The sequence below is a fragment of the Azospirillum sp. 11R-A genome (assembly GCF_049472615.1).
Lineage (GTDB): Bacteria > Pseudomonadota > Alphaproteobacteria > Azospirillales > Azospirillaceae > Azospirillum > Azospirillum palustre.
Map to the genome: position 1 here is coordinate 1 of NZ_JBCEBL010000042.1, position 55111 is coordinate 55111.

Annotated in this window: 56 protein-coding genes; 29 read left to right on the forward strand and 27 right to left on the reverse strand. The window is 68.5% G+C overall.

Annotated elements, in window-relative coordinates; genetic code table 11:
* Positions 1-614, forward strand: a 614-nt coding sequence (locus tag VH569_RS33060) for an electron transfer flavoprotein subunit alpha/FixB family protein (protein WP_423321249.1), incomplete at its 5' end; no start/stop codon positions are given.
* Positions 615-688: 74 nt separating this feature from the next.
* Here VH569_RS33060 and pcaF read toward each other — a convergent pair.
* The gene (gene pcaF / locus VH569_RS33065) at positions 689-1894 is read right to left on the reverse strand and encodes a 3-oxoadipyl-CoA thiolase (RefSeq protein ID WP_423321251.1); all 1206 of its coding nucleotides are present in this window, start codon (positions 1892-1894) and stop codon (positions 689-691) included.
* A 191-nt stretch (positions 1895-2085) separates the two neighbouring features.
* Entirely contained in the window at positions 2086-2973 is an 888-nt protein-coding gene (gene gcvA / locus VH569_RS33070) for a transcriptional regulator GcvA (protein ID WP_423321253.1), read from the reverse strand.
* Between the two features lie 109 nt (positions 2974-3082).
* Between gcvA and VH569_RS33075 the strand changes: the two genes are divergently transcribed.
* The 7 genes from VH569_RS33075 (at position 3083) to VH569_RS33105 (ending at position 12602) form a co-directional block, all read left to right on the forward strand.
* Positions 3083-4246 carry an acyl-CoA dehydrogenase family protein gene (locus VH569_RS33075; protein WP_377811402.1) on the forward strand — a complete coding sequence of 388 codons (1164 nt, stop codon included), beginning with the start codon at positions 3083-3085 and terminating at the stop codon, positions 4244-4246.
* Positions 4243-6420, forward strand: coding sequence for an acetate--CoA ligase family protein (locus tag VH569_RS33080; protein ID WP_423321256.1), 2178 nt, complete (start codon positions 4243-4245; stop codon positions 6418-6420). The genes VH569_RS33075 and VH569_RS33080 overlap by 4 nt, the downstream gene beginning before the upstream one ends.
* Entirely contained in the window at positions 6417-6800 is a 384-nt protein-coding gene (locus VH569_RS33085; protein ID WP_423321258.1) for a hypothetical protein, read from the forward strand. The genes VH569_RS33080 and VH569_RS33085 overlap by 4 nt, the downstream gene beginning before the upstream one ends.
* The gene (locus tag VH569_RS33090) at positions 6800-7648 is read left to right on the forward strand and encodes an alpha/beta fold hydrolase (RefSeq protein ID WP_423321259.1); all 849 of its coding nucleotides are present in this window, start codon (positions 6800-6802) and stop codon (positions 7646-7648) included. The genes VH569_RS33085 and VH569_RS33090 overlap by 1 nt, the downstream gene beginning before the upstream one ends.
* Positions 7649-7775: 127 nt before the next feature.
* Entirely contained in the window at positions 7776-9017 is a 1242-nt protein-coding gene (locus tag VH569_RS33095; RefSeq protein WP_423321260.1) for an ABC transporter substrate-binding protein, read from the forward strand.
* On the forward strand, positions 9014-11125 hold the full coding sequence (locus VH569_RS33100) for a 3-hydroxyacyl-CoA dehydrogenase NAD-binding domain-containing protein (protein WP_423321262.1): 2112 nt from the start codon (positions 9014-9016) through the stop codon (positions 11123-11125). The genes VH569_RS33095 and VH569_RS33100 overlap by 4 nt, the downstream gene beginning before the upstream one ends.
* 31 nt (positions 11126-11156) lie before the next feature.
* Positions 11157-12602 carry an NAD-dependent succinate-semialdehyde dehydrogenase gene (locus VH569_RS33105; RefSeq protein WP_423321264.1) on the forward strand — a complete coding sequence of 482 codons (1446 nt, stop codon included), beginning with the start codon at positions 11157-11159 and terminating at the stop codon, positions 12600-12602.
* Between the two features lie 86 nt (positions 12603-12688).
* Here the strand turns inward: VH569_RS33105 and VH569_RS33110 are convergent, their stop codons facing one another.
* Positions 12689-14215 (reverse strand): class I adenylate-forming enzyme family protein, encoded by a 1527-nt coding sequence (locus VH569_RS33110; RefSeq protein WP_423321266.1) that lies wholly within the window; start codon positions 14213-14215, stop codon positions 12689-12691.
* Positions 14212-15378, reverse strand: coding sequence for an acyl-CoA dehydrogenase family protein (locus tag VH569_RS33115; RefSeq protein ID WP_423321268.1), 1167 nt, complete (start codon positions 15376-15378; stop codon positions 14212-14214). The genes VH569_RS33110 and VH569_RS33115 overlap by 4 nt, the downstream gene beginning before the upstream one ends.
* A 206-nt stretch (positions 15379-15584) precedes the next feature.
* On the opposite strand from VH569_RS33115, the gene VH569_RS33120 reads away from it, so the two are divergent.
* From VH569_RS33120 to VH569_RS33140, 5 genes are all read left to right on the forward strand, one after another.
* Positions 15585-16421: a phytanoyl-CoA dioxygenase family protein gene (locus VH569_RS33120; RefSeq protein ID WP_423321270.1), complete on the forward strand. Its 837-nt coding sequence runs from the start codon at positions 15585-15587 to the stop codon at positions 16419-16421.
* Between the two features lie 4 nt (positions 16422-16425).
* Positions 16426-17556, forward strand: coding sequence for an alcohol dehydrogenase catalytic domain-containing protein (locus VH569_RS33125; RefSeq protein WP_423321272.1), 1131 nt, complete (start codon positions 16426-16428; stop codon positions 17554-17556).
* Positions 17549-18364 carry an enoyl-CoA hydratase-related protein gene (locus VH569_RS33130; RefSeq protein WP_098735470.1) on the forward strand — a complete coding sequence of 272 codons (816 nt, stop codon included), beginning with the start codon at positions 17549-17551 and terminating at the stop codon, positions 18362-18364. The genes VH569_RS33125 and VH569_RS33130 overlap by 8 nt, the downstream gene beginning before the upstream one ends.
* A 132-nt stretch (positions 18365-18496) precedes the next feature.
* Positions 18497-19780 (forward strand): ABC transporter substrate-binding protein, encoded by a 1284-nt coding sequence (locus VH569_RS33135; RefSeq protein WP_423321274.1) that lies wholly within the window; start codon positions 18497-18499, stop codon positions 19778-19780.
* A gap of 133 nt (positions 19781-19913) precedes the next feature.
* Complete coding sequence (locus tag VH569_RS33140; RefSeq protein ID WP_174475124.1) at positions 19914-20630, forward strand: GntR family transcriptional regulator; 717 nt, start codon at positions 19914-19916, stop codon at positions 20628-20630.
* A 45-nt stretch (positions 20631-20675) separates the two neighbouring features.
* Here VH569_RS33140 and VH569_RS33145 read toward each other — a convergent pair whose 3' ends face one another.
* The 5 genes from VH569_RS33145 to VH569_RS33165 are packed head-to-tail and all read right to left on the reverse strand — an operon-like array spanning position 20676 to position 24097.
* Complete coding sequence (locus VH569_RS33145) at positions 20676-21599, reverse strand: metal ABC transporter substrate-binding protein (RefSeq protein ID WP_423321277.1); 924 nt, start codon at positions 21597-21599, stop codon at positions 20676-20678.
* 31 nt (positions 21600-21630) lie between these two features.
* Positions 21631-22515, reverse strand: a complete 885-nt coding sequence (locus tag VH569_RS33150) for a metal ABC transporter permease (protein ID WP_423321278.1) — start codon at positions 22513-22515, stop codon at positions 21631-21633.
* A complete protein-coding gene (locus VH569_RS33155; RefSeq protein ID WP_423321280.1) occupies positions 22512-23282 on the reverse strand; it encodes a metal ABC transporter ATP-binding protein in 771 nt (256 codons plus the stop codon). The genes VH569_RS33150 and VH569_RS33155 overlap by 4 nt, the downstream gene beginning before the upstream one ends.
* Position 23283: 1 nt before the next feature.
* On the reverse strand, positions 23284-23433 hold the full coding sequence (locus VH569_RS33160; RefSeq protein WP_423321282.1) for a hypothetical protein: 150 nt from the start codon (positions 23431-23433) through the stop codon (positions 23284-23286).
* A complete protein-coding gene (locus tag VH569_RS33165; protein WP_423321284.1) occupies positions 23420-24097 on the reverse strand; it encodes a DUF1826 domain-containing protein in 678 nt (225 codons plus the stop codon). The genes VH569_RS33160 and VH569_RS33165 overlap by 14 nt, the downstream gene beginning before the upstream one ends.
* 509 nt (positions 24098-24606) lie before the next feature.
* Between VH569_RS33165 and VH569_RS33170 the strand changes: the two genes are divergently transcribed.
* The 3 genes from VH569_RS33170 to VH569_RS33180 all read left to right on the forward strand — a co-directional run bounded on the left by VH569_RS33170 (position 24607) and on the right by VH569_RS33180 (position 25986).
* A complete protein-coding gene (locus VH569_RS33170; RefSeq protein WP_423321286.1) occupies positions 24607-24969 on the forward strand; it encodes a response regulator in 363 nt (120 codons plus the stop codon).
* Positions 24970-24974: 5 nt separating this feature from the next.
* Positions 24975-25352 (forward strand): response regulator, encoded by a 378-nt coding sequence (locus tag VH569_RS33175; protein ID WP_423321288.1) that lies wholly within the window; start codon positions 24975-24977, stop codon positions 25350-25352.
* Between the two features lie 280 nt (positions 25353-25632).
* Positions 25633-25986: a response regulator gene (locus tag VH569_RS33180; protein ID WP_423321290.1), complete on the forward strand. Its 354-nt coding sequence runs from the start codon at positions 25633-25635 to the stop codon at positions 25984-25986.
* A 45-nt stretch (positions 25987-26031) separates the two neighbouring features.
* Here VH569_RS33180 and VH569_RS33185 read toward each other — a convergent pair whose 3' ends face one another.
* The gene (locus tag VH569_RS33185) at positions 26032-26241 is read right to left on the reverse strand and encodes a helix-turn-helix domain-containing protein (protein ID WP_423321344.1); all 210 of its coding nucleotides are present in this window, start codon (positions 26239-26241) and stop codon (positions 26032-26034) included.
* A gap of 35 nt (positions 26242-26276) precedes the next feature.
* Here VH569_RS33185 and VH569_RS33190 point away from each other — a divergent pair, with 35 nt between their 5' ends.
* From VH569_RS33190 to VH569_RS33205, 4 genes are all read left to right on the forward strand, one after another.
* A complete protein-coding gene (locus tag VH569_RS33190) occupies positions 26277-26567 on the forward strand; it encodes an alpha/beta fold hydrolase (RefSeq protein ID WP_423321292.1) in 291 nt (96 codons plus the stop codon).
* A 42-nt stretch (positions 26568-26609) separates the two neighbouring features.
* Positions 26610-27242, forward strand: a complete 633-nt coding sequence (locus tag VH569_RS33195; protein ID WP_423321294.1) for an FMN-dependent NADH-azoreductase — start codon at positions 26610-26612, stop codon at positions 27240-27242.
* 26 nt (positions 27243-27268) lie between these two features.
* Positions 27269-27601, forward strand: a complete 333-nt coding sequence (locus VH569_RS33200; RefSeq protein WP_423321296.1) for a YciI family protein — start codon at positions 27269-27271, stop codon at positions 27599-27601.
* Positions 27602-27781: 180 nt separating this feature from the next.
* Positions 27782-29125, forward strand: a complete 1344-nt coding sequence (locus tag VH569_RS33205) for an ATP-binding cassette domain-containing protein (RefSeq protein WP_423321298.1) — start codon at positions 27782-27784, stop codon at positions 29123-29125.
* Positions 29126-29403: 278 nt separating this feature from the next.
* On the opposite strand, the gene VH569_RS33210 is transcribed toward VH569_RS33205, so the two are convergent.
* From VH569_RS33210 to VH569_RS33240, 7 genes are all read right to left on the reverse strand, one after another.
* Complete coding sequence (locus VH569_RS33210; protein ID WP_423321300.1) at positions 29404-30819, reverse strand: 4Fe-4S binding protein; 1416 nt, start codon at positions 30817-30819, stop codon at positions 29404-29406.
* Complete coding sequence (locus VH569_RS33215) at positions 30774-31607, reverse strand: FTR1 family iron permease (protein WP_423321302.1); 834 nt, start codon at positions 31605-31607, stop codon at positions 30774-30776. Before VH569_RS33215 ends, VH569_RS33210 begins: the two co-directional genes overlap by 46 nt.
* A 29-nt stretch (positions 31608-31636) precedes the next feature.
* On the reverse strand, positions 31637-32005 hold the full coding sequence (locus tag VH569_RS33220; RefSeq protein ID WP_423321304.1) for a cupredoxin domain-containing protein: 369 nt from the start codon (positions 32003-32005) through the stop codon (positions 31637-31639).
* Entirely contained in the window at positions 31995-32570 is a 576-nt protein-coding gene (locus VH569_RS33225) for an iron transporter (RefSeq protein ID WP_423321306.1), read from the reverse strand. The genes VH569_RS33220 and VH569_RS33225 overlap by 11 nt, the downstream gene beginning before the upstream one ends.
* 217 nt (positions 32571-32787) lie before the next feature.
* Positions 32788-33996, reverse strand: a complete 1209-nt coding sequence (locus VH569_RS33230) for an MFS transporter (RefSeq protein ID WP_423321308.1) — start codon at positions 33994-33996, stop codon at positions 32788-32790.
* Complete coding sequence (locus tag VH569_RS33235; protein ID WP_423321310.1) at positions 33993-34190, reverse strand: hypothetical protein; 198 nt, start codon at positions 34188-34190, stop codon at positions 33993-33995. Before VH569_RS33235 ends, VH569_RS33230 begins: the two co-directional genes overlap by 4 nt.
* Positions 34190-35359 carry a serine hydrolase domain-containing protein gene (locus VH569_RS33240; RefSeq protein ID WP_423321312.1) on the reverse strand — a complete coding sequence of 390 codons (1170 nt, stop codon included), beginning with the start codon at positions 35357-35359 and terminating at the stop codon, positions 34190-34192. Before VH569_RS33240 ends, VH569_RS33235 begins: the two co-directional genes overlap by 1 nt.
* 136 nt (positions 35360-35495) lie before the next feature.
* On the opposite strand from VH569_RS33240, the gene VH569_RS33245 reads away from it, so the two are divergent.
* Complete coding sequence (locus VH569_RS33245) at positions 35496-36428, forward strand: LysR family transcriptional regulator (RefSeq protein WP_423321314.1); 933 nt, start codon at positions 35496-35498, stop codon at positions 36426-36428.
* Between the two features lie 141 nt (positions 36429-36569).
* On the opposite strand, the gene VH569_RS33250 is transcribed toward VH569_RS33245, so the two are convergent.
* The 9 genes from VH569_RS33250 to VH569_RS33290 form a co-directional block, all read right to left on the reverse strand.
* A complete protein-coding gene (locus VH569_RS33250) occupies positions 36570-37370 on the reverse strand; it encodes a crotonase/enoyl-CoA hydratase family protein (protein ID WP_423321316.1) in 801 nt (266 codons plus the stop codon).
* A gap of 50 nt (positions 37371-37420) precedes the next feature.
* Entirely contained in the window at positions 37421-38563 is a 1143-nt protein-coding gene (locus VH569_RS33255; protein ID WP_423321318.1) for an acyl-CoA dehydrogenase family protein, read from the reverse strand.
* A gap of 28 nt (positions 38564-38591) precedes the next feature.
* Positions 38592-39677: an acyl-CoA dehydrogenase family protein gene (locus VH569_RS33260; protein WP_423321320.1), complete on the reverse strand. Its 1086-nt coding sequence runs from the start codon at positions 39675-39677 to the stop codon at positions 38592-38594.
* 64 nt (positions 39678-39741) lie between these two features.
* A complete protein-coding gene (locus tag VH569_RS33265; RefSeq protein ID WP_423321321.1) occupies positions 39742-40842 on the reverse strand; it encodes a mandelate racemase/muconate lactonizing enzyme family protein in 1101 nt (366 codons plus the stop codon).
* A gap of 103 nt (positions 40843-40945) precedes the next feature.
* Positions 40946-41689, reverse strand: coding sequence for an ABC transporter ATP-binding protein (locus VH569_RS33270; RefSeq protein WP_423321322.1), 744 nt, complete (start codon positions 41687-41689; stop codon positions 40946-40948).
* A 1-nt stretch (position 41690) separates the two neighbouring features.
* Entirely contained in the window at positions 41691-42446 is a 756-nt protein-coding gene (locus tag VH569_RS33275; protein ID WP_109095565.1) for an ABC transporter ATP-binding protein, read from the reverse strand.
* The gene (locus VH569_RS33280; protein ID WP_423321325.1) at positions 42443-43477 is read right to left on the reverse strand and encodes a branched-chain amino acid ABC transporter permease; all 1035 of its coding nucleotides are present in this window, start codon (positions 43475-43477) and stop codon (positions 42443-42445) included. Before VH569_RS33280 ends, VH569_RS33275 begins: the two co-directional genes overlap by 4 nt.
* Positions 43474-44334, reverse strand: coding sequence for a branched-chain amino acid ABC transporter permease (locus VH569_RS33285; RefSeq protein ID WP_423321327.1), 861 nt, complete (start codon positions 44332-44334; stop codon positions 43474-43476). The genes VH569_RS33280 and VH569_RS33285 overlap by 4 nt, the downstream gene beginning before the upstream one ends.
* Positions 44335-44479: 145 nt before the next feature.
* Positions 44480-45688, reverse strand: coding sequence for an ABC transporter substrate-binding protein (locus VH569_RS33290; RefSeq protein ID WP_423321328.1), 1209 nt, complete (start codon positions 45686-45688; stop codon positions 44480-44482).
* 443 nt (positions 45689-46131) lie between these two features.
* Between VH569_RS33290 and VH569_RS33295 the strand changes: the two genes are divergently transcribed.
* The 8 genes from VH569_RS33295 (at position 46132) to VH569_RS33330 (ending at position 54290) form a co-directional block, all read left to right on the forward strand.
* Positions 46132-47223, forward strand: a complete 1092-nt coding sequence (locus tag VH569_RS33295) for a mandelate racemase/muconate lactonizing enzyme family protein (protein WP_423321330.1) — start codon at positions 46132-46134, stop codon at positions 47221-47223.
* Positions 47224-47281: 58 nt separating this feature from the next.
* A complete protein-coding gene (locus tag VH569_RS33300; RefSeq protein WP_423321332.1) occupies positions 47282-48496 on the forward strand; it encodes a CaiB/BaiF CoA transferase family protein in 1215 nt (404 codons plus the stop codon).
* Positions 48497-48597: 101 nt separating this feature from the next.
* Complete coding sequence (locus tag VH569_RS33305) at positions 48598-49434, forward strand: IclR family transcriptional regulator (protein WP_376966878.1); 837 nt, start codon at positions 48598-48600, stop codon at positions 49432-49434.
* 40 nt (positions 49435-49474) lie between these two features.
* Positions 49475-49666, forward strand: a complete 192-nt coding sequence (locus VH569_RS33310; RefSeq protein WP_098734949.1) for a 2-hydroxymuconate tautomerase — start codon at positions 49475-49477, stop codon at positions 49664-49666.
* Positions 49667-49905: 239 nt separating this feature from the next.
* Entirely contained in the window at positions 49906-51603 is a 1698-nt protein-coding gene (locus VH569_RS33315) for a thiamine pyrophosphate-binding protein (protein ID WP_423321335.1), read from the forward strand.
* An 87-nt stretch (positions 51604-51690) separates the two neighbouring features.
* Complete coding sequence (locus VH569_RS33320) at positions 51691-51852, forward strand: hypothetical protein (protein WP_423321337.1); 162 nt, start codon at positions 51691-51693, stop codon at positions 51850-51852.
* A complete protein-coding gene (locus VH569_RS33325) occupies positions 51849-53276 on the forward strand; it encodes an aldehyde dehydrogenase family protein (RefSeq protein ID WP_423321338.1) in 1428 nt (475 codons plus the stop codon). The genes VH569_RS33320 and VH569_RS33325 overlap by 4 nt, the downstream gene beginning before the upstream one ends.
* A 174-nt stretch (positions 53277-53450) precedes the next feature.
* Complete coding sequence (locus VH569_RS33330) at positions 53451-54290, forward strand: ParB/RepB/Spo0J family partition protein (protein ID WP_423321340.1); 840 nt, start codon at positions 53451-53453, stop codon at positions 54288-54290.
* Between the two features lie 51 nt (positions 54291-54341).
* On the opposite strand, the gene VH569_RS33335 is transcribed toward VH569_RS33330, so the two are convergent.
* The coding region (locus tag VH569_RS33335; RefSeq protein WP_423321342.1) for a peroxidase-related enzyme at positions 54342-55111 on the reverse strand (770 nt) is incomplete at its 5' end.

Sequence of the window (55111 nt, forward strand, 5' to 3'; positions counted from 1 at the left end):
TGGACGTCGCCGCCATCTCCGACATCACCGCTGTGGTCTCCGCCGACACGTTCGAGCGGCCGATCTACGCCGGCAACGCGATTGCCACCGTGCAGTCGGCCGATGCGGTCAAGGTGATCACCGTCCGCACCACCGCCTTCGAGACCGCCGCCGCAGATGGTGGTTCGGCCGCCGTCGAGGCCGTGTCGGGCGCCGGCGCCGCCGGGCTGTCGAGCTTCGTCTCGGCCGAGCTGACCAAGTCGGAGCGTCCGGAGCTGACCGCCGCCCGCGTGGTGGTGTCGGGCGGGCGCGGCATGCAGTCGGGCGAGAACTTCCCGCTGCTGGAGGCGCTGGCCGACAAGCTGGGCGCCGCGGTCGGTGCCTCGCGCGCCGCCGTGGACGCGGGTTTCGTGCCGAACGACTATCAGGTCGGGCAAACCGGCAAGATCGTGGCGCCGGAGCTGTACATCGCCGTCGGCATCTCGGGGGCTATCCAGCACCTCGCCGGCATGAAGGACAGCAAGGTCATCGTCGCGATCAACAAGGATGAGGAAGCGCCCATCTTCCAGGTCGCCGATTACGGCCTCGTCGCGGACCTTTTCAAGGCCGTGCCGGAGTTGCAGCAGGCGCTCTGATCGCGCAGCAACCGTTCAAAGCATAAGGGCGGCCTCCATCGGAAGGCCGCCCTTTCGCCTGGGGACAATGCCCCTTACACCCGTTCCAGCAGCACCGCGATGCCCTGGCCGACGCCGATGCACATGGTGCACAGGGCGTATCGGCCGCCGCGCAGCTCCAGTTCGATCAGCGCGGTGGTGGCCAGCCGGGCACCGGACATCCCCAGCGGATGGCCGAGCGCGATGGCGCCGCCGTTGGGGTTGACCCGCGGATCGTCATCCGCCAGTCCAAGCTCCCGCAGACAGGCAAGCCCCTGTGCGGCGAAGGCTTCGTTCAACTCGATCACGTCGATGCGGTCGAGCGGCACGCCGGTGCGGTCGAGCAGGCGGCGAACCGCCGGGACCGGTCCGATCCCCATCACGCGCGGCTCGACGCCGGCCACCGCCGCGCCGACGATGCGGGCACGCGGCGTGAGGCCATGACGCCGGGCCGCCGCCTCTCCGGCGACGATCAGCGCCGCCGCGCCGTCGTTGATGCCGGACGCGTTGCCGGCGGTCACGGTGCCGCCCGGTCGCACCACCGGCTTCAGCGCCGCAAGCTGGTCGAGCGTGGTGTCGGGCCGCGGATGCTCGTCGGCCGTCACCTCGGCGATCGCCCCCTTGCGGCCGGCGACCGGCACGGCGACGATCTCCCGGGCGAAGCGTCCGCTGCGCTGGGCGGCGCCGGCCCGCTGTTGCGAGCGCAGGGCGAAGGAATCCTGGTCCTCGCGGGCGATGCCATAGCGCTCCGCCACCGTCTCGGCGGTTTCCGGCATGGTGTCCACGCCGTGCGACGCCTTCAGGCGCGGGTTGACGAAGCGCCAGCCCATCGTGGTGTCCTCCAGCCGCATCGCGCGGGAAAAGGCGCCGTCGGCCTTGCCCATGACGAAGGGCGCGCGCGACATGCTCTCCGCCCCGCCGGCCAGGAGCAGGGATTGTTCGCCCGCGCGCACGCCGCGCGCCGCCAGTGCGATGGCGTCGAGCCCCGATCCGCACAGGCGGTTCACCGTGGTGCCGGGCACCGTTTCGGGCAGACCGGCCAGCAGGACCGCCATGCGTGCGATGTTGCGGTTGTCCTCTCCCGCCTGGTTGGCGCAGCCCAGGATCACGTCGTCGATTGCCGACGGATCGAGGGACGGGTTGCGGTCGAGCAATGCCCGCAGGGGAATGGCGGCGAGATCGTCGGCGCGCACCGGCGCCAGCGCGCCGGCGTAACGCCCGATGGGCGTGCGCACGGCGTCGCACAGGAATGCTTCGGTCATAGAGTGGGTCTTCCGCTACCCGCCGCCGATGGAGCAGGACGGGCACTGTGTTGGGCAGGAGGATGGTGGCCGGGCGCGGCAGCGATGGATGCGGCCGGCCGTGTCCCCGACTATCGGAAGTCCGTCGGACTGCGGCAACTGACATAAACTTGCCGGCACATAACCTGCGGTAATGCATGCGCCGCCGCGTTTCAGCCGGCCGCCACCTGCTCGAGCAGCCAGTTGCGCACCTTCGCGATGCGGGCGCGGTCCTGGTGGTTGGGCGGCACCACGAAATAATAGCCGAGGTCGCGGCGCAGGGGCCGGTCGATCGGACAGACCAGGCTGCCGCTGCGCAGCTCGGTTTCCAGCATGGCGGGTTGGCCCATGGCGATGCCCAGCCCGTCCAGGGCAGCCTGATAGGTCAGCAGCGAGCTGGGGAACATCAGCGGCTCCTGCGTCTCCGCCATCGTCAGGCCGGCCGCCTCCAGCCAGTCCGGCCAGTCCCGCCGCCGGTAGTGGGAATGCAGCAGCGGGTAGCGCAGCAGATCGGCCGGCGCCTTCACCGGCGGGCCGCCGGCCAGCAGGGCGGGGCTGCACACCGGCAGGATTTCGTCGGAGAACAGGAAGACCGAGTCCATGCCCTGCCAGTCGCCGGTGCCGAGCTGGATCGCCGCGTCGACGTTGTCGCGGGCGAAGTCGACCGGCGCCACCGCCGTCCGGGTGCGCAGCCGCAGATCGGGGTGGTTGGTCTGCAACTGCGGAAGGCGCCGCATCAGCCATTTCGCCATGAAGGTCGCATAGACCTGCAATTTCAGGGGAGCGGCGGCACGGGCGGACACCAGCTCGGACGTCGCCTCGGCGATGCAGCGGAAGGCCGGTGCGATCTGCGCCGCGTAGCGCTTGCCTTCGCTGGTCAGGGTCAGGCCGCGGGTCTCGCGGTGGAACAGCCGGACCCCCAGGTAATCCTCCAGCAGGGCGACCTGCCGGCTGACTGCCGGCTGGGTGACGCTCAGCTCCTCCGCCGCCTTGGTGAAGCTGCCGTGCCGTGCCGCGCATTCGAAGACGTGGAGCGGATTGAGCGGGGGAACCTGGCGCAAATCACGGTCCATTACATAAGGTTATATGTGCCCAACAACTAGGAATTTGCCGCTTGTCCGTCAATGCGATTGATTGTCCGTAACGCAAATCGATAGCCCCGTCGGAGCCATGGACTTTCAACTCAACCAGGAACAGCGCGCCTTCGCCGACTCCGTGCGCCGCTTTGCCCGCGCCGAGCTGGCCGCCGACGCGCTGAAGCGCGCCCATTCCCCGGCCTTTCCCTGGGACGTGGCCGCGAAACTGTCGGAGATGGGCCTGCTGGGCATCACCATCCGCGAGGAGGATGGCGGCGTCGGCGGCACGCTGATGGACGCGGTGATCGCCATTCAGGAGCTGGCACTGGTCTGCCCCAAGAGTGCCGACGTCGTCCAGGCGGGCAATTTCGGGCCGATCCGCACCTTCGCTGAATATGCCAGCCCCGAGCAGAAGGAGCGCTGGCTGGGCGACCTGCTCGGCGGACGCAAGCTGCTGGCACTGGGCATGAGCGAACCGGACGCCGGATCGGCCGTCACCGATCTGAAGACCAGCGCCCGCGAGGATGGCGACCATTACGTCATCAATGGGTCGAAGGTCTTTTCCACCCACAGCCCGGAAGCGACGCTGTTCCTGATCTATGTCCGCTTCGCCCCCGGCGTCGGCGGCATCGGTTCGGTGCTGATCGAACGCGGCACCCCCGGCTTCGCCGTCGGCCAGCCCTCCGCCTTCATGAGCGGAGAGGAATGGTGCCAGCTCTATTTCGAGGACTGCCGCATTCCTAAGGCGAATGTCCTGCTGGGGCCGGGCGGTTTCAAGAAGCAGATCGCCGGTTTCAACGTGGAGCGCATCGGCAACGCCTCGCGGGCGCTGGCGCTGGGCCGCCATGCCTTCAATCTTGCCAAGGCGCATGCGGAGACGCGGATCCAGTTCGGCCGCCCCTTGTGCGAATTCCAGGGTCTGCAATGGAAATTCGCCGACATGGCGCTGAAGCTGGAGGGCGCGCAGCTGCTGCTCTACCGCGCCGCCACCAATGCCGACAACGGCCTGCCGTCGGCCTATGAGACCTCCATCGCCAAGCTGGCCTGCAACCTCGCCGGTTTCGAGGTCGCCAACGAGGCCCTGCAGATCATGGGCGGCACCGGCTATAGCCAGGAGGCCCTGGTCGAATATTGCGTGAAGCGGACGCGCGGCTGGATGATCGCCGGCGGCTCCATCGAGATTTTGAAGAACCGCATCGCCGAAGAGCTGTTCGAGCGCCGCTTCGATCAGCGCCCACCGCGGGAGAGCCGGTCGTGAGCGGCATCGCCCTTAAGGGCTGCACCGGCTCCGCCCTGGCCGAGGCCCTGCTGCGGCCGCGCACGGTGGCGCTGGTCGGGGTGTCGGACGACCTCGCGAAGACCGCCGCCCGTCCGCTGCGCTTCCTGCGCCGCGCCGGATATGGCGGCGAGGTCTACAGCGTCAATCCCACCCGCGCCACCGTGCAGGGCGAGCCGGCCTTCGCGTCGCTGTCGGCCCTGCCGGTACGGCCGGATCATGCCTTCATCCTGACCGGCACCGATGCGGCCATCGCCGCGCTAGAGGAGTGCGGGCGGCTGGGCGTCCCGGTCGCGACCATCCTGGCCGGCGGTTTCTCCGAGGCGGGCGGCGCCGGCATCGAGCGGGAAAAGCGGCTGGCCGAGATCGGCCGGTCCTATGGCGTGCGCGTGCTGGGCCCCTCCAGCATCGGCGTGGTCAATGTGCATGAGCGGCTGGTGCTGACCGCCAACGCCGCCTTCGCCGAACCCGACCTGCCGGAAGGCGGGGTGTTCGTCGCCTCGCACAGCGGAAGCCTGATCGGTGCGATGCTGTCGCGCGGCAAGGCGCGCGGCGTCGGTTTCGCCGGGCTGGTGTCGGTTGGCGGCGAGGTGGATTTGTCGGTCGGCGAGATCTGCGAGGCGACGCTCGACGATCCGAGGATCGGCGGTTATCTGCTGTTCCTGGAATCGATGCGCAACGCCGACACGCTCCGCCGCTTCGCCTTGGCGGCGGCGGAGCGCGGCAAGCCGGTGGCGGCCTACAAGCTGGGCCGCTCGGCGGAGGCGGCGGAACTGGCGGTCTCCCACACCGGCGCGCTCGCCGGGGCGGATGACGTCGCCGACACCTTCCTGCGCGATTGCGGAATCGCGCGGGTGGAATCCTTCGACGGGTTGCTGGAGATCATGCCGCTGCTCAACCGGATGCCGGTGAAATCGGTGCGGCACCCTGCTGTCGGTGTCGTCACCACCACCGGCGGCGGTGCGGCCATGGCCATCGACCAGCTTGCCATCCGCGGCGTGCGGGTCGCCGCCCCCAGCCCGGACACCGTACGCCGCCTTGCCGAGGTCGGGATCGCGGCAGGGGAGGGGCGTCTGGTCGATCTGACGCTGGCCGGCACCCGCTACGACGTGATGAAGGCCGCGCTGGGGGTGATGCAGACCGCGCCGGAATTCGATCTGGTGCTGGCGACGGTCGGGTCCTCCGCCCGCTTCCAGCCCGATCTGGCGGTGGCGCCGGTGATCGACAGCGCGCGGGAGCATGACAAGCCGCTGGCCGCCTTCATCGTGCCGGAGGCGCCGGAAGCGCTGCTGCGCCTGAACGCCGCCGGGGTGCCTTGCTTCCGCGCGCCGGAATCCTGCGGCGACGTGATCGCCGCCGCGTTCAACCGCCGGGTTCCCCGCCCCGAATTGGCGACCCCGCCGCTGCCGGTTCCGCCGGGAGCCGGTGGGCGGACCCTTGGGCGGGCCATCGACGAGGCCGAGGCCTACCGTCTCTTCGCCCGCGTCGGCGTTCCCCATGCGCCGGTCGCGGTGCTGACGGTCGGCGAACCGGTGCCGGAGCTTCCCTTCGCCTATCCGGTGGTCGCCAAGGTCCTGCACCCGGACATCGCCCACAAGACCGACGTCGGCGGCGTGGTGCTGAACATCGCCGATGCCGGCGCGCTGTCGGCCGCCATGGCGGCGATCCGCGACCGGGTCGAGGCCGCGCGGCCGGGGGTGGGCGTGCGCAGGATCCTGGTCCAGCCGATGACCCGAGGCGTGGGCGAGGTGCTGGTCGGTCTGCGCCGCGACCCCCAGGTCGGGCCGGTGGTGATGCTGGCCGCCGGTGGCGTGCTGACCGAGATCTACCGCGACCGTGCCCTGCGGCTGGCTCCGGTGGACCGGGCCACCGCGCTGGAGATGATCGGCGAGGTGAAGGCGCTCCAGGCCCTGGCCGGTTATCGCGGCCGGACCGCGGGCGACCTCGGCGCCGTCGCCGATGCGCTGGTCGCCGTCTCCCGCCTTGCCCTGCTGGACGACGTGACCGTGCTGGAGGCGGAGATCAACCCGCTGATGGTGATGGCCGACGGGCAGGGGGCGGTGGCGGTCGACGCGCTGGTCCAGCTCGCAACGGCGGATGCGCCCGCCCAATCCCAAGAAGACGACACCGAAACCCGTTCCGGGAGGAACCGATGATGTCCAGGCCGGATGTGCTCTCACTGCCGGAACTTGTGAACGCCAATGAACGGCTCGTCCATCGCGGCCGTTTCCTGACCGCGGCGATGCGGCTGGACATCGGCGCCGACGCCTATCTGATCTCCATCGACCGCGGGCGGATCGCCGAGGTTCGCAAGGGTCCGTTCGTCATGCCGTCCTGGACCTTCGGCCTGTCCTGCCCGGCCGATGCGCTGGAGCGCTTCTGGCAGCCGCTGCCGCCGCCGGGCTTCCACGACCTGTTCGCCCTGCTGCGGCGAGGCGACCTGACCCTGTCCGGCAACCTGCAACCCTTCATGGCCAACCTGCTCTACATCAAGGACGTGATGGCCAGCCTGCGCAGCCCGAAGGAAACCGCCTGATGCGTGCGACGATCGAATCCATCACCGGGCGTTACATGCGGCTGGATTACAAAGGCCGCGAACACCGGATCTATTTCGAAGAGGCGGGGCAGGGCATTCCGCTGGTATGCCTGCACACCGCCGGTTCGGACGGCCGCCAGTTCCGCGGCATCCTGAACGACCCGCGCATCACCCGCGATTTCCGCGTCATCGCCTTCGACCTGCCCTGGCACGGCAAATCCTCGCCGCCCGCCGGCTGGCAGGACGGTGACTACCAGCTGACCAGCGCCGACTACACCGACATCATCCTGACCGTCTGCCGCGCGCTGGAGCTGGACCGTCCGGTGGCGATGGGCTGTTCCATCGGCGGGCGTATCGCGCTGCATCTGGCGATGGAGCATGCCGAGGAGTTCCGCGCCATCATCGGGCTGCAATCCTCGGCCCACGTCCATCCCTATTACGACACGACCTGGCTGCATCATCCGGACGTGCATGGCGGGGAAGTCTGCGCCGCCATCGCCGCCGGGCTGGTCGGGCCGAACGCGCCCGACGCCCACCGCTGGGAAACGGTGTGGCACTACATGCAGGGCGGTCCGGGCATCTTCAAGGGCGACCTCTATTTCTACAAGGTGGACGGCGACATCCGCCATCGGCTGAGCGAGATCGACACCAGCCGCTGCCCGCTTTATCTGCTGACCGGCGAATACGACTATTCCTGCTCTCCGGCCGACACGCTGGAGACCGCCGCCTGCATCCCCGGCGCCACCGTATCGATCATGCCGGGGCTGGGCCATTTCCCGATGAGCGAGGACCCGGAAGGCTTCGTCGCCCATCTGCTGCCGGTCCTGAGCGAGATCGCCCACCGCTGAGCCCCGTTCCGACGACAGGTATCCACATTACCGGCCGATTGCCTGCCAACCGCCGGCGCTTCGACAACAACCGGCCGCCGCCCGCAACGAAGGTGGCGGCCACCAATTCCCTGGGGAGGGACCAATCATGCGTGCTATCACTGTTCGGGTGCCCGGTCTGCGGGCGCTGACCGCCACGGCCGTCGCGGCACTGACCATCGGTCTGGCCGGTGGCGCCGCCGCCGAGATTTCCGGCAAGACGGTGAAGATCGGCGTCCTGACCGACATGTCCGGTCCCTATTCCGACAATGTCGGCGCCGGAGCCGTTCTGGCCGCCCAGATGGCGGCGGAGGATTTCGGTGGCAAGGTCAATGGCGCCGCGATCGAGATCGTCTCGGCCGACCACCAGAACAAGGCGGACGTGGGCTCCGGCATCGCACGGCGCTGGTATGACGTCGAGGGGGTCGATGCGATCACCGAGGTGGTGTCGTCCGCCGTGGCCCTGTCGGTGCAGGGGCTCTCGCGCGAGAAGAACCGCATGTTCCTGGCGACCGGCCCCGGTACGCCGGATCTGACCGGCAAGGCCTGCTCGCCCGTCGGCGTGCATTGGGCCTACGACAATTATGCCCTGCCGACCGTTGCCACCACCGCGCTGGTCAAGCGCGGGTTGAAGGACTGGTATTTCCTGACCGCCGACTACAGCTTCGGCCACGCCCTGGAAGGCGAGGCGACCCGTGTGGTCAAGGCCAACGGCGGCACGGTCGTCGGGGCGGTGCGGGCGCCGCTCAACACCGCTGACTTCTCCTCCTATCTGCTGCAGGCGCAGGCATCGACGGCCACCGTGGTCGGGCTGGCGAACGCCGGGGCCGACATGATCAATGCCGTCAAGCAGGCGAACGAGTTCGGCATCACCGCCGGCGGCAAGACGATGGCGGCGCTGCTGGTCAATTTGCCCGACATCCATGCCCTGGGGCTGGAGAGCGCACAGGGCCTGACCTTCGCCGAAAGCTTCTATTGGGACATGAACGACGAGACGCGGGCCTGGAGCAAGCGGTTCATGGACCGCTTCAACGGCCGGGCGCCCGGCGGTTTGCAGGCGGCGGTCTATGGCGCCGTCACCCATTATCTGAAGGCGATCCAGGCCATCGACAGCGACGACGCCACCAAGGTGGCCGAACAGATGCGCAAGACTCCGATCGACGACTTCTACACCAAAAACGGCTCCATCCGTCCCGACGGGCGGGTGATCCGCGACATGTACCTGATGCAGGTGAAGAAGCCGTCGGAGTCCAAGGGTCCCTGGGACTATTACAAGATCCTGGAGACGGTGCCCGGCGACAAGGCCTTCCGTCCGATGGACCAGGGCGGCTGCCCGCTGGTGGCGAAGTGACCGGCAGGCCGGCCGAAGTGCTCGGCGACCGGGCCGGCGGGACGGTCCGGCTGGAGCGCGACGGCGGGGTGGCGGTGATCGTCATCGACAACCCGCCGGTCAACGCCGGGTCCGCCGCCGTGCGGCGCGGGCTGCTCGACGCCGTCGCGACGGTCGCGGCCGATCCGGACCTGGAGGCGGCGGTGCTGATCGGCGCCGGCAAGACCTTCATCGCCGGCTCCGACCTGCGCGAGTTCGGCCAGCCGCTGGAGGAGCCGCAGCTTCCCGCCGTCATCGCCGCCATCGAGGCCTGCGCGAAGCCGGTGGTCGCCGCCCTGCATGGGGCGGCGCTGGGCGGCGGGTTCGAGCTGGCGCTGGGCTGCGACGCCCGCGTCGCGGCCCCCGGCACGCGGGTGGGTCTGCCGGAGGTGACGCTGGGCATGATCCCCGGCGCCGGAGGCACGCAGCGCCTGCCGCGTCTGGTTGGCGTTTCCACCGCCATCGGCCTGATCTGCGAAGGCCGGCGGGTGTCCGCCGCCGACGCGCTGGCGCTCGGGCTGGTCGACGCGGTGGTGGAGGGGGCGGTGGTAAAGGGGGATGGCGCGCAGTCCTTGCGGGCATCCGCCGTCGCCCATGCGCTGGGTCTCGCCGGGGCCAAGAATCGGGTGGCCGACCGCGCCGTCCCGGCCGAGCCGGCCGAGCGCATCGAGGCCGCGGCCAGCGCCGCCCTGCGCGCCGGCCGCGGGCGCCCTCCGGTGGTGGAGGCGATCCGGGCCGTCCGTGCCGCCGCCGAGCGGCCGCTGGACGAAGCGCTGGCGGAGGAGCGTGCGGTTTTCCAACGGCTGCGCCTGGAGACGGAAGCCTTCGCCCGCCGTCACCTGTTCTTCGCCGAGCGGGATTCGGCCCGCCTGCCGGATCTGGAGGGCGTGGCGGCGCGGCGGCTGGAGCGGATCGGTGTGATCGGCGCCGGCACGATGGGGACCGGCATCGTCATCGCCGCGCTGGACGCCGGTCTGCCGGTGACGCTGCTGGAACGCGACGCGCAGGCGCTGGGGTCCGGGATGGCCCGGCTGCGCGACCATTATGCCCGCCGGGTGGATGGCGGGAAGATGAGCGCCGGGGAGGCCGGGAAGCGGCTCGCGGCGCTCGATCCCACCACCGACATGGTGGCGCTCGCCACCGCCGATCTGGTGATCGAGGCGGTGTTCGAGGATCTTGCCGTCAAGCAGGACCTGTTCCGCCGGCTGGATGCCGTGCTGGCGCCGGGGACGGTGCTGGCGTCGAACACCTCCTATCTGGATCTCGACGCCATCGCGGCGGCCACCGGACGGCCGCAGGATGTGGTGGGTCTGCATTTCTTCAGCCCGGCCAACGTCATGCGCCTGCTGGAGGTGGTCCGCGGGGCGAAAACCGCGCCCGACGCTCTGGCGACCGGCATCGCGCTGGCGAAGCGGCTCGGCAAGCTCCCGGTGGTGGCGGGGAACGCCTTCGGCTTCATCGGCAACCGCATCTATGCCGCCTACCGCCGCCAATGCGAATTCCTGATCGAGGAAGGGTCGCTTCCGGCGGATGTCGACGCGGCGCTGGAGCGGTTCGGCTTCGCCATGGGGCCGTTCGCGGTGGCCGACCTGTCGGGGCTGGACATCGCCTGGCGGATGCGCCGGCAACAGGCCGCGACCCGCGATCCGGCGGCCCGTTACGTCGAGATTCCCGACCGGCTGTGCGAGGCCGGACGGTTCGGCCGCAAGACCGGCGCCGGCTATTACCGCTATCCGTCCGGCGCCAAGCGGGGTGAACCGGACCCGGAGGTCACCCTGCTGATCGAAGCGGCGTCGGCCGCCAAGGGCATCGCCCGCGCCGCGGTTTCCGACGAGGAGATCGTCACCCGCGTGCTGCTGACCATGGTCAACGAAGCCGCCTGCCTGCTGTCGGAGGGGGTTGCCGCCCGCGCGTCGGACATCGACCTCGTGCTGGTCAACGGCTATGGCTTCCCGGCCTGGGAGGGCGGGCCGCTGTTCTGGGCCGGCCGCCAGGACCCGGCATGGCTCGCAGCCGGGCTGGCGCGGCTGGGAGACCTCAGCGGACCGGGCTTCCGGCTCTGCGATCCGGGCGTGCTTCGCGCCGCCTGAGACCATCGAACTTGGCTGTAGAGAGGCGACGATGACGAACACCGCCTATCCTGACCTTCGCCTGTGGATCGGTGGGCGCTGGATCGAGGCCGGAGGCCGGACCGGCGAACCGGTGATCGACCCGGCGACCGGCGCGACGCTCGGACTGCTGCCCCACGCCGGTGCCGACGACGTTGATGCGGCGGTCGCGGCGGCGGCCGAAGGCTTCCGGCTCTGGCGGCGGACCAGCGCGGTCGAGCGGTCGGCGCTGTTGCGCCGCACGGCCGACCTGATGCGGGCGGATGCCGGCAGCCTCGCCGCCCTGATCGCCGTGGAACTGGGCAAGCCGGTCGTCGAGGCCGTGCGCGAGGTCGAGACGGCGGCCGGCATGTTCGACTGGGCCGCGGAGGAGTGCCGCCGGTCCTATGGCCGCATCATTCCGTCCCGCACGCCGGGCCATCGGCTGATGGCGCTGCGCGAGCCTGTCGGGCCGGTGGCGGCCTTCAGCGGCTGGAACGCCCCAGCGATCACGCCGGCGCGCAAGATCGCGGGCGCGCTGGGGGCGGGCTGCTCCATCGTCATCAAGCCGTCGGAAGGGACGCCGGCGTCCGCCCTCTTCATTGCCCGTGCGCTGGCCGAAGCCGGTCTGCCCGCCGGTGTCGCCAACATGCTGTTCGGCAACCCCGGTGCGGTGGCCGAGCGGCTGATGGAGGCGGAAGCCATCCGCATGGTGTCCTTTACCGGCTCGATCCCCGTCGGCAAGCATCTGGCCGCCCTGGCGACGCGGACGATGAAGCGCGGCGTCTTCGAGCTGGGCGGCCACGCCCCGGTGCTGGTCTTTCCCGACGTGGACGTCGAGGCGGTGGCCCGCGGTGCGGCTGCCGCCAAGTTCCGCAGTTCCGGGCAGATCTGCACGTCGCCGACCCGCTTCTATGTGCATCACTCGATCCATGACCGTTTCGCCGCCGCCTTCGCCGAAGCGGCATCGGCGATCCGTGTCGGCGATCCCTTCGACAGCGCGACGCAGATGGGGCCGGTGCAGAACGCCCGCCGGCTGGCGGCGGTCAAAGCACTGGTGGAGGATGCCCGGCGGAACGGCGCGACGGTGGCGGCCGGCGGCACCCGCATCGACCGGCCCGGCTTCTTCTATCGGCCGACGGTGCTGACCGGTGTCACCGACGCCTGCCGGGCCGCCAGCGAAGAGCCGTTCGGGCCGCTGGCGCTGGTTGCCTCCTTCCGCGACGCGGACGAAGCGGTGGCATTGGCGAACCGCCTGTCGCTCGGGCTGGCGTCCTACGTCTTCACACGGGATCTTGCGCTCGCCGACCGGCTCTCGGCGGAGATCGAATGCGGCAATGTCGTGGTGAACCATTGGGTGGTGTCGCACCCGGAAACGCCCTTCGGCGGCATCAAGGACAGCGGCATCGGACTGGAAGGCGGAACCGAGGGGTTCCAGGCCTTCGAACAGGTGAAGTTCGTCAGCCAGGCCCCCCTCTGATCGGCCGGGAAACATCGGCGCGTCCGGGCGACAGGTTTGCGGGCTCGATCCGCCGTTGGAAGACGCCGTTGGGATCCGTTGTTGGGTCAGGCGGTCGGCAACATTGGGGGCGTGGCAGGGGTATCGGCCTTGTGCCTCCCCAGATCCACGACGTCGCCGGGACGATCCTGCAGCAGGTGACGCTGCACCTTCTGGGTGGCCGTCTTCGGGATTTCCGTCCGCATCTCGACGAAGCGCGGAATCATGAAGGCCGGGATGCGGCCGGTCAGGAAAGCCGGCAGGTCCCGCGGGTCGAAGCCGGGACGGGGAACGATCACCGCCTTGATCTCCTCGCCGAGGATGTCGTCGGCAACGCCGACGACGGCGCAGTCCTGAACGGCCGGATGCTTCAGCAGGGCCGTCTCGATCTCGACGGGGGCGATCATCTCCCCGGCGCGCCGGATCAGTTCCTTCATCCGGCCATCGAAATGCAGGAAGCCGTCGGCGTCGATCATGCCGCGGTCGCCGGTGTGCAGCCACAGGTTCCGCGTCGCCGCCACCGTCGCCTCGGGCTTCTTCCAGTAGCCGTCGAACATCAGGCCGGGGCGGCGGGGGCGGACGACGATCTCGCCCTTCGCGCCGGGAGGGAGCGGGGTGTCGTCGGCATCGACCACGCACAGTTCGGTGTCCGGCCGGGGGGCGCCGACGCTGCCGAACTTCGCGGCCCGGGCGGTGTTCATCGACACCCAGCCGCCGGTCTCGGTCATGCCGTACAGCTCGCGCACCGCAACGCCCAGCTGTTCCTCGATCTCGCGCCAGACCCCGGGGGGCGCGCCGCCGCCGACCGCCCAGCGCAGGGAGTGGCCGCGCTCCGGCCCGGTCAGTCGCTTGGCGAGGATGCTCAGCACCGTGCCGACATAGGTGAAGCCGGTGGCGCCGTACCGCCGCGCATCCTCCAGCAGCCGCGAGGCCGAAAAGCGCGGCAGCAGCGCCAGCGCCGCCCCGGCCCGCAGGCAGGACATCACGCCGTACATCTGCGGATTGGCGTGGAACAGCGGCAGGAACAGCAGGATCCGATCCTCCTCCGTCAGCTCCAGCGCCGCCGCCATATGCTCGCCCGCCAGCTCGTAGCAGGCGTTCGGAATGACCGCTCCCTTCGGCAGGCCGGTGGTACCGGAGGTGTAGAGGATGGCGTTGGCCGTGCCGCCGGGCAGGGCGAGGCGGCGGCGCGGCGCCCGTCCGGGTCCGGCGGCCGTCTCGAAACGGCCGTCCATCGGCAGCAGCGCCGGGGCGGCGGCGGGCAGGGCGGAGAGAAACTCCTCCTCGGCGATCAGCAGGGAGGCTTCGCTCTGCTCCAGAAGATAGCGCAGCCCCTCGCCGACCAGGGCGGTGTTGAGCGGAACCGTGATGGCGCCCAGTTCCGACAGCGCGAACCATGCGACGAGGAAGCCCGGCCGGTTGCCGACCATCATCGCCACGGTGCTGCCGGCCGTCACACCCTGCGCGGTCAGACGCTTGACGGCGTCGTCCACCAGCGCCGCCATGGCGCCATAGGTGATGCTGCGGTCGCCGAACAGCAGGAAGGGACGGCCGGGCGTGGCGGCGGCGCGGGCATAGAGCGGATCGGCGATCACGACAGCGCCTCCCGCCGCAGGGCGACATGCTGTTGCAGCCGTTTGGCGATGGTGTTCTTGAGGATTTCCGACGATCCGCCGGCGATCTCGTAAGCCTTGGCGTCGCGCAGGTATCGCCCGAAGCGCGCCGATTCCATGACGCCATAGGCGCCGCAGATCTGCACGGCGCGGGCGGCGGTGTCGGTGGCGACCCGGCTGGCGAGCAGCTTGGCCTCGCTGCCGAAACGGGCGATGTCATCATGCGCGTCCAGCTTGCGCGCGGCTTCGTAGGTCAGCAGCCGGGCGGCGTCGATGTCCGCCAGCATGTCGGCGAAGTACCATTGGATTCCCTGGAAATCCAGGATCCTGCGGTCGAAGGCGCTGCGTCCGGCGGCGAAGTCCAGCGCGCCGTCGAAGGCGGCCCGTGCAATGCCGAGGCTGATGGCGGCGGCCATGGTCCGCGAATAGTCCAGCGTCGTCACCGCCTGGCGGACGCCCTTGCCCTCCACCCCGATCAGGTGATCGGCGGGCAGCGTCACCCGGTCCAGCACCAGATCGACATGCGGCCCGTTGCGCAGGCCGAAGGTGGCGGCGTTTGGCCCTTCCTCCGTGGACACGCCATCCATGCCCTGGCGGACGAAGAAGGCCGACACGCCGACCGGCGTTTCCGCCAGAATCACGTAGGCCTCCGCGGCCGAGCCGGAGGTGATGAAGGATTTGCGGCCGCTCAGAATCCAGCGGTCGCCGTCCCGCACCGCCTTGGTGTCGAGGCTGCGGATGTCGCTGCCGTGGTTGGCCTCGGTCAAGGCGTAGGAGGTGATCAGCCCGCGGCCGAACTCCGGCAGAACCGTGCGTTTCAGGCTGTCCGCACCGAACAGGCGGATGATGGTCTGGGCCTGCAGGATGGTGATCAGGCTGATGCCGACGGCGGCGCTGGCATAGGAGGCCTCCTCGAACAGCGCCGCACAATGGGCGAAGCCGAGGCCGCGCCCGCCGTACTCTTCCGGCAGCGTCAGGCTGGTATAGCCCTGGCGGGCCAGTTCCTTGATCGCGGCGACCGGATAGACGTCCTCCCGGTCGATGGCGTCGGCGTCAGGCTCCACATGGTCGGCGACCGCGCGCCTCAGGGGAGCGAGAAATTCCGGTTCGACCGGGTCGGTCCACAACCCTATCGGCATTTGCATCGGCCGCATCCTCCCTTGGGATCCTGTCGGTATCGGCACCGGTCGCCGGCTTGACGCAGCCGGATGATCCGCTCTTTCCCCGGACATTTGTTCGATGGGCGGATCGTTGACGTTTTCCATTGAACTCGTTCGCATACGATAATAACCTACCGATATATCGGCTGTACATCAATCATATCTTCAAAGCGGAACCGAGGGAGGGTGCCATGAGACTGACCGACGCGCAGGTGGCCGAGTATGAGGAACGCGGCTATCTGGTGTTTCCCGGCCTCGTGTCGCACGAGGAGGTGGAAATCCTGCGCCACGACCTGCATCGCGTGACGGGGATCGAGGCCGAAGGCGTCATCCGTGAGAAAAGCGGTGCGGTCCGGTCGGTCTTCCGTGTGCATGACGAGACCGGTCCGACCGCATCGCCGCCGTTCCAGGCGCTGGCCACCCTGCCGCGGGTGATCGACCCGGCGCGTCAGGTGCTGGGCGCCGAAACGGTCTACGTCTATCACACGAAGTGCAACCTGAAGGACGCCATCGACGGCGCCATCTGGCAGTGGCACCAGGATTACGGCTACTGGAAGACGGACGGCGTCGACCGGCCGGACATGACGACCTCGCTGCTGATGCTGGACGAGGCGACCGAGATCGGCGGCTGCCTCTACTTCATTCCCGGCAGCCACAAGCTGGGCCGGCTCGATCCGGAAATGGACGAGACCACGACATCCTACAAGCTGTGGACGGTGCCCAAGGATCAGGTCATCGAGATCATGACGCGGTTCGGCGATCCGGTGCCGATCACCGGCAAGCCGGGCACCGTGGTCCTGTTCCATCCGAACATCGTTCACGGCTCCGGCCACAACATGTCGCGCCATGCGCGCTGGCACATCTACACCGTCTACAATCAGGTTTCGAACAGGCCGCATGGCATCGAGAACCCCCGGCCGGAATGGGTGGTGGCGCGGCGCTGCGACGCTTTGGAGACCGGCAGCGACGACGGCATCCTGCGTCTGGCCGATGCCGATGCCGATGCCCGGCGGCCGGCGGCGGAGTAGGGGGATGGCGGGATCGACCTTCCAGGCGGCGGTGCTTCGCGAGACGGGAGCGCCGCTGTCCATCGAACCGCTCACCCTGGCGCCGCTTGAGCCGGGCGACGTGCTGATCCGCATGCATGCGGCTGGCCTGTGCCACACCGACCGCGAGGCGATGACCGGCGCCTTCGCTGTGCCGCTGCCGGTCGTGCTCGGGCATGAGGGCGCCGGCGTGGTCGAGGCGGTCGGGTCGGCGGTTCAGCGGGTGAAGCCGGGCCAGCATGTGGTCTGCACCATCTATGCAGCCTGCGGCCAGTGCTATTACTGCCGGCACGACCAGCCGATGCTGTGCGACATGGTGGTGCCCAACCATCGCGCGGCGACCCTGTCGGCGGGACGCAGGCGGCTGCGCGACGCCTCCGGGGCGGAGGTCGGCCATTTCCTCAGCGTGTCGTCCTTCGCCGAATACGCGGTGGTTCCGGAGGCCGCGGCCATTCCGGTGCCGGACGAGATGCCTTTCGACCGCGCCTGCCTGCTTGGCTGCAGCGTCATCACCGGCGTCGGAGCGGCGCTGCGCGTCGCCCGTGTCGGGCTGGGCGACAGCGTGGTGGTGATCGGCTGCGGCCCGGTGGGGCTGAACGTGGTGCAGGGCGCAAGGCTGGCCGGGGCCGGGGCGATCATCGCCGTCGACCGCCGCGCCGACAAGCTGGAGCGCGCCAGTGCCTTCGGCGCCACCCACACCATGCTCGGCAGCGAGGATCTGCGTGGCGAGGATCTGGCGGCCCGGGTGCGCGCGATCACCGGCGGCCGCGGAGCCGACCACGCCTTTGAAGCAGCCGGCGTCATCGGCTCGCTCCAGGAGTCGGTGGACTGCACCCGGCCGGGCGGCAGTGTCACCATCCTGGGCAAGACCGATCCCAACCGGCTGGTCGAACTGCGCTTCGGCTCGATCAGCGGCGAGCGGCGCATCCTGCGCTCCAGCCTGGGCGGAGCGAAGGCGGCCGACGATTTTCCGGCCTATGCGCAGGCCTATCTCGACGGCCGGCTGCGCCTGGACGAGATGATCGACCGGCGCCTGCCGCTGGCCGCCATCAACGATGCTTTCGAGGATGTGGAGCGCGGCGATGTCATCCGCGCCGTGGTGGTGATGCATGAGTGACGACACTGTCGAGAACGCCGGCACCAACGCCGGCACCGCCCGGCTGGAGCGCCGCGGCGCCGTCGCCATCCTGACGCTGGACGCGCCGAAGACCCGCAACGCCGTCACCGATCCGCCGGTGCTGAACCCGCTCATCGCGGCGCTGGAGGAGGTGCGGGACGACCGCTCGGTGCGGGTGCTGGTGGTGACCGGCGCCGGCAAGGCCTTCAGCGCCGGTGGCAACATCCACGACATCCGCGACCGGCGCGGCATGTTCGGCGGTCCCGCCGATCAGGTGCGCAACGCCTACCGCGCCGGGGTCCAGCGCATCCCCCGCGCCATGGCCGATCTCGAAATCCCGGTGATCGCGGCGGTGAACGGCCCTGCCTATGGCGCAGGCTGCGATCTGGTCTTCATGTGCGACCTGCGCATCGCCGGGGAGTCGGCGCGGATCAGCTCCAATTTCGTGAAGCTGGGGCTGATTTCCGGCGATGGCGGGCTGTGGTTCCTCACGCGCGTCGCCGGTCCGGCGGTGGCCGCTGAAATGGCTTTCACCGGACGGGCGGTCGGCGGCGCGGAAGCGGCAGCCCTGGGGCTGGTGTCCCGCGTGGTGCCGGACGCTGAGCTGATGCCGACGGCGCTCGCCCTGGCGGAGGAGATCGCCGCCAATCCGCCGGAAGCGGTGCGCATGACCAAGCGCATGCTGCAGCAGGCGGGCCGGGTCGATCTGTCCACCATGCTCGACATGGCGGCGGCGTTGCAGGGCATCTGCCACGCGGGAGAGGAATCCCGCCTCGCCATCGCGGCGGCGATGAAGCCCGTCTCCTGATCCGCCGAGTTATCAGCCGCTGTGTTTCCAGTCGCTGTGTTTCCAGCCGCTGCAAGGTCCGGCGCCGAACGACCGGCCCGTCATGACGGCTCCAGCCAACCGGACAATCATCTGAAGAGGGAGGGACGACCCATGATGAAACTCATGTCGCACGGGGTGCTGGCCGCCACGGCCGCAGGCATCGCGCTGACGTTCGGCACGCTGTCCTGGTCGGCCGCGGCCCAGACGACCGCCGCTCAATCCGCGCCCGCCCAGAAGGCGACCGGCCCGATCCGCATCGGCGTGCTGACCGACCTGTCCGGCTCGCTTGCCGACCTCAGCGGCAGCGGCAGTGTCGAGGCGGTGAAAATGGCCGTGGAGGATTTCGGCGCCTCCGTGCTCGGCCGTCCGGTGGAGGTGCTGTCCGCCGACCACCAGAACAAGGCCGACATCGGCGTGCAGATCGCCGCCGACTGGTATGACAACAAGAATGTCGAGGTGGTGATCGACCTGCCCAACTCGGCGGTGATGCTGGCGATCCAGGAGCTGACCCGGCGCAAGAACAAAATCGTCTTCGGCACCGCCGGCGGCTCGTCGGACTTCACCGGCAAGAGCTGCTCGCCCAACGGCATCCACTGGGTCTACGACACCTATGCGCTGGCCGCCGGTACCGGGCGGACCATGGTGAAGCAGGGCGGCGACAGCTGGTACTTCATCACGCTCGATTATTCCTTCGGCCTGTCGCTGGAGCGCGACACCGCCGCCTTCGTCACCGGTGCCGGCGGCAAGGTGCTGGGTTCGGCCCGCCATCCGCTGAACAGCGCCGACTTCTCCTCCTACCTTCTGCAGGCGCAGGCGAGCGGGGCCAAGGTCATCGGGCTTGCCAACGCGGGCGGCGACCTGATCAACACCGTCAAGCAGGCGGCGGAGTTCGGCATAACGAAGCAGGGCCAGAAGCTGGCCGGGCTTCTGATGTTCCTGTCGGACATCCATGCGCTCGGTCTGGAGACGGCGCAGGGACTGGTGTTGACCGAGTCCTTCTACTGGGATCAGAACGAGGAGACTCGGGCCTTTTCCAAGCGGTTCTTCGAGCGGACCGGCCGCATGCCGACCATGGTGCAGGCCGGCGATTACGGCGCGATCACGCATTACCTGAAGGCGGTGAAGGCGGCCGGCACCATCGATGCGCCGGCCGTCATGAAGACGATGCGCGACACGCCGATCGACGACTTCATGACCAGGAACGGCCGCATCCGCGAGGATGGCCGGGTGTTGCGCGACATGTACCTGTTCGAGGTGAAGACCCCGGCGGACTCCAAGGGCAAATGGGACTATTACAAGCAGCTCGGCGTCATCGCCGCCGCCGATGCCGCCCGCCCGCTGGCCGAGAGTGAGTGCCCGCTGGTCCGCAAATCCGCCGATGCCGGCAAGCCGTAACCGGCGGATCGGTTTCGGGCGCCTCCGCCCGCTTGCGTCTCTGGTCCCGGCGCGCTAAAGCCAGGATAGGAAACGCGGGCGGGCGTTGGATCGGGCCGGGCTCGAACCGGTGCCAGGAGACGGGGGCGACAGGGTGACAGAGCCGGCCAGTCAGCAGATGGGACAGCAGGCGGGAGCCCAGATCGAAGCCGGATCGATGGCCGATCAGGCCTATGCCGCCATCGAGGAACTGATCGTGTCGGGCACGCTGCCGCCGCGCAGCTTCGTGTCGGAGAAGCAGATCAGCGCGCAGCTCGGCATCGGCCGCACCCCGGTGCGCGAGGCGCTGAAGCGGCTGGAGATGGACGGCCTGGTGACCATCGTCCCGTCACGCGGGATCATGGTCACCGAAGTGGACGTGAAGCTTCAGCTCTACGTGCTGGACGTGAGGCGCGAGCTGGAACGCCTGATCGCCCGGCGCGCCGCCCGTTACGCGCTTGCCCCCGAACGGGAGCGGTGCCGTGCCATCGCCGGCGAGATGCTGGAGGCGGCCCGCAACGGCGACGGCATGCGCTTCATGCATCTCGACCAGGAGGTGAACCAGCTGCTGGACCAGAGCGCCCGCAACCCGGTGGCGACCCAGACCATCCGGCCGCTGCGGTCGCTGTCCCGCCGATTCTGGTTCCAGAATTACCATGCCCATATCGGCAGCCTGGAGGATGGGGCCAAGACCCATGCCGACCTGATGCTGGCGATCCACCGCGGCGACGCGGAGGAAGCGGCCGCCGCCTCGGACCGGCTGATGGCGTATGTCGAAGCCTACGCGCGCGAAACCCTGCGTTACCCGTTCGACGGTCCCGCGCCTCAATAAGGCGGGCCGGGACGGGGGCAATGCCCGCCCCGTCCCGCCATGCCGTCACGAGGCAGGCGCCAGCGCCCTGGTGAACTGGGCCAGATTGTGGCGCATCATGTCGACGTAGGTCGCCGCCGGGCCGTCCGCCGCCGACAGCGCATCGGAATAGACCCGCCCGCCGATGCGCGCACCGGTCTCCCGCGTGATCTGCTCCAGCAGGCGCGGATCGGCGATGTTCTCGACGAAGACCGCCTTGATCTTCTCCGTCTTGATCTGGCGGATCAGCTTGGCGATGTCGCCGGCCGCCGCCTCGGATTCGGTGGACATGCCGACGGGGGCGAGGAAGGTGACGCCGTAAGCCTTGCCGTAATAGCCGAAGGCATCGTGCGAGGTGACGATCTTGCGGTCCTTGCGCGGGATCGGCTTCAGCGCGGCCTTGATCTCCGCCTCCACCGCGTCGAGCTTCGCTTTGAACGCGGCGTGGTTGGCGCGCAGGGTCGCGGCCTTGTCGGGAGCGGCGGCGACAAGACCCTTGAGGATGTTGTCGGCATAGATCCTGGCGTTGGCGACCGACTGCCAGGCGTGCGGGTCGTGGGCGCCGTGATCGTGGCCGTGATCCTCATGGCCGGCCTCGTCATGCTCCTCCTCGCCGGCGATGGGCTTGACGCCGGTGCTGGTGACGGTGACCGGACCCTTGTAGCCGGACGCCTTGACCAGCCTGTCGATCCAGCCCTCCATGCCCAGGCCGTTGACGACGACAAGCTTGGCGGCGCCGAGTGCACGCGCATCGGCGGGGGTCGGTTCATAGACATGGGCGTCGCCGTCGGGGCCGACCAGCGTCGTCACCGCGACCTCGTCGCCGCCGATCTGGCGGACCATGTCGCCGAGAATGGTGAAGGTGGCGACCACCTTCACCGGTTCGGCGATGGCGGGAAGCGCGAAAAGCGCCATCGCCATCGCCAGGGAGGCGGCGAATGAACGTTTCATCGGGAAGTCTCCTTGGAAGGAAGCACGGACATCAGGCATCCAGATGCCGGCCGGGAAACCAGCGCGTCCGCAGGCTGCCGACCGGCCCCAGCGCCAGCGACAGCAGGTAACCGGCCCCGGCGACCAGGACGATGGACGGCCCGGACGGCAGATTGAGGTGGAAGGACAGCAGCAGCCCGCCGATGCCGGACGCGAAGGCGAGCGCCATGGCGGTCAGCGCCAGCGTGGCGATGCCCTCGGCCCAGAAGCGTGCCGAGGCGGCCGGCAGCATCATCAGACCCACCGCCATCAGCGTGCCCAGCGCCTGGAAGCCGCCGACGAGGTTGAGGACCACCAGCACCAGGAAGACGAGGTGGCACAGCGCGCCCAGCCGCCCTCCCGTGCCGCCGACCGCGCGCAGAAAGCCGGGATCGAAGCATTCCACGACGAGCGGGCGGTAGAGCAGGGCCAGCGTCAGCAGCGTGACGGTGGCGATGCCGGCGACCAGCAGGAGGCCGGCATCGTCCACCGCCAGGATGGTGCCGAACAGCACATGCATCAGGTCGATGTTGCTGCCGCGCAGCGAGACGATCAGCACCCCGCCGGCCAGCGAGATCAGGTAGAAGGCGGCGAAGCTGGCATCCTCGCGCAAGGCGGTCACCCGCGACACCAGCCCGGCGAGCAGCGCCACCGCCAGCCCGGCGAGAAAGCCGCCGATGCTCATCGCCCACAAGGACAGGCCGGCGGTGAGAAAGCCGATGGCGGCGCCGGGCAGAACGGCATGGGACATGGCGTCGCCCATCAGGCTCATCCGCCGCAGCACCAGCAGAACACCCACCGGCCCGCACCCGAGCGACAGCGCCAGACAGGCGGCGAGCGCCCGCCGCATGAAGCCGAACTCCAGGAAGGGGGCGGCGGCGAAGTCGTAGAGCGTCATGACGCTGACCTCCGGCAAAGCGCGGCCTTGTCGTCCCAGGATTCCGCCATCGCACGGGCGCGGACGAGGTTGGCGGGAGCCAGCGCGTCGGTGGTTCGGCCCCAGGCGATCGGCTCGCGCGCCAGCAGAAGCGTGTCGGGGAAATGGCCGCGGACCTGCTCCAGATCGTGCAGCACGGCGACCACGGTGCGCCGTTCGCCATGCCAGCGCCGCACGACCTCGAGCAGATCGGCGGTCGTCCTGGCGTCGATGGCGGTGAAGGGCTCGTCGAGCAGGATCAGGCGGGCGTCCTGCAGCAGCAGGCGGGCGAACAGCACGCGCTGGAACTGGCCGGCCGACAGGGCGGCGATGGGGCGCCGCTCGAAGCCGGACAGGCCGACAGCGGCCAGCGCCTCCCCGGCCTGCCGCGTCAGGGCAGGCCCGATGGAGCGGAACAGACCGACCCGCCGCCAATGTCCGAGCAGGACGGTGTCGAGCACACCGATGGGAAAATCGCGTTCGATCTCGGCCTGCTGCGGCAGATAGGCAATGTCGGCGGCGGTCAGTCCGTGCAGCGTCACCCGGCCGCCGAGGGGGCGAAGCGCGCCGACGATTGCCTTGAGCAGGGTGCTCTTGCCGGCACCGTTCGGGCCGACCACGGCGGTGAGCGACCCCTCGCGGAAGCCACCGGACAGATGGTGGACCGCCGGATGCCGCCGGTATCCCAGAGTGAGGTCGGTCAGGCGGATCAGCGGATTCGCAATTGCGTCAGCGGTGGTGGATGCCATGTCAGATCGTCCAGTCCAATGGCCAGTCCAGCGCCCAATCCAGTGCCCAGGCGACCGTCAGCCACAGAAGGGCGCACAGAAGAGCGGCCGCGGCGATCCGGCTCAGCGCGGAAGCGGCCAACGGCGAGCGGGAGCGGTCAGTAATCGTCATGGTCCAGGCAGAGCAGCAGGCGGCGCGCACCGGACGGGTCGGCCGGCGGCGAGCGATGGACGAGACCGCGCCCGCGGTTGCCGGGCCATGCCTCTCCCTTCAGCAGGGCGACATGGCCGGCACGGAGCATCCGGATGCGGCGCGGATCGGACAGCACGGCATCGTTGTCGCCACGGCCCAGTGCCGGGCGGGTGACCGCCCCATCGGGCAGCCACTGCGTGCCGGCACCCCGGTAGGTGCAGAGCAGTCGGAGGCCGACATGATCGACATGGAAAAACCGGCAGCCGTCACCGGACATGCTGTCCAGGCGAAGCCGGATCGCAGTGCATCCGACGATGCCCGCATACACCGTCGCCAGATGGACGATGTCGTCGAACAGCGGCCCCGCGTTCCAGCGCGACGGCAGGGCGGCGGCCAGATCGGCGGTCACCTCATCCGGTGTCGTCGCGAGTTGGAAGGACGGCCAGTCCTGTTCCGCGAGCTGGGCGCACTGTCCGGAGATCCCGGCCGGCAACCGGCGGCGCCAGACAGCCAAGTTAACGTCGGAGCGCCGGATGACCGATAAGGCGTTGGCAGTCCGGCACCGGGCTGGCTGGCCATGTCCCGTCGGACCGGCGGACGGCCGCATGGTGACGGGGGCCAGGGAATTGGGCAGGCTTTGCATGCGGCCTCAGCGGAAAACGACGATGGTGCAGTAATGTTATATCATTACATATATTGCAAGCGCGCTCTTGCTCCGCCCGGCCCTGAAAGCCTGACCGTGCGGAATGCCGGAGGTCGGAAGGTCATGGAGAAGACAGGTTCGGCCGGACGTGCGGCCGGCCGGGCAGTCCTGCCGCTTCCAGCAGCAGCGGGATATCGGCGCGGAACAGCGGCCGGGTCCGGAAATCATGATTTTTCATAAAATATGTATTCACTCCCCATAATTGCCGACTTTTGCTTTGCAAAGGGGTGGTTGTGGTGGCGGGTATCCAAATACCCAGCCCGCTATGCGCAAGGCATCAATTGACAGTGATGTATTTTTTACCCGCTATATGAAGAATGTTAGCGCTGAGTAAAAAGCAAGCAGCGCTAATAAGAATTGTTCTCAAAAAAGCAACTCCACGATCTTTGAAAGCGTCGAAAAGTGCCCACAATTTTTATAAGCGAACCCGCGTTTTGAACGTCTCGCCCTTGTCCGGCCTCACCGTCCTCATCATTGAGGATGAGCCTTTGATTGCGTTGAGTCTGGAAGATGTCCTGACCGACAACGGTGCAGTCTGCGTTGGCCCGATCGGATCGATCGGCAGTGCGTTGGAAACGATTGCAACGCACCGCGCCGACATTGCGCTGGTCGACATCAACCTGCGTGGCGAGCGGATCGATCCGGTGGCCGACCGCTTGTCCGCCATGGGGATCCCATTCCTCTTCACCACCGGCTATGGCGAAGACGCCCGTCCCAAGGCGCATCGTCATCGTCCGGTGATCGCCAAGCCCTACAGCGATGCCGAGGTCATCGACGCTCTGCTGCGACATCGTCCGCAGATGGGTGGGTGATCCGGATGAGCGCCATGCCCCATGTCCTGATCGCCGAGGACGAGACTCTGGTTGCCTTGGCCATGGCCTTCGTCCTGGAGTCCGAAGGATACCGGGTCACGGTCGCCTGCAACGGTGTGGAAGCGGTCGAGGCCGACGGCGACGATTCGGCCGACATCCTGATCACCGACATGCGCATGCCGGTGATGGATGGCGCGGCTCTGATCCGGGCCATCCGGGAGCGGCGTCCGGAACTGCCGATCATCGTGGTGAGCGGGTTCAGCGAGCATCTTCCACGGCCGGAACCGGGGCGGCTGGTGGTCATGCGCAAACCCTACGACGTGACCGCGATGGCGCCGACCATTACCGCGCTGCTGTCCGGTGAAGCCGGCTCCGCTTCCTGAAGCCGGATCCGTGGCTGCACGCAGCGGGCCGTCTGCCGCCGGGAGTCTGCCCTTTCGGCGTAGGCATCGCATCCATCCGGCCTGTTTGCGGATATTCTGTATGCGTGAATTGACCGGTATAGCCGCCGGGTCTGTTATGGGGGACCGGCGTTAAGCTGGGCAACCGGGCACAGAGCGGGCGATCCGTACCATGATTCACACTTCATCTCGCTCGGCTCGCGGGAACATGGCCGTTCCAGCCGAAATGGCAGGACGGGAAGCGGCTCGGGCCGAACGGTCCTTGGCCGGCCTCACGGTCCTGATCGTCGAGGATGAGATGCTGATCGCGATGGACCTGGAGGATCTGCTCACCGACCGCGGTGCGACCTGCCTCGATCCGGTCGGCTCGATCGGAAAGGCGTTGACGGCGATTGCGGGACACCATGTCGACATTGCGTTTCTGGACGTCAACCTGCGTGGCGAGTCGATCGATCCGGTGGCGGACCGTCTGGCGGCGGCTGGCACGCCCTTCCTCTTCACCACCAGTTACGGTGTGGACGCGATTCCCCCGGCACACCGCCACCGTCCGATGATCGCTAAGCCCTATGGCGAGGCAGCGATCATCCGGGCTTTCACTGAGCATTGCCCGAACTGACACGCCGCTTCGGCGGTCATCGCCGGCCGGACAGGTCTTCGTGCTTCAGATGGAAGCCTTGCGGAAAGCCGCATTGTCCGCCGTCCTGCCGGCCGACCAGCGCCGGTAATCGGCCGGCGTCATCCCGGTGAACTGGACGAACGCCCGCCGGAAGACGCTCTCCTCGCCATAACCGCAGGCAAGGGCGACCTGCTTGACGCTGGCCCCCGGCGTTTCGAGCAGGACGCAGGCCGTTTCGATCCTCACCCGGGTGATGAATTCCTTACGATCCCGGGCGCTTCCATCAGGTCATGGCGGCGGACCTGCCGATGCAAAAAGCGCGCGCGCTGGCGTCGATCCAGCAGCCCATCGCGGCGGCCGGCTTCGCGGACAGGGTCCAGAACGCGGCCTGGCGCGGGAAACCGAGCTGGTATCTGCGGACGACCCGGGATCGGGCGCTGCCCCCCGCCGTGCAGCAGGCCATCGCACAGCGTATCGGTGCGAAGACCGTGTCCATCGCCTCCAGCCACATGTCCCTGCTGTCCCACCCGGATCGGGTGGCGCAGCCGATCGATCAGGCCGCCCGGGAAGCGGGGCGATAGCCCCCGCAGGCCGGACGGAGTTCCATCAAAGACGAGGTTCACATGAAGATCCTGCACATCGATTCCAGCATTCTGGGCGGCGCGTCCCTGACCAGGGACGTGTCGACCGCGGTGATCGACGAAATCCGCACCCGCCACCCGTTGGCCGAGGTGACACGCCGCGACGTGATGGCGGACGAAATCCGCCATCTGGACGGTGCAATCGCCGCCGGCTTCCGACCGACCGGCGTCGGCGATTTCGATGACGCCACCCTGGCGGAGCACCGTGTGTCCGAAACGCTGGTGGCGGAGTTCCTGGCCAGCGACCTGCTGGTGATCGGCGCTCCGATGTACAACTTCTCCGTACCCAGCCAGTTGAAGGCCTGGATGGACCGGATCGCCCAGGCGGGACGGACCTTCAAATACACGGAGAAGGGTCCGGTCGGTCTGGCCGGCGGCAAGCAGGTCATCGTCGTTTCGGCCCGCGGCGGCTTCTACGCCGACGGACCGCTGGCCCGCATGGATTTCCAGGAAAGCTATCTGCGCGCCTATTTCGGGTTCCTCGGCATCACCGACGTCCATGTCGTCAGGGCCGAGGGCGCCTCGAAGGGCGAAACGGTGCGTGCCGAAGGGCTCCAACGTGCCAAGGCGGCGATTGCCGGCGTCATCGCCGGCCTGTACCCGGCCACCGCATAGCCAAACACGGGAACAGAGTTCGGATCATGTTGTTTTCAATCACGGTTTCCTACATCCGCCCGCTTGAGGTCGTCAAAGAGCATCTCGACGCCCACAAGGAGTGGCTGGTCCGTTACATCATGGCGGGGACGATCATCGTCGCCGGCCCGGTCCCGCAGGGAGACGGCGGCTTTATTCTCGCCCATGCCCAGGATGCGTCGGAGATCACGGGCATGATCGCGGACGATCCCTTCGATCGCCACAAGGTCGCGCGTTTCGACATTCGGGCCTGCGATCCGGCGCTGCGCGCCGCGGACTTTCCGGAGCGATGGGCATCCGCCGCCAAGGCCTTCGCCGTCGCACCCCAGGGACTGTCGTGACGTGACGTCCTGCCGTCCGACGGCGAAGGGTGACAGCATGTCGGCGGTCGGATCGATGCCGAAGCCCGGACCGTCCTGTCGTTGTTGACGGCAGGACGTCTTGTGCAGCGCACACGCTCAATATATTCTATTGAATATAGCGTATCCCTCATCCGGGAACCGGGGCGTGGAGAGCGAGCGATGAAGCCACCCATCGTCATAGTGGGCAACGGAACGCCATGGCTGCGGCTGGGCCGCGTCCAGCTGACCGCCGGGCAATGCGGCCTGATCACCGGCCCCACCGGCACCGGCAAGACCAGCGTGCTGCGGGCGCTTGCCGGGTTGCCGGGGCATGACGGACGGGTGATGGCGGTGGAGGGCGGCATCGCCGTGCCGAGGGGGATCGCCTGTCCGGTCGCCTTCGTGCCGCAGATTCCCGACGTTCCCCTGCGCTCCGGCCCGGTGGAGGCCGCACTGACGGCCGGGCTCCGCACTCACCTCCCGCCGAGCGGGGAAGATGGGGCATGGATCGCCGATGCCCTGCGCGAGGTCGGGTTGGAGGGTGCCGCCGGCCGCCGGATCGAGACGCTGTCGATGGGAGAACGCCACCGCCTCGCCATTGCCGCCGCCCTGGCAGCCGTTCCGGCGGTGCTGCTGCTCGACGAGCCCTTCGCCCTGCTGGACGATGCCGGGGTGCAGATGCTGCGTTCCATCATCCGCCGGCGGCTCGCCATGGGGCGCATCCTGCTGGTCAGCGAACACCGGCCGGACCGGCTGACCGGCCTGCCCGCCGTCCATCTGCACATGCCGGCCCCGGCCGGACGCGCCGTGGCACCGCCCGTTCCCGGCGAGACTGTTCCAGGCGGGGAGGGCAGGAGCGCGGCGGAGGCGCCGGTCCTGCATGCCGAAGGGCTGCGGGTTCCACGTGGCGACGGCACGCCCTTGTTTGACCGGCTTGCGATGATGGTGCCGGCGGGGCGGCGTTTCCATCTCAGCGGCGTCAACGGGGCAGGGAAGAGCAGGCTGCTGCGCTGCCTGATCGGTGCGGAACCGCTGGAGGACGGCACCGTCACCGTCACCGACCTGCGCAACCCCAGCCCGCGCGACCTGCCGGGCCGCGTCGGTTTCCTGCCGCAGGACCCGCCGCGTCATTTCTTCGCCGAGACGGTGCGGACGGAGATCGGCTTCGCCCTGACCCGCGCCGGCCTGCGCCCACCCGACCGGGCCGAACGGGTGGACCGGGCGATTGCGCAGTTCGGTCTCGCTCCGCTGGCGGACCGCGCGCCGCAGAGCCTCAGCGTCGGAGAGCGCCAGCTCGTGGCCCTGGCCGGTCTGGTGGCGGGGCGGCCCCGCCTGTTTCTGCTCGACGAGCCGCTGAGCGGGCTGGACCCGGGGCGTGCCGCCCATGCCCTGGGCGTGCTGGCGGCTGCCGCCCGAAACGATGGCTCCGCCGTTCTTCTGGCGAGCCACGGGGCGCTGCCGCTCTCCGGCTGGGCCGACCGCAGCCTGCGCCTGGAAAACGGCCGCCTGCACGCACTGGCCTGAGGCCGCCGAGCTTCTTATGCGACGCCGCATAAAGGCCGATACGTGTCGGCTGCTGGCCGCGGACTTGGATGGCGGGGACGTTGCATTTCAGAATAGAACATGCCCACTCACAAATAAAAAAACACATAACTTGTATTATGGAAACTTAACGCATTCACGGCGATTCCAGTTTCGAATCGCCGATGATGTGGATGAAGGCCCCTTCGCCGGTTCCTGAATTTTTTATCGTGAAGCGCTGTTCATGAAGCGCAAAAACGCCATTCTGGCTTGCCGCCCGTTCATAGGGACCAGAAGAGCGTTCCCCAATTCACGGCGGCGAGACCGCACAGGATCGCCATCGTGCCCGTAGCAAGCAGCCGGCGGGATGGGGACGCCGTATAATGCGCGACGATCCTGGCAGACAGCCAGGCGGACCACAAGGTGGCGCCGGCCAGGAGGACGGCCCGCAGCGGATCGACGAAACCGGGATGGAACCCGTTGGTCCGCAGCAGCGTCACCGTCGTCATCGAAAGCCCGAGAATGACGCCGACGGCCGAAATCGGGATCAGGGCCTGGGCGAGATGGTGGAAGCGAACGGACGACCATCCACCGGCGATCCGGGTTGCGAGCGCAAGGCCGCCAGCGAAGACGAGGCCGGCGAGAAGCGCCTCCGCGCCGATGAAGGTCAGCAGCGCGACGCCGTCGAGCACGCTCATGACGTCGTTGTTTTCAGGGTAGTTGGTCAGAATCCACCAGGGCATCACCATGTCGAGCAGGCGATCGGCCCCGAACGACAGCAGCATTTCGGCGAACCACATCTTCAGGTCGATGAACAGGCTGCTTCCCGTCCAGCGGAAAGCGCCTCCGGCGACCCCCAGAAGGCCGATCAGGATCAGCGCCGTCTCCCAGGGTTTGGCCTCGCGGCCGGCGACATTGACGATCTCGTCACTGAAGGGGCGGTGTTCGAGCGCGATGGCGTCGCGGAAGCCGCTGCATCGTCCGCACATGTGGCATTGCGCATTGCCTTCCAGTGTCCGCAACGGCACCAGCGGTGCGCAGTTGACGACCGTACGATGGGTGCCGGCCGGCTTCTGCCAGCGGTCCCAGGCATCGCGGTCGACCCGGTAATGAACCGGCGCCAGCTTCGAGACCAGCGCGAACACGCCGTTGACCGGACAGAGATGACGACACCAGACGCGCTTGTTCCGTCCCCAGGTCAGGCCTGTGGCGATGGCGGCGACGGTCGAACCGCCGAGGATCACCAGGACGGCGGCCGGATACTGGTAGACGGAGATCATCTGGCCGTAGACGGTCGTGCCGAGGAAGCCGACGAAGGGCCACCCCTTCCAGGTGACCCAGCGCGGTACGGCGCGGCCCAGCGACCAGCCGGAGGCCCGTTCGGACAGCGCCCCCTCCGGGCAGAGGACGCCGCACCACAGCCGGCCGAACAGGATCATCGACAGCAGCACGCCCGGCCACCAGATCCCCCAGAACACGAATTGGGCGAAGATGGTGACGTGGGTCCAGATGCGGTCGACGTTGGTCGGCAGCGGCATCAGCGTGGGAACGACGATCAGGACGGCATAGATGACGATGACCGCCCACTGCACTCCCATGATCAGCCGCCGCGAACGGCCCATCCAATCGCCCAGCTCGGCCAGCGTCCGTTTCAGGCCGCCACGATGCGTTGCTGACGGGGTCGTGCAATCAGCCATAGCACAAAGCTCCAGTAAGCGATGAAGGCGAGAAGCTCCGTCAGGACCGGACGGGCGCGATATCCGGTGAGACCGGCGACCAGACCGCCGAAGGCTCCGCCGTCGGACAGAAGCCACGAACTGTCCCAGAGCCGGCGCGAAAGCACGGGCAGGACGTCGAGATCGATCAGGCCGTCGACGCCGGAGACGACCAGCGCACAGGCCAGAAGCAGGAGCATCGTCTCGGTGACGCGGAAGAAGACCTTCCAGGACAGGCGATGACTGCCGAGTTGAAGCAGGGCGTAGGTGGCGAAGGCGGCGAGAAGACCGAGAACTCCCGCACCGATGGCAGGCAAACGCCCGTCCCCGAGATCGACGGAAAGGATGCCGTAAAGGAAGACCACCGCCTCCGAGCCCTCGCGGGTCAATGCGATGAGCGCCAGGGTGAAGACGCCCCACCAGTTTTCGGTGGTCACCGCCTCTCCCAGCGCGCCTTCGAGATCGCGCTTCATGGTGCGGCCGTGGCGTCGCATCCACACCACCATCTGCAGGATCAGGCCGGCGGCGACCAGGACCATGGCCGTGCGGAAAATTCCGAGGGCGGTGTCGGAAAGGGCATCCGCCAGGGCGACGAAGGCCCCGCCGAGCGCTCCGGCGACGACGAGGCCGGCCAGGGCACCCGACCACAGAAAGACGCGGGCACGGCGAGCCCCCGGCGCATTGACCGCAAGCCAGGCGTTGAGGATGCCGACGACGAGAAGCGCCTCGACGCTTTCCCGCCACACCACGAAGATCACGTTTGCGTACATGCGCCGTCCGCCTTTCGTTGCGTGGCCCGTTACCTGGCGATCAGCACCGCAGGCGGCGCGTCGGGATGGAAATCGTCGAAGAACGGGTATTCGCCGGGATCGAGCCCCTTGATCACCATGTCCGTGGTCACCCCCGGAGCGATGACCTTCTCCTTGCGCAGAGGCAGGCTCTCGAACTCGGCCGGCGTCTTGCCGGCGTTGACGAGTTGCAGTTCGATCCGCGTGTCGGCCGGGACTTCGATGCGCAGGGGCGTCACCTTGCCGTCCTCGAAGACGATCCTGAAGACGGGATCGCCCGCATGCGCCTGGCCGGGAAGCCCGGAAACGGCCCCGGCCAGGGTCAGGACCGCACCGGACAGACGCCAGGACCAGCGCAAGGCGGCGGTTTTAATAACCACCTTTTTTACCCGTGCCGGCATAGACGAAGTCGTATTTTGCTTCGAAGGATTTGAACCAGGGCGCGACACCGGTCTCCTTGTCCACATGGCGGCCGAAGTGGACGTGCTGGTTCGCCGACGGCGGAGAAATCTTGAGGATCAGCTGATACTTGCCATTCCCGGCCATCTTGACGTTGTCGCCGTAGTGCGGGCCGTCGTTGGCGACCATCGGCATGAAGGGACCCTTGGCGACCTCCGCACCGTCCTTCGTCAGCGTGTATTCGACGACCAGATCGGGAACCCAGTCGCCTTTGGCAAAGCCGTTCCTGTTGTCCTTGGTGGCCTTGATGTCGGCTTCCAGATGGACGTCGCTGTCTGCCGCCGGCCGCATCATGCCGGCTGGCTCCATCTCGATGGGTTGCAGATAGACGGCTGCGACGTCGAGGCCCTCCTGGGTCTGCGGCTTGCCGACGGGGTATTCCTTCGCCGAGGCGGACAATGCCGTCCCCATGAGGAGGATCGAAGCAAACACTGCGGTTCTAAGCATGATCTGGAGGCACCCGTTGAATATGTGAATGCAACTCATCCGCATTCTCGGCGTTGCGTCGACGGGCGTATAACGACATTGGGAAATTGCATAGTCGGCACAATGTCGCAGTGGGAAGCCGCCGTGACTTTCCCCGGCGGGTTCTCGCGCACTTCGCGCGGATCACGCGGCTAGGAGGGGTCGTCTGCGGAGCAGATCCTGGCTGGCTCTGCCGTGCATCCGACGCTTGAGCAGTTTAGGCGAATTTGATCGTCGCTTATGGTGCCGCCGTCGTCGGCCTCGAGCGCAAGACGGTATCCACCGGGGCGGGAAAGCCATGTTGCCTGGCGGCCCACACGACGATCAGCGCCGCCGCCAGCAGCACCAGCAAGGCTGGCGTGAATGCACCGACACCCAGCCGTTCGAGCAGCACGCCGCCGATAATGCCACCCCCGGCAATGGCCGTGTTCCAGGTGGTGACCAGCATGGACTGCGCGATATCCGCAGCCTCCCCTGACGTCTTGGCCAGTGCTGTCTGAAACAACGTCGCTGCACCGCCGAATGACAATCCCCAGATACTCACCGCCAGATAGGCGATGACCGGGATCTCCCCCGCCATGCCCAGCGCCAGCGCGGCGACACCGAACAGCACAATGCTGATCAGGGTCAGCGCCCGTAGACAGCGGTCGATCAACACCCCGACGATCCAGATGCCGAGCAAAGAGGTCAGGCCGAACATCAGCAACATCAGATCCGTACGCTCGGCCATCCCGGCCGACGCCAGGAAAGGCGCGATGTAGGTATAGAGGATGTTGTGCGCCAGCACGAAGGCCAGTACCGCGAACAGCACCGAACGCACGCCCGGCATCGTGACCACGCGCCCCAGCGGCAGCCGCTCGTTCGCCGCCTGCCCGGCAAAGTCCGGCACCATGACCCGCACCCACACCATGAGCACCAGCGCCAGCCCGCTCATGATGCCGAAGCCGATACGCCAGCCCACCAGCGTACCAAGGAAGGTTCCGGCCGGCACACCCAGCGACAGCGCCAGCGGCGTACCCATCATCGCCACCGCGATTGCCCGGCCTTGCTGATGTTCGGGCACCATGCGTGCGGCATAGCCGGCCAGCAGCGCCCACAGCAGACCCGCCGACACGCCGGCCAGAAAGCGTGCCACCATGGTAAGGGCAAAACCGGTGGACAGCGTGGTCACGGTGTTGGCGACCACGAAGCCGGCGATCGCCGCCAGCAGCAGCGGCCGCCGCCGGATGCCCTGGGTGGCAGCGGTCAGTGGAATCGCCGCCACCAGCGAACCGATCGCATAGATCGTGACCGTCTGGCCGACCCAGGACTCGGACACGGCCAGGCCTTGCGCCATCTGCGGCAGCAACCCGGCCGGCAGCGCCTCGGTCAGGATGGTGAGGAAGGCCGCCATGGCCAGCGCCAGCAGCGCCGCCAACGGCAGACGATCATCGGCAGCGGCACTCATCGTCCAGTCTCCCGTGCTTGCTGTGCCGTATCATCCACGGAGCGCGCCACGATCAGTCGGCCCTGCGGCGCGATTGGTTCCGCCACGTCGCGCAGATGATCGGCGGTGTGCGGCAGCGCCGCCACGCGCAAATCGTGTGGTCCCGGCTTCGGGCGCCCGGCTTCGATGGCGGTCATGCGCGGAGGCGTTGTCATCACCGCACCTCCGGGACGCCATAGACCGCATCGCGCAGATCGGTGACGAAGCGGCCGGACATGCCTTCGTACAGCGTGTTGGTGAAGGCGACCACGCTCAGGCCCTGCACCCGATCCACAAACCAGGCATGGCCGTAGGCGCCGCCCCAACGCCAGGTGCCTTCCGATTCCGGCGACATGGCGAGCCGTGGATCGCGCAGCACCGAGAAGCCCAGACCGAAACCGAAACCCGGCGCATCGGGCAAGTCCAGCCCGCCGGTCTGATCCCGTTCCATTTCCGCGACCAGCTCACCAGGCAGCAGCGTGCCGCCCCCCTGGCGCAGAGCCTCCAACAAGCGAAGGAAATCCCCGGCCGTACCCGCCATGCCGGCCCCACCCGAGGGAAAAGCCTGTGCGTCGAAGATGCGGGCCGGGCTGTAGGCAATGCCGACCGTCCCCTCGAAAGCCGAGACCGTTTCGCCTTCCGCCAGCCGGTGCGGCTGCGGCGCGTCGTTCACATAGGCGGTGGCCACGCGCTGAGGACCGCGGGCGACAAAGCCGGTATCGGCCATGGCCAAGGGGCCGGTCACCAATTGGTGCACCGCCTCGTTCAGGGGCATGTGCTGGACATGCTCGATCAGCGCGCCCAGCACGTCCGTCGCCAGCGAATACCCCCAGGCCGTGCCCGGCTCGTACAACAGCGGCACGCCGGCGAGGCGGCGCAGATTCTCCTCCAGGCTGATACCTGAGGCGTCCATGCCGTCCGAGACACCGGCCTGCGCGTAGGGACCGTCCGCATCGGCCTCGAAGAAGCGGTAGCCGAGACCTGCCGTGTGGCTGAGCAACTGCCGCGCCGTGATGCGGGCCGGTCGGCCGTCGGGCAGCCGGGGCCGGAACTCGGGCAGCCAGCGCTCGATGCCGGTGTCCAGGTCGAGCCGGCCTTGCGCCACCAGGGCCAGCGCCGCGGTGGAGACGATGGGCTTGCTCACCGAGGCCAGCCGAAAGACCGTCTCCACATCCATCGGCCGGGCGCTTTCGCGGTCGGCGAAACCGGCGGCCTGCCGGTGCACCAGTTCACCGTCGCGCGCAACCAGGACGACGGCGCCGACCAGTCGCCGCTCATCCAGCGCCTGCTGAACAACGTCACGGAGACGGATTGAGAGAGGCGTGGACGGAACGTCCTGGCGCAAGGGAAATAAGGGATTCTTCATGGCACATGCCCTGATCCAATCGGCGATGCCCTGACGATAGAAACCCTGCGATTAAAGAAAAAGTAGGATAGAGTTCCATTCTATGCGGAACTGAATGTCCGCAATCGAGGGGCGAATGGACAGCCTGAACGGCTTCGTGGTGTTCGTGCAGGTCGCAGAGACGCGCAGCTTCGTCGCGGCCGGGCGGCTGCTGGGCGTATCGGCCTCCGCCATCGGCAAGAGCGTGGCGCGGCTGGAGGAAAAGCTCGGCGTCCGTCTGTTTCACCGCAGCACGCGCAGCGTCACGCTGACGGCCGAGGGCACACTGTTCCTGGAGCGCAGCCGACGCATCCTGGCCGAAATCGAGGCGGCGGAACTGGAGCTGTCACAAGCCACCGCGGCACCCCGTGGACGCCTGCGCGTGAGCCTGCCCCTGGTCAGTTCGCTGGTGCTGCCGGTGCTTGGCGAATTCATGCGCGAATACCCCGAGATCGAGCTGGACCTGGACTTCACCGACCGGCTGGTCGATGTCATCGAAGACGGCTTCGACGCCGTGGTGCGCACAGGCGAGCCGGCTGATTCCCGGCTGTCGGCGCGTCGGCTGGGCCGCTTTCACATGCGGCTGGTCGCCTCGCCCGATTACCTGGCGCGCCGGGGCATCCCGCGGACCCCAACCGATCTTTTGCAGCACAGTTGTCTCCACTATCGCTTCCCCAACAGCGGCAAGCTGGAGACGTGGGCGCTGCGGCAAACCCCGGGCGAGCCGGAACTGCGGCTTCCCACCTCGATGATCTGCAACAACATCGAGACGCGCGTGTGTTTTGCCCTGCAAGGCCTGGGGATCGCCTACCTGCCGGATTTCTCCATCCGCGAGCCATTGGCGGATGGACGGCTGCAGCCGATTCTGGCCGACCATGTGGAACGCACCGGCGTCTTCCATGTGCTGTGGCCGGCGAGCAAGCACCCGTCACCGAAGGTCCGGGCACTGGTGGATTTCCTCCATGCCAGGGTGTTCCCTGCCCCGCAAAGCAGGGCGTCCAAGCCCGGAACCCAATTCACCAGAAGTTGAACCTTTGAATCGCTCGCGCGGGACTGGCCGGCACGGATGACGGGACACAGTCAGAAAATCGAAAAGCCCTGGAGTGCGTCCGGCGCTTGGGCAAAGCATCGGACGGACTCCAGGGCCGGCCACGCTTGCCGGCCGCCCGCCTTAAGCGCCGGTGAAGTTCGGCGGACGCCTGCCCAGCAGCGCGGCGATGGCTTCCTTGTGGTCGGCGGTCGCATGCGCGAGCGCCTGCATGGCGGCGGACATCTCCAGCAGCGTGTCGAGCTTGACCGTCCAGCCTTCGCGCAGCAGGCGCCTCGTCATGCGCACCACATGCGGCGGATTGACGGCGATCCGCGCGGCCATCGCACGCGCCTGGGGCAGCAGCTCGGCATCGGGAACGACGCGTGACACCAGACCGCAGGCGAGCGCCTCCGCCGCGTCGATGACGTCGCCGGTCAGCGCCATCTCGCAGGCCTTGGAAAAGCCGACGACCCGCGGCAACAGCCACGCGCCGCCATCGCCGGGGACGATCCCGACCTTGACGAAACTCTCGGCGAACCGTGCGCTCTCGCCGGCGATGCGGATGTCGCACATGCAGGCGAGGTCGCAACCGGCACCGATGGCGGGACCGTTCACCGCCGCGATCACCGGAACCTCCATCGCCTCCAGCAGCAGCGGGATGCGCTGGATGCCCAGCTTGTAGTTCCGGCGCGTCTGGGCGGCGACCTTGTCGTTGAGGCCGCCGCTTTCCCCCATCTTCTTCACGTTCCCGCCGGACGAAAAGGCGCCGCCGGCCCCGGTTACGATGATCACCCGGGTCGCCATGTCGGCGTCGAGACCGCTCAGCGTCTCCACCAGCGCCTCGATCATCTCCGGATCGGAGATCGGGTTGCGCTGCTCCGGCAGGTTCAGGGTGAGCGTGACGATTCCGTCGTCGTTGTCCACCAGCACGAGATTCGTCATCGCGCCTTCCTTTCGTTTTTCGATGTCGGTGAGCGGGTTCCGGCCGCCGGTTAGCGGAGGCCGAGGCCGCGGGCGATGATGCCCCGCAGAATCTCGCGGGTTCCCCCGCGCAGGGAGAAGGACGGCACGTTGAGGATCGTGTGGGCCAGCACCGCGGAGAAATCCCGCGTGGATTGCTGCGACGGCTCCGCATCGACCAGCTGGCGGGCGATGTCCGGGATCTCCTGTTCGAAGATCGCGCCCAGATCCTTGACCAGGGACGCCTGCAATGCCGGATTCTCCCCCATCTGCAACATGCCGGCGACCGAGCGCGACAGGCGCCGCAACACCAGGAGATGGGCGGTCAGGCGGCCGACCGCCGCCGCCGCATGGTCCGACGGGCTAGGACCGAGGGCGCGCACCAGTTCGACCAGCAGCGTGAAGGAGGACAGGAAGCGCTCCGGCCCGCTGCGCTCGAACGCCAGCTCGCCGACCACCTGGTTCCAGCCGTCTCCGAGCTGGCCGAGAAGGGCTGTGGCGGGCAGGAGGACGTCCTCGAACACCACCTCGTTGAAATGATGCTCGCCGGCCAGATCGGCGATGGGGCGGATGGTGATGCCCGGCGTCTTCAGATCGACCAGGAACTGGCTGGTGCCGCCATGCCGGTCTTCGGCACTGCCGGTCCGGCAGAACAGGATCATGTAGTCGGCGTGGTGGGCGTAGGTCGTCCACAGCTTGGTGCCGTTGACGACGAAGCCGCCGTCGACCGGCACCGCGCGCGTCCGCACCGCGGCGAGGTCGGAACCGGAATCCGGCTCGCTCATGCCGATGCAGAAGAAGCACTCGCCGGCGGTGATGCGCGGCAGGATCGACCGGCGCTGCTCCTCGGTGCCGACCTTCAGCAGCAAAGGCCCGCTCTGGCGGTCGGCGAACCAGTGGGCCGCCACCGGCGCCCCGGCGGCCAGCATCTCCTCCAGCACGACATAGCGTTCCAGCGCGCTGCGCTCATGCCCGCCATAGCGCTTCGGCCATGTCATGCCGATCCAGCCGCGCTGCCCGACCTTGCGGCTGAATTCGGCGTCGAAGCCGCTCCAGGAGCGCGAGCGGTCCTGCGGGCGGCGGGTGGCCAGCTCCTCCGCCAGAAAGGCGCGGACCTCGACGCGCAGACCCTCGACATCCGTGTCGGGAGGGGGCGGAAAGGCGATCAGATCCATGGTCAATTCCTCGATGGCACCGGTGGGATCAGGCGGCGGTGACGAGCGGCCAGAGCCCGTCCGCCCCGGCGCGCGCCACCTCCCGCCCGATCAGGCGGCCCCACTCCCCTTCCCCGCCGAATTCGTCGCGCCAGGACCACAGGCGCTTGGTGAAGAAATGCAGGCTGTGCTCATGGGTGAAGCCCATGGCGCCATGCACCTGATGCGCGATGGCCGCCGCAATGCCGGCCGCCTCGCCACAGCGGAGCTTGGCCGCCGCAATCGGCAGCAGGGCCCCGCCCTGCGCCACGGCCTCGGCAGCGATGTCGCCGGCCGCGCGGGCGGCGGCGGCCTGTCCGGCCAGCACGGCGAGGTGCTGCTGGATGGCCTGGAACTTGCCGATGGGCCGGCCGAACTGGCTGCGCTCGTTGGCATAGGCGGTGGTCATCGCCAGGACGCGGCCCAGCGCCCCGGCCATCGCGATGCTGCGGACCGCGGCGCCCAGCGCGTGCAGCTCCGCCAGCGCGATGCCCGGCGCGGGGGCGACGCTCTCCGTCGGCAGCAGCGTCTCGAAGCGCAGGCTGTCGCGCGGCTCGTTCGCCAGATTGACGTCCGGCGCGGTGTCGGCCTGCCCGGCGGGCACCAGCGCCACGAAGCTCTGCCCGTCCTGGCCGGCATCGCCGCAGGCATCGTCGCAGCGGGCCAGCACGACGGTGGCGGCGACGCGGCCCCAGGGCACCCGGTGTGCCGTTCCCGACAAAAGCCAGCCGCCGTCCCGCCGCGCCAGGGTCAGCCGGTCGTCCGGACGCACCGGCGCCAGGGTCAGCGGTCCGCCGGGAAGCTCCAGCCCGGCATTCGCCAGGATGCGGTTCGCCAGCATGGTTTCGGCCAGCGGCAGCGGCACCGCGAAGGCGCCGGCAAGGCGGATCAGGTCCAGCGCCTCCACCACCGGCAGGCCGAAGCCGCCGGCCTCCTCCGGCACCAGGGCGAGCGGAAGCCCCATATCCTCGACCGCCTGCCACTGCGCGTCGAGCCACTGGCCGGATTCGGCCAGCACACGCTGTTTGGCCGTGAACTGTTCCTCGAAAAGCCTAGTCGCCGTATCGACCAGGATCTGGCTGGTGTCGCTCACCATATGTCTCCCTGTTGCCGGCCCCGAGTGCCCGGCCCCCGATGTCCGGTTGCGGGCCTTGCGGAGGTCAGAGGTCGAGCCGGTAGCGGCGGAGGATGTCCGGGTCCGGATCGGCACCCAGGCCGGGGCCGTCGGGAATGGCGATGGTGCCGTCGGGGCGCGGAAGGCCGACCTCGCCGAACACCGGGGCGTCCAGATCGATGTAGAGCCGCTCGATGGCCCCGATCCCGCCGAAGACCGCGGTCATGTGCAGGGTCGCCAGGAAGCCGGGACCGGAATAGGGCGAGTGCGGGGCGAGCGTCCGGCCGTTCAGTTCGGCAAGCATGCCGACGCGCAGGAACTCGGTGATGCCGCCGACCTTGGTGACGCTGGGCTGGAGATAGTCGATCCCCTCGCAGGCGGCGAGCGGCTTGAACGCCCAGGCGTTCGGCGTGTTCTCGCCGGTGGCGATAGGAACCGGCGCGGCACGGCGCGTCCTGACCAGCCCGTCCAGATCCTCGGGCGGCCAGACCGGCTCCTCCAGCCATTTCAAACGGTGGGGGGCCAGCCCCTGCGCCATCTCGACCGCCGTCCCGACATCCCAGGCGCAGTTGACGTCCAGCATCAGCTCGATGCCGTCGCCGACGGTGCGGCGGGCGGCGGCGACCGCCTCGACCGTCTTCTCGTGCAGCTTGATCTCGCGATAGCCGCGCTCCAGCGCCTGGGTGCAGGAGGCGGCGACGATGTCCGGCTCGGTCAGCCGCATCAGGCTGGCATAGACCGGCACCTGCCCCCGCGCATGGCCGCCGGCCAGTTTCCACACCGGCTGCCCGGCCCGCTTGCCGGCGAGATCCCACAGCGCGATGTCGAGGCCGCTCAGCGCATATTGGGTGACGCCACCGCGTCCGAAGATGTGGAGCGTCTTCTTCAGATCCTCCATCAGCCCGGCGATGTCCGTCGCGTCGCGGCCGACGGCGAGCGGCGCCAGGGTCCGTTCGATGAAGGTCTTGGTCACCGGGATGACGTTGTAGCCGAAGGCCTCGCCATAGCCGGTCAGCCCCTCGTCGGTCTCGACGCGGAGGATCAGGTAGTTGGCGGTGGTCCACAGCGCGCCGCCGAAGCCGGTGACCGGGCCGTTGTGCCGGTAGGGGATGGCGATCGGAATCGCCTCGATGGCGGTGATCTTCATGATGGTCTCTCGCTGGCAAGGGGTCGGCGTCGCGGGGCCGAAATCAGTTTGTCGGGGGCGGCGGTGCCGGTCGCGGGGCATCGGCCCCACCGCGCTTTCCGGATCAGTGCGCCCCGCCGAGATAGACGCGCTGCAACAGGTCGCTGCTCTGGATTTCGGACGGCGTGCCCGCCCCGACGATCCGCCCGGTTTCCGTGAGGTAGCAGTAGTCGGCGTGGCGCAGCGCCTTCTCCACCAGCTGTTCGACCAGCAGGATCGCCATGCCGCCCTTGCAGAGGTCGCTGGCGACGTCGAGGATGCGGTCGATGACGATGGGCGCCAGCCCGCCCGACGGCTCGTCCAGGATCAGCAGCCTGGGATCGCCGATCACCCCCTGCCCGACCGCCAGGATCTGCTGCTGGCCGCCGCTGAGGCGCGACGCCTGCTGGTTCCGGCGTTCCGCCAGTTCCGGAAACAGGCCGTAGATGCGGTCGAGCTTGGAGCGGTCGCCGCGCGATGCCCGCGCATAGGTGCCGAGGAGCAGGTTGTCCTCCACCGACAGGCCGCCGAACACCCGGTGCCCCTCCAGCACCTGAACGACGCCGGAGCGCACGATGTCGCGCGGCGTCGCCGCACCGATCTCCGCCCCGGCCATGGTGACGCGCCCGGCCTTCTTCGGGATCAGGCCGGAGATGGCGTGCAGCATCGTGCTCTTGCCGGCGCCGTTGCGGCCGAGCAGGACGACGAACTCGCCGCCATGCACCCGGAAGGAGGCGCCGTGCACCACCTCGGCCTTGCCGTAGGCGACATGCAGGTCCGCCACGTCGAGCAGGATCTGATTGGGTCGATTGACTGTGCCCATGTGCATCTCACGCTCCCAGATAGACGCGGATGACTTCGGGATCGCTGCGCACCTCGGCCGGCGTGGCGTGCTTGATCATGCGCCCCAGATTCAGCGTCGTGACGCGGTCGCACACGCTGAACACGAAGTCGGTATGGTGCTCGACGAGCAGGACGCCGATCCCGGCGTCGCGCAGCGCGGTGACGATGCTGGCGAGATGCTCGATCTCCCCCTCCGTCAGGCCGCCAGCCGGCTCGTCGAGCAGGATGAAGCGGGCGCGCATGACCAGCCCGCGGGCGATCTCCAGGAAACGCTGCTCGGCATGGTCGAGCAGGCTCGCCCGGCGATGGATGGCATAGCCGAGCCCGACGCCGTGCAGCAGCTCCTCCGCCCGGTCGCGCAGCGCGCGCTCCTCCCGGCGGGCGCGCGGCAGCGCCAGGGCGGTCTCCAGAAAGCCGGCGCGTGTCTCGCACCAGCCGCCCAGCATTGCGTTGTCCAGCACGCTGAGGCTGCCGAGCAGGCGGGGCTTCTGGAAGGTGCGGGCGACGCCGACGCGCGGGCGCTGCTGCACCGGCGAGCGGGCCAGCGACTCCCCGTCCAGCCGGATGTCGCCCTCGTCGACCTGATAGTAACCGGTCAGCAGGTTGAGCAGGGTCGTCTTGCCGCTGCCGTTCGGGCCGATCAGGCCGTGGATCTCGCCTTCCCGCAATTCGAGCGACACGTTGCTGAGCGCCGTCACGCCGCCGAAGCGCTTGCTCACTGTGTCGGCAACCAGCGTGCTCATGATGCGTGCCCCCGTTGAATGTCCCGTTGCATGCCCCGCCGGACGGCGGCGGCCAGGCGGCCGATGTCGGGCTGGAGGCCCTTCGGTTCCGGACCTTTCTTCTGCAAACGGGCCAGGACCGACTTGATGACGTGGCCGATGCCCTCCGGCACCACCAGCACCACCGCCAGCAGCAGCAGGCCGTAGAAGAAGTTGCCGAGCTTGGCGAGCGGCGCCACCATCTCCGGCAGGGCGGTCAGGACCACCGTCCCGACGAAGGGGCCGAGAATGCTGCCGCGGCCGCCGATGATGATGCAGACGAAGAAGAACAGCCCCAGCTCGAAGACGAAGGTCTCCGGCGTGATGTAGCTCTGCAACGAGGCGAACAGCGCGCCGCCGATCCCGGCGGTGACCCCGCTGAAGGTGAAGACGGTGAGCTTCAGCCGGAAGATCGGCACCCCCACCGCGGCGGCGGCCACCTCGCTGTCGCGCAGCGCGATCAGCCCCCTGCCCCACATCAGCCGGGCGACGTTCCACGTCATCCAGGTGATCAGCGCCGCGACCAGCAGCACCAGCCAGTAGAAGCCGGTCGGCGTGTCGAAGGGCGCCGCGAAGCCCGGCACCGGCAGCCCGGCGCCGCCGCCGGTCAGGCCGCCCTGGGCCAGCGACAGCTCCGCCATGATCAGGGCGAAGGCCATCGTCGCCATGGCGAAGTAGAAGCCGGGAAGGCGCAGCGACGGCAGGCCCAGCAGGAAGCCGCAGAGCCCGCCCAAGCCCCCGGCCAGCGCCAGCGTCAGCAGCGGGTCGACGCCGTAGCGCCCGACGACGATGGCGAAGGCGTAGGAGCCGATGGACAGCAGCCCGACATGGCCGATGGACAGCTGGCCGGTGTAGCCGACCACCAGATTGAGGCCGGCGATCAGCACCCAGTAGACGCCGATCAGCGCCGCGAGGTGGAGCTGGTAGAAGTCGCCGACCCAGAATGGCAGGGTCACCGCCAGGATGCCGCCGACGGCGAGCGTCCCGAGGCGCGGAAGGGAGGATGTCGTCATACCGGGCGGACCTTCTTGGAGCCGAAGAGACCTTCGGGTTTGACCAGGAGCACGACCATCAGCAGGCCGACCGCAATCGTCTGCTGGTACTCGCCGCCGAACAGGTAGGTCGCGAGCGTCTGGAACAGGCCCAGCGCGACGCCGCCGACGAGCGCACCGACATTGCTGCCCAGCCCGCCGACCGCCAGCGCGATGAAGCCGTAGAGCGTGAGGGTCAGGCCGAGGGCGAAGAAGGCGAAGGTCAGCTGCCCCGCCGCGAAGCCGGCCAGCCCGCCGAGCGCGCCGGCGATGGCGAAGGACAGGGCGCGGGTGCGGTCGGTGGCGATGCCGCGGGCGCGGGCGGCGAAGGCGTCCTCCGACACGGCCTGGAACACCTTGCCGTACATCGTCCGCCGGTAGAAGAATTCGAGCCCGAGCGCCATGGCGACCACCGCCGCAATCGGCAGCCAGTATTTCTGGTCCAGCACGCCGGCCGTGAAATCCTGGTCGGCCAGCCGCGGGAACGGGCGGGGCTCGGTGCCCCACCACAGGCCGACCGCCTGCTGCACCATGGTCGCCAGCGCCAGCGTGCTGAGCAGCCAGAGATGCTCGTCGGAGCGGGCGAGAACGCGGCGGATGGCGATGACCTCGGTCAGCAGGCCGAAGGCCGCCCCGACCAGCACCGCCCCGACCAGCGCCAGCGGCGCCGGAAGCCCGAGGTCGAGCATGAAGTAGGCGCCGAAGACACCGCCAAGCATGCAGATGTGGCCGGTCGTCACGCTCAGGACCTTGGAGGTCGAGAACATGATGTTGTAGGCGAGGCCCGTCGCCGCGTAGAGCGCGCCGATCGCCAGCCCCGACACCAGAACGGTAAGCATGCTGCCCATCCGTTTGTGAATTGCTGCGGAATTGCAAGACGGCGCGAAGGCAGACCCTGCGGCCCGATGCGGGCCGCACGCTCTCCGGCCCGCGCCGGGGCCGTGAAGCCTTGAGTCCGATGCCGGCGACCCGGCACGGGCCGGCTCAGTGCGGGGCCGCCTCGAAGCTGCCGTCCTTGAAGGTGTTGGCCTTGTTGATCACGATGCCGGAGTCGGGGAAGCCGTTGCGCTGCTTCGGCCCCCAGCTGTAATCGGCATAGGTGCCCTTGAGGCTCTGGGTGTTTTCCAGCGCCTTCTGGACGGCGGCCTTGTCGGTCGAGCCCGCCGTCTTCACCGCATGCTCGATGATCTTGACGGTGTCGTAGCCCAGCGTGACCCACCAGAAGGTGAAGTTGATGGTGCCGCCGAACTCCGGCCGCATCTTGTCCATCAGCACGGTCGTTGGGCCGGGCAGCTTGCCGTCCGCACCGTAGGTCGTGCTGCTGTAGCCGGCGGCATAGGTCTGCTCCCAGTATTCCGGCTTGTTCAGCAGATCCTTGATCGGGAGCCCCATGATGGCCGGATGGCCGACGACCGGCACGTCCCACTGCATGTTGCCCCGCGCGTTCAGCACGCGGGCGAGCAGGCCGGTGGCGGCCGACCACGGCATGACGACATCGGCCCCGGCGGCCCGCGCCTTGGTCATCTCGTCGGTCACGTCGGTCTTGTTGGCGTCGATCAGCACGCTGTAGACCGGCTTGATCCCGGCATCGGCCAGCAGCGCCTCGGCCTTCTTGGCGCTGGAGGTGCCGTAGCCGGTGGTGTCGCCGATGATCGCCACCTTGCTGCGCTTCAGCGTCTTGATGGCATAGTCGTTGGCGCTGCCGATCCACTGCTCGTTGGTGGCGATGGCCCGGAAGGCGCGCGGGTATTTCTGCGGATCGGTCAGCTCGTCCACCGTGCCGATGATGATGTTCGGCACGCCGGCACGGGCAAGGATGGGAACGGTGGCCAGCGATTCGCCGGAATTCACCGGGCCGATGACGAAGTCCACCTTCTCGCTGAGCACGAGCTGCTGCGCGAAGTTGACCGCCTTGGTCGGATCGCCGGCGGTGTCGCGGGTGATCAGCTCGATCTTACGCCCGTCGATGCCGCCCGCCTTGTTGATCTCGTCCACGGCGAACTTGACGCCCTGGTTCTCGGCGACGGCCGCCGACGACAGCGGGCCGGTCAGCGAGGACAGCCAGCCGATCTTCACCGGCGTCGTGTCGGCAGCGGCGGTGCCGGCGAACAGGCCAACCGCCAGGGCGAGGCCCGCGGCGGTCACGGTTGCGGGGCCGAGATGCATCCTGGCGGGAATCCGGTCGGTGGTCATGGTTCCTCCCTTCTTATGTATCGTGCTTTGGACTGATCATCTCTGAGCCGAACATTATTTCGCAAGACATTTTTCATTCCGCGCCATTTTTTTGTCGGAAGATGTCGAGATGGCGGAAGAACCCATTCCCGGTTGTAGTCAGGCTTCAAACGCCGCCGTTTTGTGGGTTGAACAGAGGTCTGTGCGAACTTTCGCCGGTCCCAGCCGTGGAAAAATCGATCCAGCGGGTCGAACGGCAACGGTTGGGGAACGGTTCCCATCGATGAGAAAACCGGATCGAACGGGGCGAGTCGCGTATTTTGATATGAACTATGCACTGAATGAAAAAACTGTTGCAACGAACGCCATCAGGCGCGACGATGCGCCCCAAGAACAATCACCATCGTGAACTGTCCGCGCCCTTCCCATGGACGGGCGGGCCGCGGCAGCCGGGAGGCAGGGCTTTGCGCATCTCCGACATCGAACTGGCCGCGGTCGACCTGCAACTGGACCGGCCGCTGCGCACCGCGATCCACGAGATCAGCACGGTGTCGTGCCTGCTGCTGACCGTCAGGACCGACGAAGGGGTATCGGGCGAGGGCTATGGCTTCTGCTTCGGCATCGACCGCCTGCGCTCCATCGCCCAGCTGGCGGCCAGCCTGAAGCCGAAGCTGATCGGCCGCGATCCCTTCCAGGTCGAAGCCCTGTGGTCCGACCTGTTCCGCCATCTGAATTTCTGCGGGCAGGCCGGGCTCGCCCTGCATGCGATGACGCCCATCGACGTCGCCTGCTGGGACATCATCGGCAAGGTGGCGAACCAGCCGCTCTACCGGCTGTTCGGCGCCCACCGCGACCGCGTGCCGGTCTATGCCAGCGGCGGCCTGTGGCTGTCCTCCAGCCTGGACGAACTCCGGCAGGAGGCGCGGGCCTTCGTCGACCAGGGCTTCAAGGCGATGAAGCTGCGCCTCGGCTCGCCGCGCTGGCAGGACGACATCGCTCGCATCGAGGCGGTGCGCGACGCCATCGGGCCGGACATCGCCCTGATGGTGGACGCCAACCAGGGCCTCACTCCGGCCCATGCCCTGCGGCTCGGCCGCGCGCTGGAGGCGTTCGAACTGGTGTGGTTCGAGGAACCCGTCCCGACCTGGAACGACGAGGGAAGCGCCGCCCTGGCCGCGGCGCTCGACACCCCGATCGCCAGCGGCGAGACGGAATACACGCGCTACGGCCTGAAACGGCAGATCCAGGCCCGCGCCGCCGACATCCTGATGCCCGACCTGCAACGCATGGGCGGCTACACCGAGTTCCGCAAGGCAATCGGGCTGATGGCGGCGCACGACGTGCCCTTCTCGCCCCACATCTTCACCGAACACAGCCTGCATCTGGTGGCGTCGTCGGCCGGCGCCATCCATGCCGAGCACATGCCGTGGTTCGGGCCGCTGTTCCGCGAGGCGATGGCCGTCGAGACGGACGGCACCATCCTGGTGCCGGACCGCCCCGGCGTCGGCTTCACCTTCGACTGGGACCGCCTGGACCCGATGCGCGCCGCGCTCTGAAAGCACTCCCGGGGCAGCGCAACCGGGCCACGGCCACAGACGATTATGGATCGAAGAAATGACAGTGTTCGATGGCGGCGCGGCGCCGGATGCGGCCCGTTCCCCGGGCCCCCTCCACGGCATCCGCGTCCTCGACCTCTCCCGTGTCCTGGCCGGTCCCTGGTGCACCCAGTGCCTGGCCGACCTCGGCGCGCAGGTCCTGAAGATCGAGAGCCCCGGCGACGGCGACGAGACCCGGAGCTGGGGGCCGCCCTACATGGGCGATCTGGCCGCCTACTACACCTGCGCCAACCGGTCGAAGCACAGCCTGACCGTCGACCTGAAGAGCGCCGAGGGCCAGCGCCTCATCCGCGATCTGGCCGCCGAGGCCGACATCCTGATCGAGAATTTCAAGCTCGGCACCCTCGACCGCTTCGGGCTCGGCTATGACGACCTGAAGCCGGTCAATCCGGCGCTGATCTATTGCTCGGTCTCCGGCTATGGCCGGACGGGACCGGAAGCGGCCCGCGCCGGCTATGACTTCGTCATCCAGGGCGAGACCGGCCTGATGTCGGTGACCGGATTTCCCGACGGGCCGCCGACCAAGGTCGGCGTCGCCGTCTCCGATCTCTTCTCGGGCCTCTATGCCTCGCAGGCGATCCTGGCCGCCCTGCTCGGCCGCCAGCGGACCGGGCGCGGACAGTTCCTCGACGTCGCGCTGTTCGACTGCCAGCTGGCGGCGATGGCCAATGTCGCTGCCGGAGCCCTCGCCACCGGGGCGGAGTCCCGGCGCTACGGCAATGCCCATCCCAACGTCGTGCCCTACGAGGTGTTCGAGACGTCCGACGGGCCGTTCGTGCTCGCCATCGGCAACGACCGGCAGTTCCGCACCCTGTGCGAATCCGTGCTAGAGGACATCGCGATGCGCGACGATCCGGCCTTCCGCACCAATGCCGACCGCGTCGCCAACCGCGTCCTGCTCAGCCAGCGGCTCGCCGCCCGGTTCCGCGAGCGGCCCCGCGCCCACTGGATGGAGCGGCTCGCCGCCCGCAGCCTGCCCGCCGGTGCGGTGCGCTCCGTCGTCCAGGCGCTCGCCTCCGATCAGGTCGCGGGGCGCAACCTGCTCCACAGCTTCGAGACCGCAAGCGGCGGACCGATTCGCGTCGTCGGCTATCCGGTGAAGTTCGAAGACGGCCTGCCGCCGCCCGGCCGCCCCCCCGCCCAGGGTGAGGGTGGCGGGGAGATCGCAAAGCAGTGGCTGGGGCGCCGATCCGGAGCCGGCCGGACCCCATGACACGCAAAAACCTTGACACATCTTCCGGGAGAGCACAGGTCCGACGGCTGGGCCGGCCTGCCGCCCAGTCTCCCGGCAGGACAACGACACAGGGCACAGCCATGGTGAAAAGCGCGGACGAGGAACGGACCAAGGCCGGCAACGACGGCGAGCGCGAAGGACCGGCCGGCACGCTCGCCCGCGGGCTGGCGATCCTCGACGCCATCGTCGACGCACCGCAGCCGCTGATGCTGGGCGAGGTCGCGGCGCTGACCCGCCTGGACCAGAGCACGACGCTGCGCCTGCTGCGCACGCTGGAGGATAGCGGCTACGTCGTCCGTCTGGCCGATTCCAAGCGCTATGCGCCGTCGCCCAAGGGCCTGCTGCCGCTGCCGCTGATGCATCCCATCAACCAGCTTCGGCGGGAATCGCACTCCGTGCTGATCGAGCTGGCGCGCAACTTGCGGGAAACCGTGGTGCTCGTCCTCTATCTCAGCACCGAGCGGATGGTGACCGACATCGCCCAGGCTCCGGGATCGCTGTCGCCCTACTACAACACCTGGCTCCAGGGGCCGCTGCACGGCTCCGGCTCCGGCAAGGCGCTGCTGCTCAGCCTTGATCCGGAGCAGCGTGCCGCCGTCCTCGGGCCGGAACCCTACAAGGTCTACACCCCGCAGACCATCGTCAGCCACGCCGAGCTGGACGAGGATCTGCGCGTCTCCGCCCTGCGGGGCTATGTGGTGGCGCATGACGAACACCATGTCGGCCTGACCGCCATCGCCGCCAACATCCCCACCTGGAACAACGGCCATGTCGGCTGTCTGGTGGTGACCGGGCATTCCCGTGACATGGACGAAGCCAGGATCGCCGGCATCGGCGAGGAGCTGGTCCGGGTGGCGAAGCTGATGCCCTACCAGCTCGGCAGCCTCCGTTCCGTCGCGCATGTCGTGGGGAAATGAGCGTCTCGACACTGACAATCGATCCGAAGGGAGAGGACCCATGCCTATCGTCAACATCACCCTGATCAAGGGCCGGTCGCAGGAAAAGAAGGCCGCCATGTACCGCGAGGTCACGGAGGCGATCCACCGCACCCTCGGCGCGCCGCGCGAAAGCGTGCGCATCATGGTGAACGAGATCGAGCCCGAGCATTTCGCCGTCGCCGGAGAGGCCAAGACCGGCCCGTCGTCGTAACGCGCCGGCTTTAGAGTGTGATCGGTTCAAGCGGACTCGCTTGAAGCGTGAATCACACGGAAAACCAAAAGCTTAGAGTCTGTCTGATGCTTCAATAAGCATCAGACAGACTCTGAACCATCGCACATCGCTGACATGAAGCGACGCTTCGGCCGACGGCCGGAGCGACGGGAGTCGTGSGKSCGCAAGGCAAGGCGACGGACCGCCGGCTTGCGGACGCATTGGAAAGGATGATCTCGATGAACAACGGATCCGCCCCGGCCACCGGTGGGCGCCTTCTGGTCGACATGCTGCGCCTGAACGGGGTCGACCGGGTTTTCTGCGTGCCGGGCGAAAGCTACCTCGCCGTGCTCGATGCGCTGGTCGATGCGCCGGAGATCGCGGTCACCATCTGCCGGCACGAGGGCGGAGCGGCGATGATGGCCGAGGCCTACGGCAAATGCACCGGCCGTCCCGGCATCTGCTTCGTCACCCGCGGACCGGGCGCCACCAACGCCAGCCACGGCGTCCACATCGCCCACCAGGATTCCACGCCGATGATCCTCTTCATCGGGCAGATCGAACGGAGCGCGCAGGAGCGCGAGGCCTTCCAGGAGGTCGATTACCGCCGCATGTACGGCCCGCTCAGCAAATGGGTGGCGCAGATCGACGAGGCCGGCCGCATCCCCGAGATGGTCGGCCGCGCCTTCTACACGGCGACGTCCGGCCGTCCGGGACCGGTGGTGCTCGCCCTTCCAGAGGATATGCTGGTCGAACGGGCGGCCCCCCGCCCGGCCGCACCCTACCGCCCGGTCGAGCCCGGTCTGCGGCCGGAGGATCTGGCGGAGCTGGAGCGGCTGCTGGGTGCTGCCGAGAGGCCGCTCCTGCTGGTCGGCGGCGGCGGCTGGACCGCGGAGGCCTGCGACGACATCCGCCGCTTCGCCGAAGCGTGGGACCTGCCGGTCGGCGTGTCCTTCCGCTCGCAGGATCTGTTCGACAACGCCCATCCCAGCTATGCCGGCGATCTCGGCCTCGGCGTCAACCCCGCCCTGGCCAGGACCGTCCAGGAGGCCGACCTGCTGCTCGTCGTCGGCCCGCGGCTGGGAGAGGCGACGACCGGCGGCTACACGCTGCTCGACATCCCATGCCCGCGCCAGACCCTGGTGCATGTCCATGCCGGGGTCGAGGAGCTGGGCCGCGTCTACCAGCCGGCGCTCGCCATCAATGCCGGCATGCGCACGACCGCCAGGGCGCTCGCCGCGCTGGCGCCGCCGGCCTCCCGCCGGAACCCGGAACGGATCCGGGAGCGCACCAGGGCCATCCACGACGCCTATCTCGCCTGGACCGTTCCGCCGTCCATCCCCGGCCCGCTGCAGATGGGCGAGATCATGGGCTGGCTGCGCGAGACCCTGCCGCCGGACACCATCGTCACCAACGGGGCCGGCAATTTCGCCATCTGGCCGAACCGCTTCCACCGCTACCGCCGGTTCCGCACCATGCTGGCGCCGACCTCCGGCTCGATGGGCTATGGCATTCCGGCGGCAATCGCGGCGAAGCTGCTGCATCCGGAACGGCCGGTGGTGGCCTTCGCCGGCGATGGCTGCTTCATGATGAGCGTGCAGGAACTCGCGACCGCCGCGCAGTACGAGGCGGCGATTGTGGTGGTGCTGGTCAACAACGGCATGTTCGGCACCATCCGCATGCACCAGGAGCGCGAGTATCCCCGGCGCGTCAGCGGCACCGAGTTGAAGAATCCCGACTTCGTCACCCTGGCGCAGAGTTTCGGCGCCCATGCCGAACGCATCACCCGGACCGAGGAGTTCATGCCGGCCTTCGAGCGCGCCATGGCGGCAGGACGCCTCGCCCTGCTGGAACTGGTCATCGACCCGGAAGCCATCAGCCCGACGCACACGGTGACGAGCCTGCGCGAACAGGCGGAGCGGGCCCGCGGCGCCTGACCGCCGGCCGGAACGGAAAACCGGCCCGATAAAAGGCCCGATGAACCGGAGTTGTCCCGCCCTCCCGCGGACCAGGAACCTCACGACATGCTGACCTTCGACGATTGCCTCGCGCTCACCGACCTCGCCCCCGACAGGCTGCCGCTGGTGGACGGCATGGGGACCGTCTCCGCCTTCCTGCTGATGTCCGACAGCGCCGCCGCGGATGCCGGCTGCTCCCAGGACCCCGGCGAGGAGACGCAGCCATGAAACACAATCACATCGCCGGCCGCTGGGTGGCCGGCGGCGGCGGCATCGACAACGTCAATCCGTCCGACACCACCGACATCGTCGGCAGCTATGCCGTCGCCGACGGCGGCATGGTCGCGGAGGCGGCCCAGGCCGCAAGGGCCGCTTTTCCGGCCTGGGCGCGCAGCACGCCCCAGCAGCGCGCCGATATCCTCGATGCCGTCGGCAGCGAACTGCTCGCGCGCAGGGAGGAGCTGGGAACCCTGCTGTCGCGGGAGGAAGGGAAGATCCTGGCGGACGGCATCGCCGAAGTGGTCCGCGCCGCCCAGGTCTTCAAGTTCTTTGCCGGCGAGGCCCTGCGCATCCCCGGTGAGAAGGTCGCGTCCACGCGGCCGGGGGTCGAGGTCGACATCCTGCGCGAGCCCGTGGGCGTCATCGGCATTATCACGCCGTGGAACTTCCCGATGGCCATCCCGGCCTGGAAGATCGCCCCGGCGCTCGCCTACGGCAACTGCGTGGTCTTCAAGCCCGCCGAACTCGTTCCCGGATCGGCCTGGGCGCTGGCCGAGATCGTCACGCGCGCCGGTGTGCCGGCCGGCGTGTTCAATCTCGTCATGGGGCCGGGGTCGCTTATCGGGGACGCCCTGGTCGACGGGGTGGATGCCGTGACCTTCACCGGCTCGGTCGCCACCGGCCGCCGGGTGGCGCAGCGGGCCGTCGGCCGCATGATCCGATGCCAGCTCGAGATGGGCGGCAAGAACCCGATGGTCGTGCTGGATGACGCCGACCTCGACGTCGCCGTCGATGCCGCGGTGAACGGGTCCTTCCTCCAGACCGGCCAGCGCTGCACCGCCTCGTCGCGCCTTGTCGTCACCGAAGGCATCCATGACCGGTTCGTCGCCGCGGTGACGGAACGGCTGGAACGGCTCGCGGTCGGCCATGCGCTGAAGCCGGGAACCGAGATCGGACCGGTGGTGGACGGCCGGCAGCTGGAGCAGGATCTGTCCTACATCGCCATTGCCGAGCAGGAGGGGGCGCGGCGGCAGTGCGGCGGACAGCGGCTAACCAGGGAAACGCCCGGCTTCTATCTTTCGCCCTGCCTGTTCACCGAAACCACCAACGCCATGCGCATCAACCGCGAGGAGGTGTTCGGGCCGGTCGCAAGCGTCATCCGCGTCAGGGATTACGACGAGGCGCTCAGCGTGGCGAACGACACCCCCTTCGGCCTGTCGTCGGGCATCTGCACCGGTTCGCTGAAACACGCGACCCATTTCCGCGCCAACTCCGCGGCGGGGCTGGTCATGGTCAATCTGCCGACCGCCGGCCTGGACTTCCATGTTCCGTTCGGCGGACGCAAGGGGTCCAGCTATGGCCCGCGCGAACAGGGCCGTTATGCGGTGGAGTTCTACACCTCCGTCAAGACCGCCTATGTGCGGGCCGTGTGAAGAAGCAGCGGGCGCACGGCCTCGGCATGTACGTTGAGGCTGGCGTATTGAAGGATTTATTTCCTTTATATTGACAATATGCCTGCCTGTCGGCAGTGTCGTCGTCGCCAGCGGGCCAGCTGCGCCCGCAAATTCCCCGACCCCTCCCCTGCCCGCCCCAGGAGTTCGTGTGCCATGAGCCTTGCCGCCATGGGCGACGCCGCGTGCATTGCCGTCGCCGCCATCGCCGTGCCTGACAGCCATGCCCGCCGCCGCATCGACGACGACGGGCTGGATTCGCTCGCCCGATCCATCGAAGAGGTCGGGCTGTTGCAGCCCATCATGGTCCGTCCGCTGGGGAATGGGCGTTACGAACTGCTGGCCGGCGCAAGGCGGCTGCGTGCGATGCAGGCGCTGGGCCGGGCCGGCGTGCCGGCGGTGCCGGTGACCAACGAAAGCGCCGCGGTGCTGTCGCTGGTGGAGAACATGCAGCGCCAGGGGCTGGACGCGCTGGAACTGGCCGAAGCGCTTCAGCGGCTGGTGGAGCGGGGCTGGGGACGCGAAGCGCTGGCCCGGCTGGTCGGGCGCAGCACGAGCTGGATCGGCGACATGCTGGGCCTGAACCGGCTGCCGGACTGGATCAAAATGGAATATCCGCAGGCGCGGCGGGTGGTGTCGCGCTCGCTGCTGGTGGAGATCGCGCGGGTGCGCGACGCATCGGCGCAGGCGGAGCTGTGGCGGCAGGCGGTGGGCGGAGCGCTCACCGTGCGGCAGGCACGGCGGATGCGGCGCGAGGCGCTGCCGGCGGTCCCGCGCGCTCTATCGGCGGTGCGGCGCTGCGTTCGCCAGTTGGACCGGATCGACACGGCGCCGGATCTGGCGGAGAAGGACCGGTCGGCGCTGCTGGCCCTGCGCGACAGGATCGACTTGTTGCTCGGTGCCGGAGGCGGGGCAGAGAGCGGGAATCAGGCCCGCGGCTTTCTCGTTGACCGTCTCCAGGCAGGGGATGGTTTGGCGGCCGCGGATGCCCGGTGAAAGGCCTGACCGCCGCTGCGGACAGGCCTTTCGGTCCGGCCGAGGCTCCGTTCAGCGCACGGCCTCGCCCAGGCTCAGCATCAAGCGGTTGGCCCAGGCGAAGATCGCGACCGCCAGGACGAGATCCAGGATCTCGCCGTCCTCCACTCCGGCCCCGCGAAGCGTTGCGACATCCTCCGCCGTCAGGGCGGCTGGCGTGGCGGTCAGGCGGGCGGCGGCCTGGGCGATGGCTTGGCGGCGCGGATCGTCCTGGCCGGCAATCCCCTGCGCGAACAGCAGATCGACCGCGTCCCTGCCCCCGGTCAGCTCGACGAAGCGGCGGGCGTGGACGGAGGCGCAATAGACACAGCCGTTCAACACCGATTCCACGGCGGTTGCGAACTCGCGCTCGGCCCGGGGCAGGCCGCGCGGGGCATACATGATGCCGTTGAACAGCGGCGTGCGGTGCAGAAGCGATTCCGGCTCATGCGCCAGCACCAGCGAATAGGCGCCGATGGCGATGTTGGACGGCGTCACCGCCAGAGCGAGCCGCTGCTCCTCCGTCGCATCCTCCAGCACCACAGGCGTCAGCCAGGGCTTCCAGTCCAGCACGTCGGTGGTGAAGCCGATGTCCGCATCGACCGGCACCGGTGCCCCGGCGGGCAGCGGGCCGGACGGCGGCTCCGCCGCACCGCCTGCCGCACCGCCTGCCAACGCCCGCAGTCCGGCCAGCAGGCGGACCTGATAGTTCACCAGTGCGATCAGCTGCGACAGCGCGACGATGCCGTGCGCATCCAGCCCCGCCGCCGCCAGCGCGCCCAGATGCTCCGGCCGGGACTCGC

Coding starts and splice junctions, on each gene's coding strand:
- pcaF (WP_423321251.1), bottom strand. CDS start 1,894: ATGACCGAAGCATTCCTGTGCGACGCCGTGCGCACGCCCATCGGGCGT.
- VH569_RS33075 (WP_377811402.1), top strand. CDS start 3,083: ATGGACTTTCAACTCAACCAGGAACAGCGCGCCTTCGCCGACTCCGTG.
- VH569_RS33085 (WP_423321258.1), top strand. CDS start 6,417: ATGATGTCCAGGCCGGATGTGCTCTCACTGCCGGAACTTGTGAACGCC.
- VH569_RS33090 (WP_423321259.1), top strand. CDS start 6,800: ATGCGTGCGACGATCGAATCCATCACCGGGCGTTACATGCGGCTGGAT.
- VH569_RS33095 (WP_423321260.1), top strand. CDS start 7,776: ATGCGTGCTATCACTGTTCGGGTGCCCGGTCTGCGGGCGCTGACCGCC.
- VH569_RS33105 (WP_423321264.1), top strand. CDS start 11,157: ATGACGAACACCGCCTATCCTGACCTTCGCCTGTGGATCGGTGGGCGC.
- VH569_RS33115 (WP_423321268.1), bottom strand. CDS start 15,378: ATGCAAATGCCGATAGGGTTGTGGACCGACCCGGTCGAACCGGAATTT.
- VH569_RS33120 (WP_423321270.1), top strand. CDS start 15,585: ATGAGACTGACCGACGCGCAGGTGGCCGAGTATGAGGAACGCGGCTAT.
- VH569_RS33125 (WP_423321272.1), top strand. CDS start 16,426: ATGGCGGGATCGACCTTCCAGGCGGCGGTGCTTCGCGAGACGGGAGCG.
- VH569_RS33130 (WP_098735470.1), top strand. CDS start 17,549: ATGAGTGACGACACTGTCGAGAACGCCGGCACCAACGCCGGCACCGCC.
- VH569_RS33135 (WP_423321274.1), top strand. CDS start 18,497: ATGATGAAACTCATGTCGCACGGGGTGCTGGCCGCCACGGCCGCAGGC.
- VH569_RS33145 (WP_423321277.1), bottom strand. CDS start 21,599: ATGAAACGTTCATTCGCCGCCTCCCTGGCGATGGCGATGGCGCTTTTC.
- VH569_RS33150 (WP_423321278.1), bottom strand. CDS start 22,515: ATGACGCTCTACGACTTCGCCGCCGCCCCCTTCCTGGAGTTCGGCTTC.
- VH569_RS33155 (WP_423321280.1), bottom strand. CDS start 23,282: ATGGCATCCACCACCGCTGACGCAATTGCGAATCCGCTGATCCGCCTG.
- VH569_RS33160 (WP_423321282.1), bottom strand. CDS start 23,433: ATGACGATTACTGACCGCTCCCGCTCGCCGTTGGCCGCTTCCGCGCTG.
- VH569_RS33165 (WP_423321284.1), bottom strand. CDS start 24,097: ATGCAAAGCCTGCCCAATTCCCTGGCCCCCGTCACCATGCGGCCGTCC.
- VH569_RS33175 (WP_423321288.1), top strand. CDS start 24,975: ATGAGCGCCATGCCCCATGTCCTGATCGCCGAGGACGAGACTCTGGTT.
- VH569_RS33190 (WP_423321292.1), top strand. CDS start 26,277: ATGGCGGCGGACCTGCCGATGCAAAAAGCGCGCGCGCTGGCGTCGATC.
- VH569_RS33195 (WP_423321294.1), top strand. CDS start 26,610: ATGAAGATCCTGCACATCGATTCCAGCATTCTGGGCGGCGCGTCCCTG.
- VH569_RS33200 (WP_423321296.1), top strand. CDS start 27,269: ATGTTGTTTTCAATCACGGTTTCCTACATCCGCCCGCTTGAGGTCGTC.
- VH569_RS33205 (WP_423321298.1), top strand. CDS start 27,782: ATGAAGCCACCCATCGTCATAGTGGGCAACGGAACGCCATGGCTGCGG.
- VH569_RS33210 (WP_423321300.1), bottom strand. CDS start 30,819: ATGGCTGATTGCACGACCCCGTCAGCAACGCATCGTGGCGGCCTGAAA.
- VH569_RS33215 (WP_423321302.1), bottom strand. CDS start 31,607: ATGTACGCAAACGTGATCTTCGTGGTGTGGCGGGAAAGCGTCGAGGCG.
- VH569_RS33225 (WP_423321306.1), bottom strand. CDS start 32,570: ATGAGTTGCATTCACATATTCAACGGGTGCCTCCAGATCATGCTTAGA.
- VH569_RS33230 (WP_423321308.1), bottom strand. CDS start 33,996: ATGAGTGCCGCTGCCGATGATCGTCTGCCGTTGGCGGCGCTGCTGGCG.
- VH569_RS33235 (WP_423321310.1), bottom strand. CDS start 34,190: ATGACAACGCCTCCGCGCATGACCGCCATCGAAGCCGGGCGCCCGAAG.
- VH569_RS33245 (WP_423321314.1), top strand. CDS start 35,496: ATGGACAGCCTGAACGGCTTCGTGGTGTTCGTGCAGGTCGCAGAGACG.
- VH569_RS33250 (WP_423321316.1), bottom strand. CDS start 37,370: ATGACGAATCTCGTGCTGGTGGACAACGACGACGGAATCGTCACGCTC.
- VH569_RS33255 (WP_423321318.1), bottom strand. CDS start 38,563: ATGGATCTGATCGCCTTTCCGCCCCCTCCCGACACGGATGTCGAGGGT.
- VH569_RS33260 (WP_423321320.1), bottom strand. CDS start 39,677: ATGGTGAGCGACACCAGCCAGATCCTGGTCGATACGGCGACTAGGCTT.
- VH569_RS33265 (WP_423321321.1), bottom strand. CDS start 40,842: ATGAAGATCACCGCCATCGAGGCGATTCCGATCGCCATCCCCTACCGG.
- VH569_RS33270 (WP_423321322.1), bottom strand. CDS start 41,689: ATGCACATGGGCACAGTCAATCGACCCAATCAGATCCTGCTCGACGTG.
- VH569_RS33275 (WP_109095565.1), bottom strand. CDS start 42,446: ATGAGCACGCTGGTTGCCGACACAGTGAGCAAGCGCTTCGGCGGCGTG.
- VH569_RS33280 (WP_423321325.1), bottom strand. CDS start 43,477: ATGACGACATCCTCCCTTCCGCGCCTCGGGACGCTCGCCGTCGGCGGC.
- VH569_RS33285 (WP_423321327.1), bottom strand. CDS start 44,334: ATGCTTACCGTTCTGGTGTCGGGGCTGGCGATCGGCGCGCTCTACGCG.
- VH569_RS33290 (WP_423321328.1), bottom strand. CDS start 45,688: ATGACCACCGACCGGATTCCCGCCAGGATGCATCTCGGCCCCGCAACC.
- VH569_RS33300 (WP_423321332.1), top strand. CDS start 47,282: ATGACAGTGTTCGATGGCGGCGCGGCGCCGGATGCGGCCCGTTCCCCG.
- VH569_RS33305 (WP_376966878.1), top strand. CDS start 48,598: ATGGTGAAAAGCGCGGACGAGGAACGGACCAAGGCCGGCAACGACGGC.
- VH569_RS33310 (WP_098734949.1), top strand. CDS start 49,475: ATGCCTATCGTCAACATCACCCTGATCAAGGGCCGGTCGCAGGAAAAG.
- VH569_RS33315 (WP_423321335.1), top strand. CDS start 49,906: ATGAACAACGGATCCGCCCCGGCCACCGGTGGGCGCCTTCTGGTCGAC.
- VH569_RS33320 (WP_423321337.1), top strand. CDS start 51,691: ATGCTGACCTTCGACGATTGCCTCGCGCTCACCGACCTCGCCCCCGAC.
- VH569_RS33325 (WP_423321338.1), top strand. CDS start 51,849: ATGAAACACAATCACATCGCCGGCCGCTGGGTGGCCGGCGGCGGCGGC.
- VH569_RS33330 (WP_423321340.1), top strand. CDS start 53,451: ATGAGCCTTGCCGCCATGGGCGACGCCGCGTGCATTGCCGTCGCCGCC.